Source organism: Sphingomonas silueang (assembly GCF_040049155.1).
Taxonomy (GTDB): domain Bacteria; phylum Pseudomonadota; class Alphaproteobacteria; order Sphingomonadales; family Sphingomonadaceae; genus Sphingomonas; species Sphingomonas silueang.
The window spans coordinates 170,682-225,291 of the sequence record NZ_JBDZDK010000004.1; the positions used below are offsets into that span (position 1 = coordinate 170,682).

At 69.6% G+C, this 54,610-nt stretch carries 58 protein-coding genes and 1 tRNA gene (2 of these 59 only partly in view); 23 read left to right on the forward strand and 36 right to left on the reverse strand.

The genetic code is table 11. The features are described 5' to 3' along the window. A protein-coding gene (locus tag ABLE43_RS06195; protein ID WP_348977604.1) for a hypothetical protein crosses the window boundary here: on the forward strand, positions 1–48 show its 3' end. It extends 288 nt beyond the left edge of the window; only the last 48 of its 336 coding nucleotides appear in the window; its start codon lies beyond the left edge, outside the window; the stop codon is at positions 46–48. Between the two features lie 43 nt (positions 49–91). Here the strand turns inward: ABLE43_RS06195 and ABLE43_RS06200 are convergent, their stop codons facing one another. Continuing rightward, positions 92–1,027 carry a ribose-phosphate pyrophosphokinase gene (locus ABLE43_RS06200; protein WP_348977605.1) on the reverse strand — a complete coding sequence of 312 codons (936 nt, stop codon included), beginning with the start codon at positions 1,025–1,027 and terminating at the stop codon, positions 92–94. Between the two features lie 91 nt (positions 1,028–1,118). Here ABLE43_RS06200 and ABLE43_RS06205 point away from each other — a divergent pair, with 91 nt between their 5' ends. From ABLE43_RS06205 to ribH, 8 genes are all read left to right on the forward strand, one after another. Further along, on the forward strand, positions 1,119–1,646 hold the full coding sequence (locus ABLE43_RS06205) for a YcxB family protein (protein WP_348977606.1): 528 nt from the start codon (positions 1,119–1,121) through the stop codon (positions 1,644–1,646). A 41-nt stretch (positions 1,647–1,687) separates the two neighbouring features. After that, entirely contained in the window at positions 1,688–3,007 is a 1,320-nt protein-coding gene (gltX, locus tag ABLE43_RS06210) for a glutamate--tRNA ligase (RefSeq protein ID WP_348977607.1), read from the forward strand. A 223-nt stretch (positions 3,008–3,230) separates the two neighbouring features. Next, the gene (locus ABLE43_RS06215; RefSeq protein ID WP_348977608.1) at positions 3,231–3,908 is read left to right on the forward strand and encodes a TonB family protein; all 678 of its coding nucleotides are present in this window, start codon (positions 3,231–3,233) and stop codon (positions 3,906–3,908) included. 60 nt (positions 3,909–3,968) lie between these two features. Further along, positions 3,969–4,316, forward strand: a complete 348-nt coding sequence (locus ABLE43_RS06220) for a hypothetical protein (protein WP_348977609.1) — start codon at positions 3,969–3,971, stop codon at positions 4,314–4,316. Positions 4,317–4,342: 26 nt separating this feature from the next. Next, on the forward strand, positions 4,343–5,290 hold the full coding sequence (ribD, locus tag ABLE43_RS06225) for a bifunctional diaminohydroxyphosphoribosylaminopyrimidine deaminase/5-amino-6-(5-phosphoribosylamino)uracil reductase RibD (protein ID WP_348977701.1): 948 nt from the start codon (positions 4,343–4,345) through the stop codon (positions 5,288–5,290). A 12-nt stretch (positions 5,291–5,302) separates the two neighbouring features. Further along, the gene (locus tag ABLE43_RS06230; protein ID WP_348977610.1) at positions 5,303–5,911 is read left to right on the forward strand and encodes a riboflavin synthase; all 609 of its coding nucleotides are present in this window, start codon (positions 5,303–5,305) and stop codon (positions 5,909–5,911) included. Further along, complete coding sequence (gene ribB, locus ABLE43_RS06235) at positions 5,898–7,028, forward strand: 3,4-dihydroxy-2-butanone-4-phosphate synthase (protein WP_348977611.1); 1,131 nt, start codon at positions 5,898–5,900, stop codon at positions 7,026–7,028. The genes ABLE43_RS06230 and ribB overlap by 14 nt, the downstream gene beginning before the upstream one ends. Before the next feature lie 4 nt (positions 7,029–7,032). Then, positions 7,033–7,455, forward strand: a complete 423-nt coding sequence (gene ribH, locus ABLE43_RS06240; protein WP_348977612.1) for a 6,7-dimethyl-8-ribityllumazine synthase — start codon at positions 7,033–7,035, stop codon at positions 7,453–7,455. A 127-nt stretch (positions 7,456–7,582) separates the two neighbouring features. Here the strand turns inward: ribH and ABLE43_RS06245 are convergent, their stop codons facing one another. Continuing rightward, complete coding sequence (locus ABLE43_RS06245) at positions 7,583–8,200, reverse strand: YbhB/YbcL family Raf kinase inhibitor-like protein (protein WP_348977613.1); 618 nt, start codon at positions 8,198–8,200, stop codon at positions 7,583–7,585. Positions 8,201–8,388: 188 nt separating this feature from the next. On the opposite strand from ABLE43_RS06245, the gene ABLE43_RS06250 reads away from it, so the two are divergent. Next, positions 8,389–9,429, forward strand: a complete 1,041-nt coding sequence (locus ABLE43_RS06250) for a patatin-like phospholipase family protein (RefSeq protein WP_348977614.1) — start codon at positions 8,389–8,391, stop codon at positions 9,427–9,429. Positions 9,430–9,435: 6 nt separating this feature from the next. Here ABLE43_RS06250 and ABLE43_RS06255 read toward each other — a convergent pair whose 3' ends face one another. The 4 genes from ABLE43_RS06255 to ABLE43_RS06270 form a co-directional block, all read right to left on the reverse strand. After that, positions 9,436–9,795, reverse strand: coding sequence for a Rieske (2Fe-2S) protein (locus ABLE43_RS06255; RefSeq protein WP_348977615.1), 360 nt, complete (start codon positions 9,793–9,795; stop codon positions 9,436–9,438). Further along, positions 9,792–11,072 carry a homogentisate 1,2-dioxygenase gene (gene hmgA, locus ABLE43_RS06260; RefSeq protein WP_348977616.1) on the reverse strand — a complete coding sequence of 427 codons (1,281 nt, stop codon included), beginning with the start codon at positions 11,070–11,072 and terminating at the stop codon, positions 9,792–9,794. Before hmgA ends, ABLE43_RS06255 begins: the two co-directional genes overlap by 4 nt. Positions 11,073–11,282: 210 nt before the next feature. Further along, positions 11,283–12,350, reverse strand: a complete 1,068-nt coding sequence (gene hppD / locus ABLE43_RS06265; RefSeq protein ID WP_348977617.1) for a 4-hydroxyphenylpyruvate dioxygenase — start codon at positions 12,348–12,350, stop codon at positions 11,283–11,285. 59 nt (positions 12,351–12,409) lie between these two features. Continuing rightward, a complete protein-coding gene (locus tag ABLE43_RS06270; RefSeq protein WP_348977618.1) occupies positions 12,410–13,300 on the reverse strand; it encodes a LysR family transcriptional regulator in 891 nt (296 codons plus the stop codon). A gap of 90 nt (positions 13,301–13,390) precedes the next feature. Here ABLE43_RS06270 and ABLE43_RS06275 point away from each other — a divergent pair, with 90 nt between their 5' ends. Next, on the forward strand, positions 13,391–15,481 hold the full coding sequence (locus ABLE43_RS06275) for a malate synthase G (RefSeq protein WP_348977619.1): 2,091 nt from the start codon (positions 13,391–13,393) through the stop codon (positions 15,479–15,481). A 110-nt stretch (positions 15,482–15,591) separates the two neighbouring features. Here ABLE43_RS06275 and ABLE43_RS06280 read toward each other — a convergent pair whose 3' ends face one another. Genes ABLE43_RS06280 through ftsE form a run of 4 tightly spaced genes read right to left on the reverse strand, consistent with a single transcriptional unit; the run spans position 15,592 to position 18,414 of the window. Next, positions 15,592–16,302 carry a lysophospholipid acyltransferase family protein gene (locus ABLE43_RS06280; RefSeq protein ID WP_348977620.1) on the reverse strand — a complete coding sequence of 237 codons (711 nt, stop codon included), beginning with the start codon at positions 16,300–16,302 and terminating at the stop codon, positions 15,592–15,594. Then, positions 16,299–16,838, reverse strand: coding sequence for a YdcF family protein (locus tag ABLE43_RS06285; RefSeq protein WP_348977621.1), 540 nt, complete (start codon positions 16,836–16,838; stop codon positions 16,299–16,301). The genes ABLE43_RS06280 and ABLE43_RS06285 overlap by 4 nt, the downstream gene beginning before the upstream one ends. Continuing rightward, positions 16,835–17,713: a cell division protein FtsX gene (locus ABLE43_RS06290; RefSeq protein WP_348977622.1), complete on the reverse strand. Its 879-nt coding sequence runs from the start codon at positions 17,711–17,713 to the stop codon at positions 16,835–16,837. The genes ABLE43_RS06285 and ABLE43_RS06290 overlap by 4 nt, the downstream gene beginning before the upstream one ends. Next, complete coding sequence (gene ftsE / locus ABLE43_RS06295; protein WP_348977623.1) at positions 17,710–18,414, reverse strand: cell division ATP-binding protein FtsE; 705 nt, start codon at positions 18,412–18,414, stop codon at positions 17,710–17,712. The genes ABLE43_RS06290 and ftsE overlap by 4 nt, the downstream gene beginning before the upstream one ends. Positions 18,415–18,574: 160 nt before the next feature. Between ftsE and ABLE43_RS06300 the strand changes: the two genes are divergently transcribed. Further along, positions 18,575–19,378, forward strand: coding sequence for a zinc-ribbon domain-containing protein (locus ABLE43_RS06300; RefSeq protein WP_348977624.1), 804 nt, complete (start codon positions 18,575–18,577; stop codon positions 19,376–19,378). A gap of 76 nt (positions 19,379–19,454) precedes the next feature. Here the strand turns inward: ABLE43_RS06300 and pdeM are convergent, their stop codons facing one another. Together pdeM and ABLE43_RS06310 are read right to left on the reverse strand one after the other, a co-directional pair. Next, a complete protein-coding gene (pdeM, locus tag ABLE43_RS06305; RefSeq protein WP_348977625.1) occupies positions 19,455–20,117 on the reverse strand; it encodes a ligase-associated DNA damage response endonuclease PdeM in 663 nt (220 codons plus the stop codon). Positions 20,118–20,389: 272 nt separating this feature from the next. Next, entirely contained in the window at positions 20,390–22,807 is a 2,418-nt protein-coding gene (locus ABLE43_RS06310; protein ID WP_348977626.1) for a ligase-associated DNA damage response DEXH box helicase, read from the reverse strand. A gap of 84 nt (positions 22,808–22,891) precedes the next feature. Between ABLE43_RS06310 and ABLE43_RS06315 the strand changes: the two genes are divergently transcribed. Both ABLE43_RS06315 and ABLE43_RS06320 read left to right on the forward strand, forming a co-directional pair. Continuing rightward, on the forward strand, positions 22,892–23,365 hold the full coding sequence (locus tag ABLE43_RS06315; protein WP_348977627.1) for a hypothetical protein: 474 nt from the start codon (positions 22,892–22,894) through the stop codon (positions 23,363–23,365). A 207-nt stretch (positions 23,366–23,572) separates the two neighbouring features. Further along, positions 23,573–24,910: an oligosaccharide flippase family protein gene (locus ABLE43_RS06320; protein WP_348977628.1), complete on the forward strand. Its 1,338-nt coding sequence runs from the start codon at positions 23,573–23,575 to the stop codon at positions 24,908–24,910. 1 nt (position 24,911) lies between these two features. On the opposite strand, the gene ABLE43_RS06325 is transcribed toward ABLE43_RS06320, so the two are convergent. Further along, complete coding sequence (locus ABLE43_RS06325) at positions 24,912–26,135, reverse strand: glycosyltransferase (protein WP_348977629.1); 1,224 nt, start codon at positions 26,133–26,135, stop codon at positions 24,912–24,914. Positions 26,136–26,428: 293 nt separating this feature from the next. Further along, positions 26,429–26,503, reverse strand: a tRNA-Gly gene (locus tag ABLE43_RS06330). A 166-nt stretch (positions 26,504–26,669) separates the two neighbouring features. On the opposite strand from ABLE43_RS06330, the gene ABLE43_RS06335 reads away from it, so the two are divergent. The 4 genes from ABLE43_RS06335 to ABLE43_RS06350 are packed head-to-tail and all read left to right on the forward strand — an operon-like array spanning position 26,670 to position 28,739. After that, the gene (locus ABLE43_RS06335) at positions 26,670–27,563 is read left to right on the forward strand and encodes a tetratricopeptide repeat protein (protein ID WP_348977702.1); all 894 of its coding nucleotides are present in this window, start codon (positions 26,670–26,672) and stop codon (positions 27,561–27,563) included. Next, positions 27,560–28,168, forward strand: coding sequence for an LON peptidase substrate-binding domain-containing protein (locus tag ABLE43_RS06340; RefSeq protein ID WP_348977630.1), 609 nt, complete (start codon positions 27,560–27,562; stop codon positions 28,166–28,168). The genes ABLE43_RS06335 and ABLE43_RS06340 overlap by 4 nt, the downstream gene beginning before the upstream one ends. Continuing rightward, a complete protein-coding gene (locus tag ABLE43_RS06345) occupies positions 28,165–28,335 on the forward strand; it encodes a Trm112 family protein (RefSeq protein WP_348977631.1) in 171 nt (56 codons plus the stop codon). Before ABLE43_RS06340 ends, ABLE43_RS06345 begins: the two co-directional genes overlap by 4 nt. Further along, positions 28,332–28,739 (forward strand): hypothetical protein, encoded by a 408-nt coding sequence (locus ABLE43_RS06350; RefSeq protein WP_348977632.1) that lies wholly within the window; start codon positions 28,332–28,334, stop codon positions 28,737–28,739. The genes ABLE43_RS06345 and ABLE43_RS06350 overlap by 4 nt, the downstream gene beginning before the upstream one ends. A gap of 7 nt (positions 28,740–28,746) precedes the next feature. On the opposite strand, the gene ABLE43_RS06355 is transcribed toward ABLE43_RS06350, so the two are convergent. Beyond that, on the reverse strand, positions 28,747–29,310 hold the full coding sequence (locus ABLE43_RS06355; RefSeq protein WP_348977633.1) for a hypothetical protein: 564 nt from the start codon (positions 29,308–29,310) through the stop codon (positions 28,747–28,749). Positions 29,311–29,346: 36 nt separating this feature from the next. Then, the gene (locus ABLE43_RS06360) at positions 29,347–30,564 is read right to left on the reverse strand and encodes a UbiH/UbiF/VisC/COQ6 family ubiquinone biosynthesis hydroxylase (protein ID WP_348977634.1); all 1,218 of its coding nucleotides are present in this window, start codon (positions 30,562–30,564) and stop codon (positions 29,347–29,349) included. A 285-nt stretch (positions 30,565–30,849) separates the two neighbouring features. Between ABLE43_RS06360 and ABLE43_RS06365 the strand changes: the two genes are divergently transcribed. Then, positions 30,850–33,189: an FtsK/SpoIIIE family DNA translocase gene (locus ABLE43_RS06365; protein WP_348977635.1), complete on the forward strand. Its 2,340-nt coding sequence runs from the start codon at positions 30,850–30,852 to the stop codon at positions 33,187–33,189. A gap of 4 nt (positions 33,190–33,193) precedes the next feature. On the opposite strand, the gene ABLE43_RS06370 is transcribed toward ABLE43_RS06365, so the two are convergent. After that, positions 33,194–33,715: a hypothetical protein gene (locus ABLE43_RS06370; RefSeq protein WP_348977636.1), complete on the reverse strand. Its 522-nt coding sequence runs from the start codon at positions 33,713–33,715 to the stop codon at positions 33,194–33,196. 84 nt (positions 33,716–33,799) lie between these two features. Between ABLE43_RS06370 and ABLE43_RS06375 the strand changes: the two genes are divergently transcribed. Then, the gene (locus tag ABLE43_RS06375) at positions 33,800–34,594 is read left to right on the forward strand and encodes an aldo/keto reductase (RefSeq protein ID WP_348977637.1); all 795 of its coding nucleotides are present in this window, start codon (positions 33,800–33,802) and stop codon (positions 34,592–34,594) included. Positions 34,595–34,664: 70 nt separating this feature from the next. Here ABLE43_RS06375 and ABLE43_RS06380 read toward each other — a convergent pair whose 3' ends face one another. From ABLE43_RS06380 to ABLE43_RS06445, 14 genes are all read right to left on the reverse strand, one after another. Then, positions 34,665–35,069 (reverse strand): hypothetical protein, encoded by a 405-nt coding sequence (locus ABLE43_RS06380; RefSeq protein WP_348977638.1) that lies wholly within the window; start codon positions 35,067–35,069, stop codon positions 34,665–34,667. A 37-nt stretch (positions 35,070–35,106) separates the two neighbouring features. Next, on the reverse strand, positions 35,107–35,646 hold the full coding sequence (locus tag ABLE43_RS06385; RefSeq protein ID WP_348977639.1) for a demethoxyubiquinone hydroxylase family protein: 540 nt from the start codon (positions 35,644–35,646) through the stop codon (positions 35,107–35,109). After that, on the reverse strand, positions 35,643–36,122 hold the full coding sequence (locus ABLE43_RS06390; protein WP_348977640.1) for a disulfide bond formation protein B: 480 nt from the start codon (positions 36,120–36,122) through the stop codon (positions 35,643–35,645). The genes ABLE43_RS06385 and ABLE43_RS06390 overlap by 4 nt, the downstream gene beginning before the upstream one ends. Positions 36,123–36,126: 4 nt before the next feature. Further along, the gene (locus tag ABLE43_RS06395; RefSeq protein WP_348977703.1) at positions 36,127–37,467 is read right to left on the reverse strand and encodes a S41 family peptidase; all 1,341 of its coding nucleotides are present in this window, start codon (positions 37,465–37,467) and stop codon (positions 36,127–36,129) included. A 103-nt stretch (positions 37,468–37,570) separates the two neighbouring features. Next, positions 37,571–38,725: a murein hydrolase activator EnvC family protein gene (locus tag ABLE43_RS06400; protein ID WP_348977641.1), complete on the reverse strand. Its 1,155-nt coding sequence runs from the start codon at positions 38,723–38,725 to the stop codon at positions 37,571–37,573. Then, a complete protein-coding gene (locus tag ABLE43_RS06405) occupies positions 38,722–39,144 on the reverse strand; it encodes a 23S rRNA (pseudouridine(1915)-N(3))-methyltransferase RlmH (RefSeq protein WP_348977642.1) in 423 nt (140 codons plus the stop codon). The genes ABLE43_RS06400 and ABLE43_RS06405 overlap by 4 nt, the downstream gene beginning before the upstream one ends. Before the next feature lie 13 nt (positions 39,145–39,157). Next, a complete protein-coding gene (rsfS, locus tag ABLE43_RS06410; protein WP_348977643.1) occupies positions 39,158–39,550 on the reverse strand; it encodes a ribosome silencing factor in 393 nt (130 codons plus the stop codon). Continuing rightward, positions 39,547–40,173, reverse strand: coding sequence for a nicotinate-nucleotide adenylyltransferase (locus ABLE43_RS06415; protein WP_348977644.1), 627 nt, complete (start codon positions 40,171–40,173; stop codon positions 39,547–39,549). Before ABLE43_RS06415 ends, rsfS begins: the two co-directional genes overlap by 4 nt. After that, positions 40,170–40,445, reverse strand: coding sequence for a type II toxin-antitoxin system RelE/ParE family toxin (locus ABLE43_RS06420; RefSeq protein ID WP_348977704.1), 276 nt, complete (start codon positions 40,443–40,445; stop codon positions 40,170–40,172). The genes ABLE43_RS06415 and ABLE43_RS06420 overlap by 4 nt, the downstream gene beginning before the upstream one ends. Then, positions 40,442–40,699, reverse strand: coding sequence for a CopG family transcriptional regulator (locus ABLE43_RS06425; RefSeq protein WP_348977645.1), 258 nt, complete (start codon positions 40,697–40,699; stop codon positions 40,442–40,444). Before ABLE43_RS06425 ends, ABLE43_RS06420 begins: the two co-directional genes overlap by 4 nt. Before the next feature lie 32 nt (positions 40,700–40,731). Continuing rightward, a complete protein-coding gene (locus ABLE43_RS06430; protein ID WP_348977646.1) occupies positions 40,732–42,018 on the reverse strand; it encodes a glutamate-5-semialdehyde dehydrogenase in 1,287 nt (428 codons plus the stop codon). 101 nt (positions 42,019–42,119) lie between these two features. Then, the gene (locus ABLE43_RS06435) at positions 42,120–45,407 is read right to left on the reverse strand and encodes a TonB-dependent receptor domain-containing protein (RefSeq protein WP_348977647.1); all 3,288 of its coding nucleotides are present in this window, start codon (positions 45,405–45,407) and stop codon (positions 42,120–42,122) included. 228 nt (positions 45,408–45,635) lie between these two features. Continuing rightward, entirely contained in the window at positions 45,636–46,808 is a 1,173-nt protein-coding gene (locus tag ABLE43_RS06440) for an acetyl-CoA C-acetyltransferase (protein WP_348977648.1), read from the reverse strand. 31 nt (positions 46,809–46,839) lie between these two features. After that, positions 46,840–47,895 carry an alpha/beta fold hydrolase gene (locus ABLE43_RS06445; protein WP_348977649.1) on the reverse strand — a complete coding sequence of 352 codons (1,056 nt, stop codon included), beginning with the start codon at positions 47,893–47,895 and terminating at the stop codon, positions 46,840–46,842. A 26-nt stretch (positions 47,896–47,921) separates the two neighbouring features. Here ABLE43_RS06445 and phaR point away from each other — a divergent pair, with 26 nt between their 5' ends. Next, complete coding sequence (phaR, locus tag ABLE43_RS06450; protein WP_348977650.1) at positions 47,922–48,479, forward strand: polyhydroxyalkanoate synthesis repressor PhaR; 558 nt, start codon at positions 47,922–47,924, stop codon at positions 48,477–48,479. A 47-nt stretch (positions 48,480–48,526) separates the two neighbouring features. Here the strand turns inward: phaR and ABLE43_RS06455 are convergent, their stop codons facing one another. After that, the gene (locus ABLE43_RS06455) at positions 48,527–49,330 is read right to left on the reverse strand and encodes a class I SAM-dependent methyltransferase (RefSeq protein ID WP_348977651.1); all 804 of its coding nucleotides are present in this window, start codon (positions 49,328–49,330) and stop codon (positions 48,527–48,529) included. A 30-nt stretch (positions 49,331–49,360) separates the two neighbouring features. On the opposite strand from ABLE43_RS06455, the gene ABLE43_RS06460 reads away from it, so the two are divergent. Next, the gene (locus ABLE43_RS06460; protein WP_348977652.1) at positions 49,361–49,558 is read left to right on the forward strand and encodes a hypothetical protein; all 198 of its coding nucleotides are present in this window, start codon (positions 49,361–49,363) and stop codon (positions 49,556–49,558) included. A gap of 132 nt (positions 49,559–49,690) precedes the next feature. Beyond that, entirely contained in the window at positions 49,691–50,290 is a 600-nt protein-coding gene (locus ABLE43_RS06465; protein ID WP_348977653.1) for a hypothetical protein, read from the forward strand. A 1-nt stretch (position 50,291) separates the two neighbouring features. Here ABLE43_RS06465 and ABLE43_RS06470 read toward each other — a convergent pair whose 3' ends face one another. From ABLE43_RS06470 to atpD, 4 genes are all read right to left on the reverse strand, one after another. Then, positions 50,292–51,461 (reverse strand): aspartyl protease family protein, encoded by a 1,170-nt coding sequence (locus tag ABLE43_RS06470; protein ID WP_348977654.1) that lies wholly within the window; start codon positions 51,459–51,461, stop codon positions 50,292–50,294. A 32-nt stretch (positions 51,462–51,493) separates the two neighbouring features. Beyond that, positions 51,494–52,990, reverse strand: coding sequence for a TadA family conjugal transfer-associated ATPase (locus tag ABLE43_RS06475; protein ID WP_348977705.1), 1,497 nt, complete (start codon positions 52,988–52,990; stop codon positions 51,494–51,496). Positions 52,991–53,164: 174 nt separating this feature from the next. Beyond that, positions 53,165–53,416, reverse strand: coding sequence for an ATP synthase F1 subunit epsilon (locus ABLE43_RS06480; protein WP_348977655.1), 252 nt, complete (start codon positions 53,414–53,416; stop codon positions 53,165–53,167). 123 nt (positions 53,417–53,539) lie between these two features. Further along, positions 53,540–54,610: the 3' portion of a F0F1 ATP synthase subunit beta gene (gene atpD, locus ABLE43_RS06485; RefSeq protein WP_348977656.1), read on the reverse strand. Its footprint extends 402 nt past the window's final position; the window shows 1,071 of its 1,473 coding nt (coding positions 403–1,473); its start codon lies off the right edge, out of view — the gene reads right to left on this strand; the stop codon is at positions 53,540–53,542.

The following is a 54,610-nucleotide window of genomic DNA, read 5'->3' on the forward strand; positions in this document are numbered from 1 at the left end:
CGGGTCGACAAGAACGACCGCAACAACCGCCCCGGCTATCGCCGCTGAGGCAGCATCGCCGCCGGAGCATCCTCCGGCGGCGGTTCGCATATCAGTCGAACAGGCTCGACACCGACGATTCGTCGGCGATGCGGCGGATCGCCTCGGCCAGCAGCGGGGCGATGGTCAGGTGGCGGATCTTGGTCCCCTGCGCGATCACGTCGTGGTTGCCGATCGAATCGGTGATGACCAGTTCCTCCAGCGCCGACGCCTCGACCCGCGCCACCGCGCCGCCCGAGAGCACGCCGTGGGTGCAATAGGCGACCACGCCGACCGCGCCCGCCGCCTTCAGCGCCGCCGCCGCGTTGCACAGCGTGCCCGCCGAATCGACGATATCGTCGATCAGCACGCAGAAGCGCCCCTCGACATCGCCGATGATGTTCATCACTTCCGATTCGCCCGCACGCTCGCGCCGCTTGTCGACGATGGCCAGCGGAGCGTTGTGGAGCCGCTTGGCGAGGCTGCGCGCGCGCACCACGCCGCCGACGTCGGGCGAGACGACCATCAGGTTATGCTCGCCGAAGCGGGTCTTGATGTCCTCCGACATCACCGGCGCGGCATAGAGATTGTCGGTCGGGATATCGAAGAAGCCCTGGATTTGCCCGGCATGGAGATCGACGCACAGCACGCGGTCGGCCCCCGCCTCGGTCACGATGTTGGCGACCAGCTTGGCCGAGATCGGCGTGCGCGGGCCGGGTTTCCGGTCCTGTCGCGCATAGCCGAAATAGGGGATCACGGCGGTGATGCGCCGCGCCGACGCGCGCTTCAGCGCGTCGATCATGATGAGCATCTCCATCAGATTGTCGTTGACCGGATAGCTGGTCGACTGGACGACGAACACGTCCTCGCCGCGGACGTTCTCCAGCACCTCGACGAAGATTTCCTCGTCGGCGAAGCGCCGCACGCTCGCCTTGGTCAGCGGGATTTCGAGATAGTCCGCGATCGCGGTCGACAGGGGAAGGTTGGAATTGCCCGCCAGCAGCTTCATGGGTGCGCCCGTCCATGATGAAAAAGGATGCGCGCGCCATAGAGGGCGCGGACGGATTGTGAAACCCATGTGACGCGAAGGGATGACTGGGATGGTCGAGGTCGTGTTCACGCCGACGGCAGCGGACTATGTCGCGGTCCAGCGCACGATGTTCGCGCGTTCGCTGCGGTCGCGTCGGTTCTGGGGGCGTATGGCGCTGCTGGTCGCGGTGGTCGGGGCGGCGTTGCTGGTCGTGCTGCTGGCGCTGGGCGAGCGCTGGCCCACGGCGCTGGTCGCGGCAGGCGGCGGTGTGGTGAGCGGGCTAGCCGGGCTGGCAGCCTGCATCGGCATCAACCGCCTGTTGTTGCCGCGTCGCGCGCGCCGCCTGTTTGCGCAACAGCGCACGCTGCACCACGAACACCGCACTACGCTGGATGCGACCGGGTTCCGCCAGCGAAGCGTGCGCGCGGATATTGCGCTGCCGTGGAACGAGCTGGTGTATTGGCATACCGGGCGGGACGCGCTGCTACTCTACAGCAATGATCTGCTCGCCTATTTCATACCGCTTCATGCGTTCGCGCCAGGGCAACTTGCGCAGGTGGAGACGATACTGACCGATGCCGGACTGCCGCGCCGCTGATGCGGTTGCCGCTGGCGCGACGGCTCCCTACAGGCGACGCCATGATCGTCACCCGCTTCGCCCCCAGTCCCACCGGCACGCTGCACATCGGCAACCTGCGCGCCGCACTCCACAACTGGCTGTTCGCGCAAAGGCACGGCGGGCGGTTCCTGCTGCGGATCGACGATACCGATGGTGCCCGCAGCGAGGAGCGGTTCGTGGACGCGATCCGTGCCGATCTCGCTTGGCTGGGTCTGACGCCCGACGGCGAGGAACGCCAGTCGGCGCGGTTCGACCGCTATGAGGCGGTGTTCGCCGACATGGTCGCGGCGGGCCGCATCTATCCGGCCTATGAGACGCCCGAGGAACTCGACCTGCGGCGCAAGATTCTCGCCGGGCGCGGCCTGCCGCCGGTATATGATCGCGCGGCGTTGAAGCTGACGCCCGAGGATCGCGTGCGGCTGGAGGGCGAGGGGCGGCGCCCGCACTGGCGCTTCCGGCTCGACGCCGAACCGATCGTCTGGGACGACCTGATCCGGGGGCCGCAGCGCTTCGACGGGGCGCTGCTGTCCGATCCGGTGATCCGCCGCGCGGACGGGTCGTGGCTCTATCTGCTCCCCTCGATCATCGACGATGTGGACATGGGCGTCACCCATGTCGTGCGCGGCGAGGATCATGTGTCCAACACCGCGACGCAGATGCAGATGTTCGCCGCGATGGGCGCGACCCCGCCCGCCTTCGCGCACGAGGCGTTGCTGACCGGCGCCGAGGGCAAGCTGTCGAAGCGGCTCGGCTCGCTCGGGATCGATCATTTCCGCGACGAAGGCATCGAGCCGGAGGCGATCGTCGCGCTGCTGGCGCGGCTCGGCACCAGCGATCCCGTGGAACCGATGGTCGATCGGCAGGCGCTGGTCGACGGCTTCGACTTCGCCCGCTTCGGTCGCGCGCCCGCGCGGTTCGACGAGGGCGAGCTGGCGCAGTTGAATGCGCGGATCGTCCACCAGCTGCCGTTCGGGCGGGTACGCCATGCGCTGCCCGCCGACATGGACGCGGCGGCGTGGGAAGCGGTGCGCGGCAATCTCGATCGCGTCGCCGATGCCGCCGACTGGTGGCAGGTCGTGACCGGCACGCCCGACGCCGCGCCGGTCGACCCGGCGGACCGGGCGTTCCTCGATGCCGCCGCCGACATCGCGGAGTCCGTGCCGTGGGAATCGCCGTGGGCGGAACTGACCGCCGCGCTGAAGGCGGCGACCGGGCGCAAGGGCAAGGCGCTGTTCCTGCCGCTGCGCCTCGCGCTGACGGGGCGGGAACATGGCCCGGACATGGGCGCGCTGCTGCCGCTGATCGGGCGCGAACGGGCGGTGGCGCGGCTTCGGGTCTGATCCAGCGAGGCTGGATCAGGGCGGTGCCGGCCCGCTCCCCCACCCGGCCACCCATCAGGATACTTGCGTGGGTGGCCGGGTGAGGGAGCGGGCCGGCACCGCATCCGCCTGAGCGGATCGGATATTGGGCCTGACGCGCACGGCAGCTTTACACGCCGCTCGAACGGGTATCTCCTGCGCCATGCCGATCATGGCCGGGAGACGATATCGAGGAGCGGACGCAATGGCATATCTGGGAAGACAAGGCCTCAGCCCGACCGGGCTGGGCGTGGCGATCGCGATCAACGGCGCGGCACTGGCGCTGCTGACGACGATGGCGACGACGACCGTGTTTCGCGAACCATGGAAACCGTTCGAGGCGGTGAACATCCCCGTCGATCCGCCGCCGCCCGAACCCGTCACCCCGCCGCCGCCCGCGCCCCGCAGCGTCGCCGATCCGGCCCCGCAGCAACTGCCCTATTTCCCGCCCGCGACGACCCCCCGTCCGGGGCCGGGCATCGAGAGCACACCGGTCTTTCCGCCCAGCCCCCCGCTCCAGATCGCGCCGGTCAGCATGGGCGAGGGGCTGGGAGCGGGCGAGCGCGCGCCGGTCGCCACCCCCGCGCCGCCGGTCCTGACCGACGCCAGCGTCGACCCGCGCTACCGCGCCGGTTTCCAGCCCGATTATCCGCCGTTCGAGCGCAATCTGGGGCGTGACGGGGTGGTCGTCGTCCGGGTGCGGATCGGCACCGACGGGCGGGTCACTGCGGTGGAGCAGGTCAGCGCGACCAGCGACGCCTTCTTCGTCGCGACCCGGCGTCGCGCCCTGTCGCACTGGCGGTTCCGCCCCGCGACACGCGACGGGGTAGCGGTCGAAAGCTGGCGCGAGATGACGGTGCGCTTCACCCTCGCGGACGGATAGGGGGCGGGGGGGCTTGGCCACTGGCGAAGCGGGCTGCATCCGCCTATCTTGGGCAGCATCATGAGTCTGCTTCGCCTGTTCTCGCCCCTGCACGCGATCCGCGATTTCATCGGCTATGCGCGGACCCGGCGCCCCTATGAATGGTGGTTCCTGCTGCTGTCGATCGGCATCGTGCTGGTGATCGGCTGGGGCTTCGTCCACGATTCGCACTTCGAGCGGCCGTACAAGAAGGAAATTATCTATGTCGAAAGCTGGCCGCTGAACCGCAGCGATGCGGAGATCATCGCCCAGCAGAAGATCGACATGGAGAAACAGCGCGTCGCCACCGAGGAGTTCGAGCGTGAGCGGGCGAAGCGCCAGGCCGAATGGAAGCGGATCGACGACAAGCTGAACAGCTGGGGCATCTGACGCTGCCCCCGCCCGATCCGCGCCACATGGACGCGGCGCTGGCATTGGCCGAGCGCACGCGCGGGCGGACCGCGCCCAATCCCAATGTCGGCTGCGTCGTGACCGATGCGCAGGGCTGCGTCGTCGGGCGCGGCTGGACGCAGGCCGGCGGACGCCCCCATGCCGAGGCGATGGCGCTGGCACAGGCGGGCGAGCGTGCGCGCGGCGGCACCGCCCATGTCACGCTGGAGCCCTGCGCCCATGTCTCGCCGCGCGGCCCCGCCTGCGCCGACCTGCTGGTTCAAAGCGGCGTGGCGCGGGTGGTGGTGGCGCTGACCGATCCCGATCCGCGGACGAACGGGCAGGGTATCGCCCGGCTGCGCGCCGCCGGAATCGCGGTGGAGGTCGGCCTGCGCGCCGGGGCCGCCGCGCGATCGATGGCGGGATTCCTCACCCGCCGCCGCCTCGCCCGGCCGTTCGTCACGCTCAAGCTCGCCATGTCGCTCGACGGCGCGGTGTCGCGGCAGGACGGGCAGAGCCAGTGGATCACCGGTCCTGAAGCACGCGCGCACGGGCATCTGGAACGCAGTCGCCACGAATCGATCCTCGTCGGACGCGGTACCGCCGAGATCGATCGCCCGCGCCTCGACGTGCGGCTGCCGGGGCTGGAGGGTCGCAGCCCGGTGCGCGTGATGCTGTCGGCGGACAGCGTGACCGTGCCGGGCTTCACGCTGCTGCCGTCGATCGATGCGCTGGGCGACCTGACGGGCGACCATGTGCTGGTCGAGGGCGGCGCCGCCACCGCCGCCGCGCTGCTGCGCGCCGATGCGGTCGACCGGCTGCTGTTCTACCGTGCGCCGATCCTGATCGGCCATGGGCGGACCCTGCCCGACATCGGCCTTGCCGATCTGGCCCAGGCGCATGGCCGCTGGCGGCTGCACGACGCCCGCCACCTTGGCAGCGACCGGCTGGAAGTCTACGAGCGCGCGAGATAGGAGCCTGTCCCCGTGTTCACCGGAATTGTCAGCGACGTGGGTCGCATCGAATCGATCGGCGGCGCGCGCGACCTGCGCGTGCGGATCGGCTGCCACTATGACACGACGACGATCGACCTGGGCGCATCGATCGCCTGTTCGGGCGTCTGCCTGACCGTCGTCGACAAGGGGCCGGGCTGGTTCGCGGTCGACGTGTCGGGCGAGACGGTGTCGCGCACCGCCGCCGAGCAATGGGCCGAAGGACGCCCCCTCAACCTCGAGCGCGCGCTGAAGCTCGGCGACGAACTGGGCGGGCATATCGTCACCGGCCATGTCGACGGCACCGGCCATGTCGTCGGGGTCGAGGCGGCGGGCGATTCGACCCGCGTGACCGTTGCGATCGACCATGCGCTCAGCGCCTTCGTCGCGCCCAAGGGGTCGGTGACGATCGACGGCGTGTCGCTGACGGTGAACACCGTCGAGGACATGGCCGACGCCGCGCGCTTCACCGTCAACCTCATCCCCCATACCCAGGCGGTCACGACGCTCGGTACGCTGGCGGCGGGGCAGGCGGTGAATATCGAGATCGACGTGCTCGCCCGCTATCTGATGCGAATGGAACAAGTCCGTGGCCGAAACTGAACCGACGGGCCTCGCCCACGCCTTTCTCTCGTCGCCCGAAGAGATCATCGACGAGGCGCGCAACGGGCGGATGTTCATCCTCGTCGACGACGAGGACCGCGAGAACGAGGGCGATCTCGTGATCCCGGCGCAGATGGCGACGCCGGACGCGATCAACTTCATGGCGCGGTACGGGCGCGGGCTGATCTGCCTCGCGATGACCAGGGCGCGGACGCAGCAGCTCGGGCTCGACCTGATGGCGCGCAACAACGGCACGCGGCACGAAACCGCCTTCACCGTCTCGATCGAGGCGCGCGAGGGGGTGACGACCGGCATCTCCGCCGCCGACCGCGCCCGCACCATCGCCGTGGCGATCGATGCGTCGAAGGAAGCGTCGGAGATCGTGACGCCGGGGCACGTCTTTCCGCTGGTCGCGCGCGAGGGCGGGGTGCTGGTACGCGCGGGCCATACCGAGGCGGCGGTCGACGTGTCGCGCCTTGCCGGACTGAACCCCTCCGGCGTGATCTGCGAGATCATGAACGAGGACGGCACGATGGCGCGGATGGACGACCTCGTCGCCTTCGCGCAGCTGCACGGGCTGAAGATCGGCACGATCCGCGACCTGATCGCCTATCGCCGCCGCCACGACCATCTGGTCGAGAAGCGCGCCGAGACGGTGTTCGAGAGCGAATGGGGCGGGCAGTGGCGCGCCATGTCGTTCTGGAACAAGGCGACCGGCAGCGAGCAGGTGGCGCTGGTCAAGGGATTGATCGACCCGAGCAAGCCGACGCTGGTGCGGATGCACGCGCTGTCGCCCTTCGCCGACATGTTCGGCGAGGGCGGCGAGCGCGGCGGGCTGCTGCGTCGCTCGATGCAGATCATCGCGGACGAAGGCGCGGGCGTCGTCGTCGTCATCAGCAAGCCGCGCCCCGATTCGCTGGCGCTGGCGATCCATGCCCGCACCGGCGGCCCGGTGCCCGACATGGAGGAACTGCGCGATTACGGTGTGGGCGCGATGATCCTCAACGAACTGGGTGTCGAGGACATGGTCCTGCTCACCAACACTCATCACACGCTGGTCGGGCTCGACGGCTACGGCCTCAAGATCGTCGGCGAACGGCCGATCACGGAAAGGTAATCCCATGGCGCATGTGCTGATCGTCGAGGCGCGCTTCTACGACCATCTGAACGACCTGCTGATCGAGGGCGCGCGTGCCGCGATCGAGGCGGCGGGCCATACCCATGACACGATCACCGTACCCGGCGCGCTGGAGGTGCCCGGCGCGATCGCGATGGCCGATGCGGCGGAACGCTATGATGCGTTCGTGGCACTGGGCGTCATCATCCGCGGCGAAACCTATCATTTCGAGGTCGTCGCCAACGAAAGCGCGCGCGGGCTGATGAACCTCAGCCTAGAGGGGGTGCCGGTCGGCAACGGCATCCTGACCGTCGAGAACGAGGCACAGGCGCTGACCCGCGCCCGCCGCGACGAGAAGGACAAGGGCGGCGAGGCGGCGAAGGCCGCGCTGGCGATGCTCGCGCTGCGCGAGGTGCTGTCGGAATAGCGGCGCGCGCCACCCGCTCCCGAACCGTTCGTGTCGAGCGTAGTCGAGACACCGTGCGATGCGCCTGCGGCACGTCTCTCGGCTTCGCTCGGGACCAACGGAGTAAAACCCGGGCCGATCGCCGCTATTACGCGGTCGCGGTCGATCCCACCGGGCCGATGTCCACCGGTTCGTCGCGCGAATAGGTGCCGGTGAGCAGTCCGGCGGCAAGGACGCGGCCCTGCATCGCCTCCACCAGCGCGCTGCGGCCCGGATTGGGATCGAGGTCCGGCCCCTCGCCGAGCGCGAACAGCTGGAAGGCGTAGCGATGCTCGCCATGGCCGGTCGGGGGATCGGGCGGCAGCCAGCCTTCGCGGAAGTAGCTGTTGCGGCCCACGTCGCCGTGCGCGGCGCTGCCGTCGCCGTCGGGGCGGATCGCGCCTTCGGCCAGTTGCGCCTCGTGCGGCGGCAGATCCCACAGGATCGCATGGACCAGCGGCTGCGGCGACGGCGCATCGGGGTCTTCGACGATCAGCGCCAGCCGCACCGTGCCCGCGGGCACCCCGCGCCAGTGCAGCGGCGGCGATACCCCTTCGCCGTCGGCGGTGAAGCGTTCGGGCAGGCGTTGCCCGTCGGCAAAGGCGAGGCTGGCAAGGTCCATGCTCGCGAAATCGCCGAGCGCCGGATCGACGATCGTCAGCTTCGATGCCCCGGCGCGCACCCCGCGCAACAAGGCACCCAGCCATGCGGGTACGTGTTCGAGCATATCGCCGTCTCCTTCAAGCGCTGCCCCTGATAACTGGCGAAGGTCCGGCTGGGTCCGCGCGGGTCGGCGCATAATTTGGGCTTTGGGTTTCGCGCATCCAAACCGGACGTCGTCCGTTGTGCACCGCAGCAGGGCGGCGTCGACAGCCCTGCGCCAAGGGAGAGCCGTCGCCACCGGAGAGCAGCAGCATGACCCATTGCACCGATACCGATTCGCCGCGCCTGTCGCTCGCCCTGCAGGGGGGCGGCGCGCATGGTGCCTATGGCTGGGGCGTGCTCGACCGGCTGCTCGAGGAAGACTATCCGATCGTCGCGATCAGCGGGGCCAGCGCCGGGGCGCTGAACGGCACCGCGCTGGCGGTCGGGCTGACCACCGGCGGGCGGCAGGGCGCGCGCGAGGGGCTGGAGCGGTTGTGGCGCACGGTCGCGCGCTATTCGCCGCTCCAGGCGCTGGACAGCACCGCATGGACCGCGCCGCTGTTCGAGCCGTGGGTGCGCCGGTCGCTGGAGATCGGCAAGCTGTTCGGCCGCTATGTCGCGCCGCTGTCGCCCGGCCTGCGCGACATGGGGTCGCTGCGCGGGGTGGTGGCCGAGGCGATCGACCTGTCGGTGCTCCACCGCGACGACTGCGTGCCGCTGCACATCGCCGCGACGCGCGTGTCGAACGGGGCGGCGCGCATCTTTTCGGGCAGCGAGATCACCGTCGATGCGCTGATGGCGTCGGCCTGCCTGCCCGACCTGTTCGGTCCGGTCGAGATCGACGGCGAATGCTACTGGGACGGCGGCTTTTCCGCCAATCCTGCGCTCGAACCGCTGATCTTCGGCGGATGCGGGCAGAGCGACGTGCTGATCGTGCAGATCACCCCCTTCGCGACGCAGGGCACACCCGAATCGCTGGTCGAGGTGATGGGACGGATGAGCGACATCGGCTTCAACGCCTGTCTGCTGCGCGACCTGAAGGCGCTGACCGAGGTACAGGCGGTCGTGCGCCGCGCGCCGGAGGCTGCCGAGGCGTTCGGCCCGCTCGTCCACACCGGGCTGCACCTGATGGAAGCGCCGCATGCGCTGGCCCAACGCGGCCCGGCGGGCAAGATCGACACCCGCTGGTCGCAGCTCGAGGCGCTGCGCGACCTCGGCCGCGCGACGGCGGACGCATGGCTCCGCGCCAACGGGCATCGGCTCGGCAAGGGGTCGACGCTGACCGAACTGCCCGAGGCGGTCGCCGCCTGAGGCGGGTCAGGCGGTGACGATCGCGCCGTCCGCGACCGTCACCGGCCACGGCGTCAGCGCCTGTCCGGGGCAGGGGCCGCCGATGCAGCGCCCGCTGGCGATGTCGAACAGCGCGGCATGCCAGCTGCACGCGATCGCCTGGCCGTCGGGCGTCAGATACTGGTCGAGCGCCTGCGCCAGCGGCAGTCCCATGTGCGGGCAGCGATCGACATAGCCGACCACCGCGTCGCCGGTGCGCACAATAAAGCCGTGGAACCGACCGGCGCGCAGTTGCAGCACATAGTTGCGCGCCGCGCCCTCGGCCACGTCGGTCAGCGGCCCCAGCCTGACCCCCGCCGGGGTGGCGAACACCCGTTCGTCGCTCATCCGGGCAGCCGCGCCTTGGCGAAGCCGGTCCATACGTCGTCGTAATCGAGCTGCATCGTCGCACTGGTCATCGCCCAGCGCGTCGGGCGGACGACGTGGCGCGTCTCGAACATGAACGCCATGGTGTCGGCGATGCGATGCGGCGCGAGGTCGGCGGCGACCGCCTTGTCATAGCTTGCCTGATCGGGGCCATGGCCGTTCATCTGGTTGTGCAGCGACGCGCCGCCCGGCGCGAAGCCGCCTTCCTTCGCGTCATAGGCGCCCGTCACCAGCCCCATGAACTCGCTCATGACGTTGCGGTGGAACCACGGCGGGCGGAAGGTGTCCTCGGCGACCATCCAGCGCGGGGGAAAGATCACGAAGTCGCAATTGGCGGTGCCCGGCGTGTCGCTGGGCGAGGTCAGCACGGTGAAGATCGACGGATCGGGATGGTCGAACGACACGGTGTTGATCGTGTTGAAGCGGGTCAGGTCGTAGCGGCACGGCGTGAGGTTGCCGTGCCATGCCACCACGTCGAACGGCGAATGGTCGAGCGTGGTGGTCCACAGCGCGCCCTGAAACTTCTGGATCACCTCGGTCGGTTCGTCGCGATCCTCATACCATGCGGACGGCGTCTCGAAATCGCGCGGGTTGGCAAGGCCGTTGGCCCCGATCGGCCCCAAGTCGGGCAGGCGGAACAGGCCGCCGTAATTCTCGCAGACATAGCCGCGTGCCTGCCCGTCGGGCAGCGCCACGCGGAAGCGCACCCCGCGCGGGATCAGCGCGATCTGAAGCGGCGCAATGTCGATCCGCCCCATCTCGGTATCGATCGCCAGCGCGCCCTGCTGCGGCACGATCAGCAACTCGCCGTCGGCGGAGAAGAAGGCGCGCTCCATATCCCTGTTCGCGGCATAGAGGTGGATGCCGACCCCGCTCTGCGCCGCGACATCGCCGGTCGCGCCATAGGTGACAAGGCCGTCGACCCAGTCGGTCGGTACCTCGGGCAGCGGCAGCGGGTCCCAGCGCATCCGGTTGGGGCTGGGCGGCTCGGCGACCGGCGCGGATTGCAGGTTGGGCGCCCCGGCATAGGGCAGGAACGCGCCGTGATTGGCGGTCGGGCGCAGGCGATAGAGCCATGCGCGGCGGTTCTCGTGGCGCGGCGCGGTGAAGGCGGTGCCCGACAGCTGCTCGGCATAGAGGCCGAAGGGCACGTGCTGCGGGCTGTTGCGCCCGATCGGCAGCGCACCCGCGACCGCTTCGGTGGCGACATGATTGGCGAAACCGGGGTGGTAGGTCATGGGTACCTCATCGATCCTCCCCGGAACGGGGAGGGGGACCGTTCGCACCGCGAACGGTGGAGGGGGCGGGCCGCGGGCGGTGTGGCCTCCGCCCGCCGGGCCGTCAGTCGCGGCAGAGCCGCGCCTTGCGGCCCGGCTCCCCCCGCGCTGGCCGGTCGACGGCAGCGCCTGCGCGCTGCACCGCGACCGAAGCATGCGCTTCGGTCCTGGTCAGGCGTCGACCGTAATCACTCCGCGCCGGATCTGGTCCAGTTCGATGCTTTCGTACAGCGCCTGGAAATTGCCGTTGCCGAAGCCCTCGTTTCCCTTGCGCTGGATGATCTCGAAGAAGATCGGCCCGAACATCGGCTCGGTGAAGATCTGGAGCAGCAGCCCCTCGTCGCCGACATTGCCGTCGATCAGGATGCGGTTGCGGCGCAGTCGTTCGAGGTCCTCGCCATGGTTCGGCACGCGCTTGTCGACCAGTTCGTAATAGGTCTCGATCGTGTCCTGCAACTTCACGCCGCGCGCGCGCAGCTTCTCGACGGTCGCATAGATATCGTCGGTGGTGAAGGCGAGGTGCTGGATGCCTTCGCCGTTATAGTCGCGGATGAACTCCTCGATCTGGCTCTTGTCGTCCTGGCTTTCGTTCAGCGGGATGCGGATCGCCTTGTCCGGCGCGATCATTGCCTGGCTGAACAGGCCGGTCGCCTTGCCCTTGATGTCGAAATACTTCTGTTCCTCGAACCCGAAGATCTGGTTGTAGAAGGCGGCCCAGGTCCGCATCTGCCCGCGCTTGACGTTGTGGGTCAGGTGGTCGAGCAGGTCGAGCCCGACGTTGTTCTCGGCCTCCGCCTGTGCCGCGCCCGGCACCGGTTCCCAGTCGTCGTACAGCGAACCCGCGTCGCCATGCCGGTCGATCAGGTACAGCAGCGACCCGCCGATCCCTTCCAGGACATAGCCCTGCCCGAGCGCGCCGCGCGCGGGATCGGCGGGCCTGGCACCGCGCGCGACCGCCGCGTCATACGCCGCCTTCGCGTCCGCCACGCGGAACGCCATGCCCGCCGCCGAGGGGCCATGCGCCGCGGCGAATTCGGCGGCATGGCCGTCTTCGATGCCGTTCAGCAGCAGGTTGATCCGCCCCTGCTTGTAGCGGGTGACGTTGCGCGTCGGGTGCTTCGACGCCGCGACGAAGCCGAACTGTTCGAGCTGCCGCCCCATGCGCGCGACATCGGGCGCGGTGAATTCGCAGAACTCGAACCCGTCGAGGCCCAGCGGGTTGACGTCCATATGCTCCATCGTCGCATCCTCTCATTTCGTATCAATTGATACGATGCTGCGCCCGGCGGCAGGACGAGTCAAGCCTGCGCCCAGGGTTCGGCGGCGATGCGCGCGGCGAGATGGTCGACGAATGCGGTGACGGCGGGCAGCGGGTGCGGCCCGTGCAGCGCATGGATCGCAAGATCGGGCGGCCCCTCCCATCCGGGCAGCAGCCGCACCAGCCGCCCCGCGTCCAGCAGGTCGCCGACATCCCAGAGCGAGCGCAGCGCGATGCCGACCCCGGCCAACGCCAGTTCGCGGACGATCTCGCTCGAATCGGTGCGGACATGGGAGGTGCCGGTGACGATCGCGCGGCGACCGGGACGCAGCAGCCGCCACGGCAACTGCCCGTCCGCCGCCAGCAGCCGGTGCTCGGCCAGATCGTCGGGGCCTGCCGGAACGCCCCGCTCGGCCAGATAGGCAGGGGCTGCGCAAACGATCCGCCGGTTCGCCGCCAGCCGCCGCGCGGCATAACCCGGCGGCACCTCGGCGGTGATGCGGATCGCGCAATCGATCCGTGCGGCGGCGAGATCGACATAGCCGTCCGACAGCAGCAGTTCGGGTGCAACGGCAGGGTGCGCGCGCAGGAAATCGCCCAGATGCGGCGCGACGTGCAGCCGCGCGAACGAGGTGGGCGCGGCGATCCGCAACCGGCCCGAAGGCACCGCCGCCGCCCCGCTCGCCCGTGCTTCCGCCGCCGCCAGCGCCGCCAATATGTCGCTGAGGTCGGCGTGCAGCCGCGTGCCCGCCGCGGTCGGCTGCATCCGCCGCGTCGTCCGCTCGATCAGCCGCACGCCAAGCCGCGCCTCCAGCCGCTGCAACCGCTTCGAGGCGGCGCCGGGCGTCAGGCCGTGCAGCCGGGCAGCGGCGGCGATGCTGCCCGAATCGACGATCGCGACGAACAGCCCATGGTCGGGATCGGGGATCATTGCTTCCTCCGGCGAACGACTGTGCTGCGGTCATGCGCGCTACCGATGCGAATGGCGAGCGGCTATGTCGGTCCCACCAAGGAGGATGCGATGCCCGAGACCTATGTCGACCGCGCCGGATTGCAGGTCGCCGAACCGCTGGCCGACTTCATCGAACGTCAGGTGCTGCCCGGCACGGGGATCGAGGCCGCGCCCTTCTGGTCGGGGGCCGCGGCGATTCTCGCCCGCTTCGCACCGGAAAACCGCGCACTGCTGGCGAAGCGCGATGCGTTGCAGGAACGGCTCGACGGCTGGTTCGCGGCCCGCGCCGGACAGGCGATCGACCCGGCAGAACAGGCGGCGTTCCTGCGGGAGATCGGCTATCTCGTTCCCGAACCCGCGCCCTTCGCCATCGATCCGCAGAATGTCGATCCGGAGATCGCGACGCTGGCCGGGCCGCAGCTGGTCGTCCCGATCCTGAACGCCCGCTTCCTGCTCAACGCCGCCAATGCGCGCTGGGGCAGCCTGTACGACGCGCTCTACGGCACCGATGCGATCCCCGGAGCGGCGGCGGGCGGCGGCTATGACGCGGCTCGGGGTAGGCAGGTCATCGCCCGCGCACGCGACTTCCTCGACGAAGCGGTGCCGCTCTCGGCAGGCAGCTGGCACGACTGGCAGGGGGGCGACCCGCGCCTCGCCGATCCGACGCAATGGGTTGGGCGGGCGGGGGACAAGCTGCTGCTGCGCCACCACGGGCTACACATCGAACTGGTGATCGATCGCGACCATCCGATCGGGCGGCATGACCCGGCGGGGCTGGCCGATGTCCTGCTCGAATCGGCGCTGACCACCATCTGCGATCTGGAGGATTCGGTCGCGGCGGTCGATGCGGCGGACAAGGTGGCGGCCTATGCCAACTGGCTGGGGCTGATGCAGGGCAATCTGTCGGCGCGCTTCGCCAAGGGCGGGCGGCAGGTCACGCGGACGCTGGCCGACGACCGGACCTATACCGCGCACGACGGCGGCACGATCATCCTGCCGGGCCGCTCGCTGCTGTTCGTCCGCAACGTCGGCCATCTGATGACCACGCCCGCGATCCGGCTGGTGGACGGGGGCGAGGCGCCCGAGGGGATCGTCGATGCGATCGTCACCAGCCTGATCGCGCTGCATGACGTGCAGGGCGCGCGCGCCAACAGCCGTGCCGGATCGATCTACATCGTCAAGCCCAAGCAGCACGGGCCGGAGGAAGTCGCCTTCACCGACGCATTGTTCGATGCGGTCGAGGATCTGCTGGCGCTGCCCCGTCACACGATCAAGGTCGGGGTGATGGACGAGGAGCGGCGCACCTCGGCCAATCTGGCGGCGTGCATCCATGCGGTGCGCCACCGGATCGTGTTCATCAACACCGGTTTCCTCGACCGCACCGGCGACGAACTGCACAGCGCGATGCGTGCGGGTGCGATGATCCCCAAGGGCGAGATGAAGGGCGCGGACTGGATCGCGGCCTATGAGGATCGCAACGTCCAGATCGGGCTTGCCTGCGGCCTCGGGCAGCGCGCGCAGATCGGCAAGGGGATGTGGGCCGCGCCCGACCGGATGGGGCACATGCTCGACCAGAAGATCGCGCATCCCCGCAGTGGTGCCAGCACCGCGTGGGTGCCGTCACCGACTGCCGCGACGCTGCATGCGCTGCACTATCACATGGTCGATGTCGCCGCGCGTCAGGCGGCACGCGCCGCCGAACCGGTCGCGGCGCTCGAGCGGCTGCTGACCGTCCCGGTCGCCCACGGACGCAACTGGGATGCGGCGGAGGTCGCGCGCGAGCTGGACAATAATGTCCAGGGCATCCTCGGCTATGTCGTGCGCTGGATCGATCAGGGGATCGGCTGTTCCAAAGTGCCCGACATCCACGACGTCGGCCTGATGGAGGACCGCGCGACGCTGCGCATCTCGTCGCAGCATGTCGCCAACTGGCTGCTGCACGGCGTCTGCACCCCTGCCGATGTCGATGCGGCGTTCGCGCGGATGGCGGCGAAGGTCGATGCGCAGAACGCCGCCGACCCGGCCTATCGCCCGCTCACCGGCAGCGACGGCCCGGCGATCCGCGCGGCACGGGCGCTGGTGTTCGAGGGGCTGACGCAGCCCAACGGCTATACCGAGCCGCTGCTCCATGCGTACCGCGCCGAGGCGAAGGCGGGGTAGCACCTTGTCATTCCCGCGCAGGCGGGAATCCATAGCCACCAACGTATCCCTTCAAACCGCAACGGCTGCGTCTATGGATTCCCGCCTGCGCGGGAATGACGATTTTTCAGTTAGACCACCACCGTGCCGCCCCCCGCCGGTTCCAGCGCGTTGATCGCGGCGTGCACCCGCGTTTCGATCTCGTCGCGCGGCAGGCCCGGCGGGATGGGCGGCAGGAAGCGGATGGTGACGACCCCCGCCCGGCTCGGCCCCCGGCGCGGCATGCACCGCCCGCTGTCGAGCGCGACCGGCACCACCGGCATGCCGAGCGCCTTGTACAGCCCGGCGAAGCCCGAGCGCAGCGGCGGTGCCTCGCCCACCGCCACCCGCGTGCCTTCGGGAAAGATCAGCACCGGACGCCCCTCGGCCCGCGCCACCGCCGCTTCCTTCAGCATCGACCGCAGCGCCTGTGCCGAGGCATCGCGATCGACCGGAATCGCGCCATAGGCCCGCGCCGCCCGGCCCCAGAAGGGCATGTCGGCCAGTTCGCGCTTCAGCACGATCAGCGGGCCGTCGATCCGCTCGGCCATTTCCAGCGTCTCGAACATCGCCTGGTGCTTCACCGCGAACAGGCAGGGGCCGGGCGGGATCAGGCCCTCCACCCGCACCCGCACCCCCAGGATCCAGCGCGCGAGGAAGCGGTGGACCCGGATCCACACATGGGCGTGCGTGTGCATCGCCCCCCGCCCGAACCGCGCGGAGACGGGCGCGCTCAGCACGATCGGCACTGACAGGGTGTAGAACACCACCCGGAACAGCCATGTCCTACCCCATGCGATCACAGGTCGATCCCCAGCCGCATCACGATCCCGCGAACCACATATTTGTTATATTCCGCAAACAGCAGCCCGAACCCCGGATGCCCCGGCACCGGATCGCGCACCACCTCGACCGAATTGCCCAGCGCATGGCGCAGCTCCATCGCCGCGCGCGCCATGTGCCAGTTGGACGTGACCAGCCGGACCGAGCGATAGCGGTTGCGCCGCACCCATTCCGCCGTCTCGTCGGCGTTCGACCGGGTATCGACCGCGTCGTGCCCCAGATCGACGCAGCAACGGAACAGCCGCCGCGGGCCCTTGACCGCCGCCGCCAGCTCCATCGGGCGGACATCGGGATCGACCCCCGTCACCAGCATCCGCGTGGCGCGCCCCTGTTCCAGCAGCGCCAGCCCGTGCTCGATCCGTCCGGGGCCGCCGGTCGGCACGACGATGCCGTCGGTCCGCACCGCATCGGGCAGCGATTGCGGCAGCGTCACCGCGAACAGCGCGAAGCCCAGTGCATAGGCCAGCAGCAGCAGCGAGAGGATGCGCCCGGTCACAGCACGCGCGCCAGCCGGCGCAGCACCGCGAACCGCGCCGCCAGCATCGCCAGCGCGGTGAAGGCGAAGGGCAGCAGCGCGATCGCCCCCCAGTCGAGGGCCCCGAGCGTCACGCCGCCCACCCACTGCGAATCGAGCGCGCCCAGCCGCACCCCGACGAAGGCGACGACCAGCGCGCCCGACAGCACGCCGATCAGCGCGCCGGTCAGCGTGTCGTGCGCGACGCGCCGCTGGAACAGGCGGGCGATCTGGCGGTCGGTCGAACCCAGCATGTGCAGGATGTCGATCGTTCCGCGATGCGTGTCCAGCCCCGCGCGCGCCGAAAGCAGCACCACGGCGGCGGTCGCGCTCGCCATCAGCAGCACCAGCGCGAGCGATACCCAGCCGATCAACGCGATCAGCCCGCGCACCGGCGCCAGCCACGTCGCATGGGCATCGACGCGCACGTCCGGCGCGGTCGCCCGGGCGAGTGCCGCGACCCGCCGGGCGGCACCGTCGTCGCCGCGCGTCACGTCCACGTCGATCATCGCCGGGATCGGAATGTCCGAATCGAGCCCCGCCTCGCCCAGCCACGGTTGCAGCAGCGCGGCGAGCCGCCCGCGGTCGACCTCCGCCGCGCGGGTCACGTCGCGCGATGCGCGCAGCCGGGCGAGCAGCCGCGCGACCGCCGCGTCGCGCATCGCCGCATCGCCCGCGATCACCTGCACCGTCAGCCGCGAGGCCAGTTGCCGGTCGAGCGCACGGCCCGCGCCGCCGGTGGCGAGGCCGAGCGCGGCGGCCAGCGTGGTCAGGAAGACCATGATCGCCATGATCCACACCATCGCACGGCGGCCCTGCGCATCGTCGAGCAGCGGCTGTCCCGCGGCCCTGCTCATCGCACCCGCTCCGGCGGATGGCGCAGCGTGCCGGTGGGATCGGACAGCCGCCCCCGGTCCAGCCGCATCAGCCGCGCCTGCGGCACGCGGTGGAGCAGGTGATAGTCGTGCGTCGCCATCACCACCGTCGTACCCAGCCGGTTGAGCGACTCGAAGAGCTTGAGCAACCGCTCGGCCATTTCGGGATCGACGTTGCCGGTCGGTTCGTCGGCGATCAGGATTTCGGGCCGGTTGATGACCGCGCGGGCGATGGCGACGCGCTGCTGCTCGCCGCCCGACAGCGTGGCGGGACGCGCGTCGGCGCGGTCGGACAGGCCGATCCACGCCAGCATCTCGCCCACCGGCTCGGCGATCGCGCTTTCGGCCATGCCGCTGACCCGGAGCGGCAGCGCGATATTGTCGCGTGCCGACAGGTGCGGCACCAGCCGGAAGTCCTGGAATACCACGCCGATCCGGCGGCGAAAGCCGGGCAGGCGCGCGCGCGGGGCCAGCACCATATCCTCGCCGAACAGGCGGATGACGCCCCGGCTGGGCCGCTGCGCCAGATAGAGGAGGCGCAGCAGCGAGGTCTTGCCCGCGCCCGACGGCCCCAGCAGGAAGTGGAACGATCCCTCGGCCAGCGAGAAGCTGAGGTCGCTCAGCGTCTCCTCGCCATGGCCATAGCGCAGGCCGACATTGTCGAATTGAACGATGCTGGCCACGTCCGCCCTTGATGTCGCGCTCGCTGCGCCAATCGCACAAGCCGCGATCCGCCTCAAGCCGGACCGATAGCGCCTTGCCATCGGCGGGCACGAACCCCTAGGTTCGCAGCCCTCGTCGCGGGTATGCGGCGCGGGGTTCGGTATCGGGGGTATGGGGACGATGATCCTCGAATGTACGCAATGTCACATGCGCTATCTGGTCGCGGACACCGCGATCGGCCCGGCGGGGCGGACGGTGCGTTGCGCAGGATGCCGGCATAGCTGGTTCCAGCCGCCCGCGATGCTCGATCTGGGCGCCGGCAACATCGTCGCGCCCGAAGCCCCGGTCGCAGAGGCGTCTGCCCCGGTCGCGCGCACCGCGCTTCCGGTCGAGCCGGTGGCACCGCCGCGCCCCGAACCCGTCGCCGAAGCACCGCGCCCGGCGCCGCTGCGCTCGCGCACCGGCGACGATGCGCTGCGCCGCTATGTCGATCCGGCGGCGGAGCGTCCCGATCCGGTGGCGGAGGAGGCCGGTCCCCGCCGTACCGCCTTCACCCCGCGCCGCAATCCCGCGCGGCGTCGCACCGCGATCGCGGTCGCGGCTGGGGTCGCGATGCTCGGCGGGGTGGGGGCGATCCTCTACACCGGCACGCCGGGCATCGCGCAGCAGTTCGGCCTGCCGATCGGGCCGCCGGAGATTCCGCTGACACTGTCGATCGCCGCGCCCGAACGGCGGCTGCTGTCGAGCGGCAACGAGCTGTTCGCGGTATCGGGCCGCATCCTCAACCCGACCCGCGTCCGCCACCGCATCCCCGATATCCGCGCGGTGCTGAAGGATGCGCAGGGGAAGATGGTCTACAGCTGGACGATCAAGCCGCAGACCCGCGTGATCGGCCCCAACGGCAGCCTCGCGTTCAACAGCGCGGCGCTCGACGTGCCCGCCAATTCCAGGAAGCTCGAACTGAGCTTCGCCTCGGGGATATAGGACCGGTCGGCGTTCCGTGCCCGTTCGTCACCCCGGACCTGTTCCGGGGTGACGAACGGAGTTCCGATCCCCCCGCCTACGCCGCCAGCGGAAAGCGCAGCAGCCGGTCGTCGAGCGCGATCAGCGCCTCCGCACCGCTGCCCACCGCACGCACGATCTCGGGATGGCGGGCGTCCAGCCCGCCGGTCAGCGAACCGAAGGCGGGCAGGATCAGCTTGGTCGCGCTCGCCACGAAGCAGCGGCGCGATACCGCCCGGCCGCGTACCGAGACGCGGAACTTGGGATGGAAATGCCCCGACAGCTCGGGCCGGGTGTCGGCCGCATCGGCTTCGTGGCGCAGCACGATCCCGTCCACCACCGCCTCGGCCACGACCCGCCCGCCGCAATGGTCGGCGACGACGGGATCGTGGTTGCCGGTGATCCACGTCCAGTCGAGCCGTCCGGTCAGCGCGCGCAGCCGCGCCTGCGCCGCCGCGGGCAGCCGGTCGCACCCGGCGCTGTCGTGGAAACTGTCGCCCAGGCACCAGAGTTCGCGGGGCCGGGTCCGCGCCACCAGCGCCTCGATTCCGGCCAGCGTCTCGAGCGAATCATAGGGCGGCAGCATCTGCCCGAACTGCGCGAACCAGCTCGCCTTCTCGAAATGCAGGTCGGCGAGCAGCAGCGCGCGGCGTTGCGGCCAAAAGAGCGCGCCTTCGCGCAGCGCGGCGAAATCCTGTCCGGCGAACGAAAGGCGAACCATGGGTCGGCGCTATGCCGCAAGGGCGGCGGCGGCTCAAGGCTCGGGGGTGCAACGATCGCGGAACGGGAAAGAAGGTCGGTTCACGCGGAGGCGCGGAGGGGATGTGTTCTTGGCAAGGTCACGCGGACGGAAGACATTTTCCCGTACTGCACCGATGGATAGAGGCCGCTGGCGCGGATGACGCTACCGCGGGCGCAACATCTCCGCGCCTCCGCGCGAACAACCTTCTCTTCTTCCTTCGCGTCGTCGCGCCTTCGCGTGAATCAACCCTGTTACCCCATCGCCTCCGCCGCCAGCGCCTCGGCCTCCGCCAGCAGCGCGTCCTCGCCCGACGACCCCTGCTCGACCCGTTCGCGCCCGATCAGCACCAGCACCGGCACCGCCAGCGGGCTCACCCGGTCGAGCGCGACGTGCCGCATCCGCGCCTGCGCCGTCTCCAGCAGCGTCGCCAGCCGCCCGACATCGGTCATCCGCGCGCGCGCATCCTCCCACGCCGCCTGCAGCAGCAGATGGCCCGGCTCGTACTTGCGCAGCACGTCGTAGATCAGGTCGGTCGAGAACGTCACCTGCTTGCCGGTCTTGCGCTTGCCGGGATGCTGGCGCTCGACCAGCCCGCCGATCACCGCCACCTCGCGGAATGCGCGTTTGAGCAGCGCCGACTGCTGCACCCAGTCGACGAACTCATGCTCGAGGATGTCGGGGGAGAACAGCGCCTCCGGATCGGCGATTGGCTCCAGCCCGTAGCACGCCAGCGCATAGTCGCTGGACACGAAGCCCAGCGGCTTCAGCCCCATCGCCTCCATCCGTCGCGTCACGAGCATGCCGAGCGACTGGTGCGCGTTCCACCCCTCGAAGCTGTAGGCGACGAGATAATGCCGCCCCTCGCGCGGGAAGGTCTCGACCAGCAATTCGCCGGGGCGCGGCAGCACCGATCGCCGCGCCTGTATCTCCAGCCAGTCGCGCACGTCGTCGGGAAACCGATGCCATTCGCTTGGGGAGGCAAGGAAGCCGCGCACCCGCTCGGCGAGGTTGGTCGACAGCGCCATGCGCGTGCCGCCATATTTGGGGATGCGCGCCGGGCGGCTGGTCGCGCGGACCAGCAGGTCGGTCAGCTCGATCTGCACGACCTCGAGGCTCATCCCCGCGAAGAAGAAGGTATCGCCCGGCGAGAGCGTCGAGGCGAAATATTCCTCGACCGTGCCCAGCCGCCGCCCGTTCCTGAACCGCACGTCCAGCGTCGGCGCATCGACGATGATCCCGGCGTTCAGCCGGTGCTGCGCGACGAACCCGGGCCTGGTGACATGCCATAGGCCGTCCGTGCCCAGCCGCAGCCGCCTGAACCGGTCATAAGCCTTCAGCGCATAGCCGCCCTCGGCGATATAGTGCAGCACCCGGTCGAACGTGTCGGCATCGAGCGCGGAATAGGGCAGGGCGCCGCGCACCTCGTCCAGCATGTCGGCGGCGGCGAAGGGTGCTGCACAGGCACAGCCCATCAGATGCTGCGCCAGCACGTCGAGGCTGCCGGGGCGGAAGCGGTCGGGGTCCAGCTCGCCCGCCGCCACCGCGTCCAGCGCCGCCTGCGCCTCGAGGAACTCGAACCGGTTGCCCGGCACCAGCACCGCCTTCGACACCTCGTCCAGCCGGTGGTTGGCGCGGCCGATGCGTTGCAGGAGCCGCGACGATCCCTTGGGTGCGCCCATCTGGATCACGCAGTCGACATCGCCCCAGTCGACGCCGAGGTCGAGGCTGGCGGTCGCGACCAACGCGCGCAGCTTGCCGTCGGCCATCGCCTGCTCGACCTTGCGCCGCGCCTCGCGGTCGAGGCTGCCGTGATGGACGCCGATCGGCAGCTGCCTGTCGTTCGCCTTCCACAGATCCTGGAAGATCAGCTCGGCAAGGCTGCGGGTGTTGCAGAACACGATGGTGGTGCGATGCGCCTCGATCTGCGCCATCACCTGCTGCGCGGCATAGCGACCCGAATGGCCGCTCCACGGGATGCGGTCGGTCGGCAGCAGGATACGGATGTCGGGTTCGGCCCCCGGCTCCCCCTCGACCAGCGTCACCGCATCGATATCGCCGTCGGGGGCCAGCCATGCGCGATAGCCGTCGGGGTCGGCGACCGTCGCTGACAGCGCGACCCGGCGCAGGTCGGGTGCCAGCCGCTGCAACCGCGCGAGGCTCAGCGCCAGCAGATCGCCGCGCTTGTCGGTGGCGAAGGCGTGCACCTCGTCGATCACGATCGTGCGCAGTCCGGCGAACAGCGCGGGTGCATCGGGATAGGACAGCAGCAGGCTGAGCGATTCGGGCGTGGTCAGCAGGATGTGCGGCGGTTTGGCGCGCTGGCGTGCCTTGCGGTCCGACGGGGTGTCGCCGGTGCGCGTCTCGACCCGGACGGGCAGGCCCATCTCGGCGATGGGGGACAGCAGGTTGCGCTGCACATCGACCGCCAGCGCCTTCAGCGGCGAAATGTAGAGCGTGTGCAACCCCTCGCGCGGGGCCTCGATCAGTTCGGCCAGCGTCGGCAGGAAGCCCGACAGCGTCTTGCCCGCACCCGTGGCGGCGACCAGCAGCGCGTGCCGCCCGGCCCGCGCCGCCGCCAGCATCGCGCGCTGGTGCCGCCGGGGTGCCCAGCCGCGCGCGGCGAACCAGTCGGTAAGGGGGGCGGGGAGGCTATCTTCCACCCCGACCATGTAGGCAGCCGTGCCCCGATGCGGAAGCGGCGCGGACGTGATAGGCGGCGTGCGGGACATTCCGTCGCCTTCGGGAATATGTCGATGCTCGCCCTGCTCCTCGCCGCCCTTCAGGCTCCGGCCTGCCCCGCCACCCCGGCCCCGCTGCCCGCATCGCTGACCGGCTGGAGCGTCGCGCCGCCGATCGCTGCCGGACGCGGCGCGGAAGCTGCCGCCGCCGTGCCGATCGGACGCAGCGTCCGCGCGACGCTCACCCCGCAATCGGCGGTGCGCTTCGCGGTGGCCCCCGCCAGGCCCGGCGCGGCCGATGCGCGGGGCGGCGTGTTCGCGGTGACGGTGGTAAAGGCCGGGCGCTACCGCGTGGCACTCGGCACGGCGGCGTGGATCGATGTCGTCGCGGGGGGCAGGTCGCTCGCCTCGGTCGCGCACGGCCATGGCCCGGCGTGCTCGGGCATCCGCAAGATGGTGGATTTCGATCTCTCGCCGGGCCGCCACCTGATCCAGATCGCCGGGAGCGCCGATCCGGCGGTCACGCTGCTGGTGACGCCGCTTCCCTGATTGTCCGTTGGCGGAAGCCATGATGCCGCCTAGAGCGTGGCGGCAGCGTGCTTGCCCGTTCGTCCTGAGTAGCCATTGAGCGAAGTCGAAATGGCGTATCGAAGGACCGTCTTGGGGCAGGTGCTTCGATACGAGGCTTCGACAGGCTCAGCCTCTACTCAGCACGAACGGGTCCGCATGACGTCATCATGCTCTGGAAAGGCCGCGATGGGCGACACCAACTCTTCGATCGCGGGCAAGTCGGTGTGGACGATGGGCGTCTATGTCGCGTCGCTCACCATCCGCTTCGGCGGCAACATCGCGCTGTCGCGGCTGCTGGGGCCGGAGATCATGGGCGTGGCGGTGATCGCGCAGGCGATCCGCACCGGCAGCGAGCTGCTGACCGACTTCGGCTTCGAGCAGAATGTCGTGCGCAGCGCGCAGGGCGAGGTGCAGGCGTTTCTCGACACCATCTGGACGATGCAGATCCTGCGCGGGCTGATCGTGTCGCTCGCCTGCCTCGCGCTGTCGCCGCTGCTCGCCGCCTTCTATCGCATCGATCCGCCGCTGCTGATGGCGATCAGCGCGGTGCCGCTGCTGGGATCGCTCATGTCGACCTCGCTGTTCAGCATGGCGCGGCGGCTGGACGTGCGCTCGCGCAACCTGTTCGAGGTGAGCGCCGAGGCGATCGGCTTCGCGATCACCGTCTCGCTGGCCCTCGTCCTGCGCAACGTCTGGGCACCGATCCTCGCGATCCTGCTGTCGATCGCGGCGCGTTCGGCACTCACCTATGCGCTGCCGCACCGCCGCCCGCGGCTGCGCTTCGACCGGGTGCACGCGACCGAGATCTTCCATTTCAGCAAATGGATCATGCTCGCCTCGTTCGCGCTCTATGCGGCGGTGTTCATCGACCGGCTCTATCTCGCCCGCGTGCTGCCGCTTGCCACGCTGGGCCTCTACGGCCTTGCGCGGGTCATCGCCGAACTGCCCAACATCGTCGCCGGGCGGCTGGCGTTCCAGATCGTCTTTCCCTTCGTCGCGAAGCATGACGCCGATCCTGCGGCGGGCGCGATGGTACGGCGCGAGCTGGGCCGGGCGCGGCGCGGGTTCCTGTTGCTGGTCGTCGTCGGGGTCGCGGGGGTGATGACGGTGGCGGACATCGCCGTCCGCCTCGTCTACGGGCCGAACTTCGCCGCCGCCGGATGGATGCTGTGCCTGCTCCTCGCCAGCGGCTGGGTGTCGGTGCTGGCCTCGCTCAACGAGGCGATCGTCTATGGCCGGGGCGCGCCGCGCAATGTCAGCGCCGCCAATCTGGTGCGCTTCGCGGTGATGGCGGCGGCGCTGCCGGTGGGGTTCACGCTCGGCGGGCTGCCCGGCGCGATCCTCGCGCTGCCCGCGGGCGAGGGGGTGCGCTACCTGATCCTGTTACGCCCGCAGCGCTCCGCCGGGCTGTCGTTCCTGCGGCAGGATGCGGCGATGACGCTTGCGCTGTTCGGCGTCTTCGCGGCGGGCGTAGCGATCCGCGCCGGGCTGGGCTTGGGCGTGCCGTGGGCGCTGATGCCGTAACCTACCCGCGCCGCATCAGCGCGGCACGGTGCGCGTACACCCGGTCCTCGGTGAAGTCCGCCCCGCTTGCCGCCGCCGCGCCGATCGTCGCGGCGAGCGCACCGCGATCGGCGTGCAGCACCGCCACCGCATCCGCCAGCGCTGCGGCGTCATGCGGGGGCACGAAGCGCCCGCCGCCCTGCGCCGCCACCAGCCCGCGCGGATAGCCGCCGTCATAGCCGACGATCGGGCAACCGCAGACCAGCGCCTCGATCAGGCAGCGCGCCGATTCCGAACTCTTGTGGGCGAACAGCAGCAGATCGGCGTCACGCATTGCCTGGAGCAGTACGTCGCGCCGCCCCTCATAGCCCGGCAGGTCGACCACCGCGCCCAGCCCCTTCGCCGCGACGATCGCGCGCATCGCGGGCAGGTCCGGCCCGTCGCCGATCCAGCGCGCGTGGAGCGGCACGCCCAGCCCGTGCAGCCGCTCGATCGCCGCCAGCCAGTCGAACGGCCCCTTCATCGCCGCCGCCCGCCCGACATAGACGATCCGGAGCGCCGCACCGCTCCGTGCCCGCGCCTGCTTGGTCGCGAGCGCCGTGGCGTCGATCGCCTCGTGCGCATGGGTATGGGTGTCGTAGGTGCAGTGCGGATCGGGCGCCGCGTCGCGGAAATGCCCAAAGGTATCGCCGCCTTGCAGCAGCGCGACGCTGCTGTGCCGCAGGAGGTAGCGCAAGCCTGCCTCCATCCCCGGCACCAGCGCGGCGGCGGCGAGGCGACCGGCGCGCGATCCGGCGACCTTGGCATGGATCACCTCGCCCTCGACCCGGTCGATCCATGCGGCATAGCGCCGCCCCTTCCGCGCCGCCTGCCACGCGGCAAGCGAGGGCCAGTCGCCGATCATCCCGCCCAGCGTGAAGCACAGGTGCCGGTGGCGGTCGATCGCGGCGGACAGTTCGCCTGCGACCGGACGCACATGGCGCAGCATCTCTGCGGGGCGATAGCCCCAGGGCAGCGCACGCACGGTCACGTTGCCGCCCAGGGCATCGCCGTCCGCCTCGACCCAGTTGGTCGAGCTGCCCTCCACCGCGTCGCCCCGCGTGCGGATGCCGTAATAGGTGACGCGGTCGAAATGCCGCGACCATTGCGCGATCCCCGCCGCGGTCTGGTCGTCGATGCGCATCCGCCCCGCGCCGACATGGATCGGCACATGGGTGACGAGCAGCAGCGATGCCTGATCCGACACGATGACCTTCCCCCGCGACAGCCTGTACGATGCGCTGTGGCACCGGCGGCGCGACGATGCCAGCGGCTTCACGCTACGACAGGTTCCGACGAGGAAAGGGTGGTCCGCGGCAATGGCCGCAACGTCGCCGGCGACGGGATTGGAGCCCTGTCCGTAGCGCCGTTGCGCACAAGGCGACAGAGAGAGCCGAAGGGTTCGCGACACGGCAAGGCCGCGTCGTCGCTCGCCGCAAGTGGCGCCGTCCGTGCCGTCTTGGAGGATATGAAACAGTCTCGCCGTTTCAGCAAGACGGCTGGAGCGGGCGAAGGGATTCGAACCCTCGACCCCAACCTTGGCAAGGTTGTGCTCTACCCCTGAGCTACGCCCGCTCTGGCGTCTGTCCGAACCGGCGAACCGGCTGGGGTGAGGCGGGCTATTAGACGGGGGATTCGGGGTGCGCAACCCCAAAAAGAAACTCTTTTGCATGTCCCGCGTCGTGCCCACATAGGGGCGCTCCCCAACGGACAAAGGAATCGACGCTTGGCCACGCTTGGATTGACCGCCCCGGAAAAGGAAGCCGTGGAGGCGTTCCGCCGCGATGTCGTCGAACCGTCGATGACGAAGCTGGTGGTGATCGACTTCTGGGCCGAATGGTGCGGGCCGTGCAAGGCGCTGACCCCGGTGCTCGAAAAGGTCGCCGCCGAATATGCGCCCAAGGGCGTCGTGCTGGCCAAGATCGATACCGACAAGAACCAGTTCATCGCCGCGCAATTCCAGATCCGCTCGATCCCGACCGTCTATGCGATGTTCCAGGGGCAGCTGGTCGCCGACCTGACCAGCGCGCGCACCGAAAGCCAGTTGAAGCAGATGCTCGACCAGCTGCTGCGCCAGTTGCCGGTCGAGGCGGGCGACGCCGCCGGTCCCGACATCGAACCGCTGGTCGCGATGGGCGAGCAGGTGCTGGCCGAGGGCGACGCGATGCGCGCGCTGTCGATCTTCGAGCAGGTCGCGGAGATCGCGCCGACGCATCCGCAGGTGCTGGTCGGTCGCATCCGCGCGCTGCTGGCGCTGGGCGATCACGAGACGGCGCAGGCGGCGATCGACGTGCTGCCCCCCGAAGTCGCGAAGCTTCCCGCCGTCGATCAGGCGCGCGCGACGCTGGCGCTGGCGCGCGACGCGCAGCCGGTCGACGACCTCGCCGGGCTGAAGGCGGAGGTCGCGGGCAATCCGGACGATCACGACGCGCGCTTCCGGCTGGCGGGCGCGCTGATGGCGTCGGGCGACCGCGACGGCGCGGCCGAGCATCTGCTGAAGATCGTCGCCGCCGACCGCAGCTGGAACGACGACGCCGCCCGGCAGCAGCTGCTGAAACTGTTCGAGGCGGTCGGCCTCGAAGACCCGTGGGTGTCGCAGCAGCGCCGCAAATTGTCCGCGATCCTGTTCGGATGAGCAGCCGCGTCTCGATCTTCCCATTGGCAGGCGCGCTGCTGTTCCCCGGCATGCACTTGCCGCTGCACATCTTCGAGCCGCGCTACCGGGCGATGGTGTCCGACGCGCTGGCACGCGACCGGCGGATCGGGATGATCCAGCCGCGCGGGGAGGGGGACAGGCCCGCCCTGTTCGACATCGGTTGCGTCGGGCAGATCGTCGATGTCGAGGCGCATGCCGACGGGCGCTACGACATCGTGCTGGAGGGGGTGGCGCGCTTCCGGATCGTACGCGAACTGGACGTGACCACCGCCTTTCGCCAGGTCGAGGCCGAGCTGCTGCCGCGCGAGGCGGACGCGACGCTCGCGCCCGCGCAGCGCGCCTCGCTCGAAATGGAGGCGAAGCGCTTCGCCGAGCTGCACGGCTATGCGGTCGACTGGGAATCGGTCGGGCGGCTCGACGACGAGAGCCTGGTGAACGGCATCGCCCAGATCGCGCCGTTCGACATCGCCGCCAAGCAGGCGCTGCTGGAGGTCGACACGCTGGTGCCGCGCGCCGAACTGGTCGTGCAGCTGATGCAGTTCTTCGGTCGCCACGGCGACGAGGACGAGGCGACGCTGCAATGACCGCACCCGATCCCTGGCTGCTGTCGATCCTCGTCTGCCCGCTGACGCGCACGCCGCTGGAACATGACGCGGACCGGGGCGAGCTGGTGTCGCGGGCTGCCGGGCTGGCCTATCCGATTCGCGACGGCGTGCCGGTGCTGCTGGTCGAGGAGGCGCGGACGCTGTGAGCCACGACCTGACCGGCAAGTGGAGCGGTATCTTCAACTACCCCCACAGCAACCCGCCGACCGCGTTCGAGGCGGACCTTGCCGATCTCGGCGGATCGATCGTCGGCACGGTGCACGAGCCGGACCTGTATTCGGTGCCGCCGGGCGCGCTCATCGCCGCCGCGATCGACGGCCACCGCGATGGCGCGAAGGTCACGTTCAGCAAATTCTACGACGAGAGCGAGGGCTATGCCGACATGGTCGTCTATGCCGGTTCGCTGAGCGACGACGGGTGCGAGATCAGCGGACGCTGGGACATTCCGGGCGTGTGGTCGGGCACCTTCCTGATGGTGCGTCCGGCGGCGGTCGCGCCAGCGGAGGAACGTGCGGCGGAGGCCGTCCGGCCTGCGGGCGAGGGGGACTGACCTCGCATCACAGCAGATAGACGACGATGTAGCGCGCCACGAGCGCCAGCATCACCAGTCGCGCGGCGCGCGCGCTCCGCACCGTCATCGCCAGCGTCATCAGCACGACGAGGATCACCGTCAGGACGAGCGGACGGGCGTGGAGCAGGTACGCCGCCAGCGCCGGTACGCTCGCATACCATGCCAACTGGCACAGCAGCAGCGCCGCCATCGCGCCGATCACGATCCGGCGGATCCGGAAGAAATAGGCGTCGAAGTCGGTCGTCGCGTCGCCGTCGCTCGGGAAGGTCAGCCGCGCCGCCAGATAATAGGTACCCGCAAAGCCGGTGATCGCGACGAGCATCGGGCCGGATACCGTCACCACATCGCGCACCCGCCATGCCGCGCCCCAGAAAGACAGCAGGTCGAGCAGGACGAACACGCCCAGCAACGGCGTCAGCCAGCCGATCCGCATCGTGCTGCCGGGCCGCAATCGCTGCTCGACCGCCCGGGCGAACCCGCCCAGCACCTCGGCGATCGACAGGCCGAGCAGCAGCCCGAACAGCGCGAAGATGAACTCGAAATCCGACATGCCCCGCCCCCCGACGCTGGTCCGGGGGCAAGCCTATCAGACCGTCATGCCCTGCAACAGCTTCGGCAGCTTGCCGGTCTCGCCGCGCGCCTCGGCCATGAACGCGGCCTTCAGGGGCGGGATCGAATCGACCGCCGACAGGCCGAAGCGCCGCACCGCGCTCGCCGTCCGGCCCGGAATGCCGAACAGGCGGGTGAGGCCATCGGTCGCCAGCGCCACCGCGAAGGTATCCAGCCCGCGCCAGCGCTGGTAGCGCTCGAGCAGATAGGGATCGCCGAGGTCGAGCCCCGTGCGCTTGCCCTCGACCAGCACCTCGGTCAGCGCCGCCACGTCGCGCAGGCCGAGGTTCAGCCCCTGTCCGGCGATCGGGTGGATGCCGTGTGCCGCATCGCCCACCAGCACCAGCCGCTCGGCGGTGATCGTCGCGGCGTGATGGAAGCCCAGCGGATAGCTGGAGCGCGCAGACAGGTTGGACAGCTCGCCCAGAAACCCGCCCATCTTCTTCGATGCTTCCGCCAGGAAGGCGCGGTCGGACAGCTTCAGCATCGCATCGCGGTCTTTCGCATCCACCGTCCACACGATCGCCGAGCGATGGCCGTGCGCGTCGTCCTTCAGCGGCAGGATCGCGAAGGGACCGGCGGGGTAGAAGATCTCGTACGCGATGTTCTCGTGCGGCTCCGCGTGCCCCAGCGTGGTGATGATCGCGGCATGATCGTAGGACCAGCGCGCAACGCGCAGCCCCGCCGCCTCGCGCGTCGGCGAATTGCGCCCCTCGGCGGCGATCAGCAGCGGCGCGGTCAGCGTATCGCCGCCCGCCGTCGTCACCGTCACGCCCAGGGGGCCGCGCGCGACATCCACCGCCCGGTCGCGGTAGCGCAGGTCGATGTGGGGCGATGCGACGGCGGCGTCGTAGATCGCCTGCCGCAGCCGCTTGTTCTCGTACATCACCCCCACCGGATCGTCGGCGGCGTCGGGCACGAAGTCGAGCTTGCCGGGTTCGAGACCGTCGGTCGCGCGGATCGCGGCGATCGGGCAGCCCTCGTCGCCAAGGCCGCCCGAGATGCCGATCGCGTCGAACATCCGGTGGGTGGCACTGGCGATCGCCGAGGCGCGTCCGTCGAATCCGGGGGCCAGCGTCACCTTCGGATCGGCGGGATCGAGGATGATCGAGGAGAGCCCATGGACCCCCAGCGCCACGCCCAGCGTGCTGCCGACCAGCCCGCCGCCGAGGATGATGACGTCCGCCTGTGCCATGAAGTCCCACCCTGTCCGTAAAGCATTGTCGTCCGAGCGATCTAGGGCCTGCGCCCGCCTGCCGCAACGCCGCCTTGACGCTGGGTGCAGTGCGGCGCACAGCTATGGTTTGATCCACTTGCGTGGAGGCGGTACCGGCCCGCTCCCCCACCCGGCCACCCATCAGGATACTCGCGTGGGTGGCCGGGCGGGGGTCGCCCAGCAAAGTACTACTTTGCTGGGACCCTTGGGGGAGCGGGCCGGTACCGCACAGACCCTAGAGCGATTCGAACAGGGACGGAACGAATGGCGACCAACGCGCAGCCGCTGTTGTGGCGCGAGGCGATGAAGGCGGGGGCGAAGCGCAGCGGCGCGCTGATCGGCGCGACGATCCTGTTCGTCGGCACGCTGCTGATCGCGGTCGCGCTCCTCGGCTATTCGCCCGCCGACCCGTCGCTCAGCACCGCGGCGGGCGGGCCGGTCGCCAACAAGCTGGGCGCGCCGGGCGCGGTCGCCGCCGACCTGCTGCTCACCCTGTTCGGCGTGCCGGTCGCGCTGCTGCTGGTGCCCGCGCTGATCGTCAGCGTCCGGCTATGGCGCGACGTGGCCGTAGGCCCGTGGAAGCGGATGATCCGCGACTGTACGCTGGGCGTGCTGGCGATGGGCACCACGCTCGCCTTCGTGTCGGGCGATGCGATCCTGACGCTGCCCGCGGGCTATGGCGGGGTCATCGGCTGGAGCGTGGCGCAGGGGTTCCAGGCGCTGGTCCACCTGATCGGCGTGCCGGTCGCCGAGCTGTGGATCATCCGCGTCGCGGCGCTCGGTTTCGGGCTGTTCGGCATCTGGCGCTGGGCCAAGGGGCTGACGATCGACCTTCCCGACGGCGCCTTCCGCATGCCGCGCCTGCCGCGGCTGCCGCGCCGGGCGAAGGCGGTGGTGGCGGCGGACGACGACGCGCCGTTCGACATCGCCCCCGATGCGCCTTTCGTCGCCGACGAGGACGAGGCCGACGAACCCGCGCCCGTCCGCCGGGTTGCCGAACCGCGCGCCGCGCCGGTCATCGCCGAGCGCAAGGCATCGCCCGCGCCCGCCAACACCCCCAAGCCCGCCAGCAGCGAAGGCCGCGACCAGTTCGCGCTGCCCTCGATCGACCTGCTCAGCCCCCCGCCCGAATCGAACGGGCCGACGGTCGACAAGCAGGCGCTGGAACGCAATTCACGCCTGCTCGAAAGCGTGCTCGACGATTTCAACGTGCGCGGACAGATTGTGAAGGTCGCCCCCGGCCCGGTCGTCACCATGTACGAGCTGGAGCCCGAACCCGGCATCCGCGCCAGCCGCGTGATCCAGCTGGCCGACGACATCGCCCGCAACATGTCGGCGATCTCGGCGCGCGTCGCGACGATTCCGGGGCGCACCGTGATCGGCATCGAACTGCCCAACCAGAAGCGCGAGACGGTGTCGCTGCGCGAACTGATGGCCAGCCAGGCGTTCGCGGACCAGAATGCGCAGCTGCCGATCGTGCTCGGCAAGAATATCGCGGGCGATCCGGTCGTCGCCGATCTCGCGCCCATGCCGCACCTGCTGGTCGCGGGCACCACGGGCTCCGGCAAGTCGGTGGGGCTGAACTGCATGATCCTGTCGCTGCTCTACCGGCTGACCCCGGACCAGTGCCGGATGATCATGATCGATCCCAAGATGCTCGAACTCAGCATGTATCGCGGCATCCCGCACCTGCTGGCCGATGTCGTCACCGATCCGCCCAAGGCGGTGCGCGCGCTGAAATGGGCGGTCGAGCAGATGGAGGACCGCTATCGCATGATGGCGTCGATCAACGTCCGCTCCCTCGCCAGTTTCAACGAGAAGGTCCGCGCCGCCACCGCCAAGGGGCAGAAGCTCGGGCGCAAGGTGCAGACCGGCTATGACGCCGACACCGGCACGCCGGTGTATGAGGAGGAGACGCTCGACCTCACCCCGCTGCCGCAGATCGTCGTGATCGTCGACGAGCTGGCCGACCTGATGATGACCGCGGGCAAGGAAGTCGAATTCCTGATCCAGCGCCTCGCGCAAAAGGCACGCGCGGCGGGCATCCACCTCATCATGGCGACGCAGCGGCCCTCGGTCGACGTCATCACCGGCGTCATCAAGGCCAACCTGCCGACGCGCATCAGCTTCCACGTCACCTCCAAGATCGATTCGCGCACCATCCTCGGCGAACAGGGCGCGGAGCAGCTGCTCGGGCGCGGCGACATGCTCTACATGCCCGGCGGCAAGGCACTGGCCCGTGTCCACGGCCCGTTCGTCAGCGACGACGAGGTGCAGGCGGTGTCCGATTTCTGGCGCTCGCAGGGCGCGCCCGACTATATCGATGCGGTAGTCAACGAGCCGGAGGGCGACGCCGGGTTCAGCCTCGACGGCGCGCCCACCGGCAACGACTCGCCCGAGGATCAGATCTTCCGCCAGGCGTGTCAGCTGGTGGCGGAAAGCCAGAAGGCATCGACCAGCTGGCTGCAACGCCAGCTGCGCGTCGGCTACAATTCCGCCGCCCGCCTGATCGAGCGGATGGAGAAGGAAGGGCTGGTGTCGCGTCCCGACCATGTCGGGCGGCGCGAGGTGCTGATGGACCCGGACGGGCGCCCGGCGGGGTAGGATCCTATTGCCGCAGCGTTGCAGTCAGCTTGGCGATCCGGTCGCACAGTTGCTGCATCGTGCGCTGGAGGTCGTCGCGCACCGTTTCGGCGTCGCGTTCCTCGACCACGCTTATATCGCTGGTTAATTGCCCGGCCTTCAGCCCGGTCGTCCGCAGAATCATCGTCCAACGCCCCGCACGATCGATCGTCACCCGTCCGACCCCGTGCGCAAGGGCAGCGCGCAACGGCAGGTCATCCTTCATCCGCATTGCTAGCGGGCGGATCGCGACGCCTTCGCCTGCAAAGTTGCCACCCGAGTTCATCGCGTCCGCCAGTGCTTCGAACCGTTGCCCCACGAGATGGGGCAGACGGACCCCGATGCCGCGTTCGGGCAACGCCGCCATGCCGGCCAGCGCCTCGGTAACTGCCGCTTCCGCCTTGGCGAAGATATGCAGCATCTGCCCTCGCCAGGCGTTGGCGCGCGTCAGTGCCGATGCGTGCTGATCGGCCAGCGACGGATCGGCGGCGATAAGAGGGATGTTCATCGCGTCAATCTGGTCAATGTGTGTTGACTATTGGTAAGCCGTTGCGTGACATGCGCCTTTGTCTGACAATTTAACGGGTGCCGTATGACCGACCTGACGATGAACGACGGCCGCACGATCCCCGCGATCGGCTTCGGCACCTATCTGGTCCCGCCCGAGGATGCCGCCCGCCTGTCGCGCGAGGCGCTGGACGCGGGCTACCGGTTGATCGACACCGCCGCCTTCTACGCCAACGAGGCCGGGGTGGGGGAGGCGACCGCCGGGACCGACGCCTTCGTCACCACCAAGCTGTGGCGCGACGCGATGGGCTATGACGCGGCGCTCCGCGCGTTCGATGCCAGCGCGGCGAAGCTGCCCAGGATCGACCTGTTCCTGATCCACTGGCCGATGCCGTCGCAGGACCGCTATGTCGATACGTGGCGCGCACTGGTGCAGTTGCAGCGCGACGGCCGCGTCGCCTCGATCGGCGTGTCGAACTTCTCGCCCGACCATCTCGACCGGATCGCCGATGCCACCGGCGTCGTGCCCGCGCTCAACCAGATCGAGCTGCACCCGACCTTCCAGCAGCGGAGCGCCCGCGCCGCGCACGAACGGCTGGGCATCGTGACGCAGAGCTGGTCGCCGCTGGGACAGGGGAAGTTGCTGGGCGATCCGGTCGTCACCCGCATCGCCGACGCGATCGGCGCGACTCCGGCGCAGGTCATCCTCGCATGGCATCTGCAAGCTGGGCTGGGCGTGATCCCCAAGGCATCGTCACGCGCGCGGATCGAGGAGAATCTGGCGGCGGCGGCGGTCACGCTCGACGACGAACATGTCGCGGCGCTCGACGCGCTCGACCGTGCCGACGGGCGGCTGGGGCCGAACCCGGATACGCTATAGTCTGCACGCAAACGGGGCGGCCCGCACAGACTGCGGCCCGCCCCGTGAAATTGCCCTTGCCTATCGGGGCTCACGGCAACGGCGCGGTCGCCGCGTCGCGCCGGGCGCGCTGTTCGGCGCGGGCGGCATTGGCACGCTGCACGAAACAGCCCGTCGCCCCGGCCGCACCGACCGGCGAGCAGCTGCCGGCACCGGTCTGGCCCGCGCTCAGCGCCGAATCGGCCCGCACCGCCCAGCTTTCCTTCGACGCCGGATCGGTATCGCTGTCGCGCAGTTCCTGCGGGATGCGGAAGCGCTCACGCTCGCTGCGGCGGACGCAGACCACGATCTCCTCGCCATCGGCGTTGGTCGGGCATTTGTCGTTGCCGTAGATCACCAGCGTGCCGTTCTGCACCTGCGCGGCGGCGGGTGCGACCAGTCCGGGAGCAGCCATGGCGGCGGCAATCGCGGCACCGGCTATCAGAAAGCGCTTCATCTCCAACTCTCCTGCTGCGCCGATAACGCGCCGTGGTTCAAATCCGTTTCGACACTTCGATCGCGACGCGGCACCCCGCGCGGATGACGCCCGACAGCAGCGGATAGGCCGGGGCCTTTTCCGCGCCATGCGCCAGCGCCGCTTCCTTGTGCTCCAGCTCCTCGGCCTGGAACTTGCGGATCGCGTCGCCCAGTTCGGGATCGTCGTCGCCCAGTTCGGCCAGCTGGTCCTCGTAATGCCGGTCGATCTCGGTCTCGACCGCGGCGGTGCACGCCATCGCCGCCTCCGGTCCGATCGCCGCCGTCACCGCGCCCAGCGCGAAGCCCGCCACGTCCCAGATCGGCTGGATCAGCGTCGGGCGTACGCCGCGCTCGGCGATCAGCGCGTCGAAATAGGCGCGATGCTCGGCCTCCTGCAACGCCATGCCCTGGATCGCCGCCGCCATCGGGCTGCGGTCGCCCATCACCGCCAGTTGGCCCGCGTAGATGCGCGTCGCGCCATATTCGCCCGCCTGATCCACCCGGATCATCGAGCGGATGCCGCCCGGTCGCCGGTCGCCCGGCCGCCACTTGCTCATGTCCGCCTCCGTGTCGCGAGGATCAGCACCGCCAACGCGCCGGCGATCGAAAAGATCGCGTTGAACCCGGCGAGCGAGATGCCGAGAAACGACCATTGCGCCACGTCGCAGCGGATCACGGGCTGCGCGACGATCGCCGCCAGCAGGTCGCCGCCGGTCGCCTTCAGCGTATTGGTGCATGCGGTCACGCCCTGCCACCAGTGATATTCGACCCCGGCATGGAACACGCCGATCAGCCCGCTGACGAGGATCGCGACCCCGGCGAGGATCACCAGCGCCCGCTTGGCCGAGGTGCGCGGCGCGACGAACGACAGCGCCGCCAGCGCCAGCGCGGCATAATGCGGCCAGCGCTGCCAATGGCACATCTCGCACGGGTACAGCCCGCCCAGCAGCTGCGATCCCCATGCCCCGGCCAGCAGCACCAGCGGCAGCATGAACGCGATCAGCCGGGCAAGCGGCAGGTCGTTGGCGCGCATCGGCTCAGCGCTTGCCCGGCGCGGCGGCGGCCATGCGGGTCGTCGGACCGACGCGGCCCATCGTCTGGAGCGCGTAATAGAGCTGGAAATCGTCGATCCCGCGCTTCTTGAGCGATTCGGCACTTTCGGCGAAGCGCGGATCGTCCTTGGTATCCTCGGTCAGCGTCTTGTCGTCCACGCCCGCCTCGTTGACGAGGTGGCGGCGCAGGTCCGCCTCGCGGTACACCGGGCGGCTCTTGTAATCGGGGTCGGAGATCTGCGGCACCTTCAGGTCGGGGTCGATCCCGCCTTCCTGCACCGACCGGCCGGACGGCGTATGATAGCGCGCGGTCGTCAGGCGCAGCGCGGTGTTCTTCGACAGGTCGAAGATCGACTGGACCGATCCCTTGCCGAAGCTGCGCTCGCCCATCACGATCGCGCGGTGGTGATCCTGCAACGCGCCCGCGACGATCTCCGATGCGGACGCCGTGCCGGGGTTGGTCAGCACGATGATCGGCAGCCCCTGCGCCAAGTCGCCCGGCACCATCTCCTCGGCGAAATAGCGTTCGGTATCGGCCTTGTCGCGCCCGCGCTGCGACACGATCTCGCCGCGCGACAGGAAGGTGTCCGACACCTCGATCGCCTGGGTCAGCAGCCCGCCGCCATTGTCGCGCAGGTCGATGATATAGCCCTTGGGCTTGTGGCCCAGCGCCTTGTCGATGCCCACGATCGCCGCGCGGGTATCGGCGCCGGTCGATTCGCTGAAGGTGTTGATGTTGATGATGCCGATGCCGTCCTTGACCTCCCACTTCACCGGCTTCTGGACGATGGTGCTGCGCACCAGCGTCAGTTCGATCGGCTTGTCGCGGCCCGGACGCACGATGGTCAGCGATACCTTGGAGCCGGTCGGCCCGCGCATCTGCGCCACCGCCTCGTCCAGCGTGCCCCCGACGATCAGCTTGCCGTCGACATGGGTGATATAGTCGCCCGACTTGATCCCCGCCCGCGCGGCGGGGGTGTCCTCGGTCGGGGTGATGACCTTGACCGCGCCGTCCTCCATCGTGACCGACAGGCCGAGACCGGAATAGTTGCCGGTGGTGGCGATGCGCAGATTCTCGAAATCCTTGGCGTCGAGATAGCTGCTGTGCGGGTCGAGCGCCTCCAGCATGCCGCGCATCGCGCCTTCCATCAGCGTCTTGTCGTCGACCTTGTCGACGTACGACGCCTTCACCCGGTTGTAGACGTCCATGAAATTGTCGAGTTCGCGGAAACTGCCGGCATCGGCCTGCGCCATCGCGCCGGTGGCGACCGGTACCAGCGCCAGCGCGCCGACGATCGCGGTGGCCTGAAAGAACGAACGGGACATGACCATGGGGACTTTCGACTGCGGTACGCTTGCAACACTAGCGGGAAAACGAGCCGCGATCAAAGAACACTGTGCATGAACGCAAGGTGGACGTGGGCGTGGGTCACAGCATCGCCGCCAAATCGACCGGCACCCCCCGTCGCCGCAGTTCGACCGTCACCTCCGCACGGCCCGGCGGTGCGCGACCGATCGGGGTGCCCGCCGCCACGCGCGCGCCGACCGGGCCGACACCGGCGGCCAGACCGGTGACGAGCGTGGTCCAGCCGTCGCCATGGTCGAGGATCACGATTCGCCCATAGCCGCGGAACCGTGCGCTGTACGCGATGCGCCCGGCGGCGGGCGCCGTCACCGTCGCGCCGGGCGCGACCGCCAGCGTGATGCCGCGCGCGCGCACCCCGCTGTCGCTCACCTCGCCATAGCCGGTCGCCACCCGCCCGCCGACCGGCAGGCGATAGGCGCGGGGCAGGGGGGCGGGGGGCGTTTCCGCACCGGGGCGGGGCAGCGGCCCGGGCAGCGCGGCGAGGCTCGCCTGCGTATCCTGCTGGGTGTCCAGCGTGCGCAACTGGTCCACGATGTCGCGGCTGCGTTCGCCCAGCGCGATCGCCCGGTCCGATTCGACCATCGCCCCGCGCGCCAGCGCCTGCGACCGCAGCCGCTGCGCCGCCTCCGCGCGGACCAGCGCGAGGCGTTCGTCCTCCAGCGCGCGGTTGCTCGCCGCCAGCGCCGCCGCCGCTGCACCCGCCGCTTCGCGCAGCCGTGCCGCCTGCGCCACCTCGGCGCGCACCCCGGCGGTACGCGCCTCCATCGCGGGCACCACGGTGCCGAGCATCGCGCGCACGTGCACGAGGTCGTCGATCGATCCGGGCTGCACCACCGTCACCCATGCCGGGCGGCTGGCAAGGCTTTGCAATGCGGCGACCAGCCGGGCGATCGGCGTGCGCTGCCGGGCGAGGTCCGCCTGGCGACGGGCGAGCAGTTCGCCGATCAGCACGACCCGCGCCCGTGCCGCCCGGCTGTCCGCTTCCGCCGCCGCGATCCGTGCGGCCACTGCGCGCTGTTCGGCACGCACCTTGTCGGCATCGCTGCGCGCAGCGGTGGCGGCGCGCTCCAGTGCCCGCGACCGATCGGCGGCGGCCTTTGCCGCATCCCGCGCCCTCGCCAGTTCGGCCTTGCCCGCCGCGACGGGATCGTCCTGCGCCGATGCCGCAGCCCCGCCGAGTGCGCCGAGCAGCGCCATGGGCAGCAGCGCGCGCTTCATCCTTCGCGGTGGTAGGGGTGGCCCGCGAGGATGCTGGTCGCGCGCCACAATTGCTCGGCGAGCATCGCCCGCGCCATCAGATGCGGCCATGTCGCCCGCCCGAAGGCGAGCAGCAGGTCGGCCTGCGCCCGTGCCGCATCGTCGAACCCGTCGGCGGCGCCCAGCAGGAACCGCGTCTCGCGCACCCCGTCATCGCGCCACTTGCCGAGCTGCGTCGCAAACGCCAGCGACGGCAGGTCGCGCCCCTTCTCATCCAGCAGGACGATGCGCGTCGCCCCCTCGACCGGCGGTATCCTGCCCCCCGTGTCGGGCAGTTCGGTGATGCGGACGGGCCAGTTGACGCGCTTGCGATAGCGTTCGATCAGCTCGGCCTCGGGGCTGCGCCCGATCCGCCCGCGCGCGACGATATGCAGCAGCACGGGCGGCGGTGGCTCAGGCGTGCGCGGTCGGGTTCAGCGTGTCGCCGAACGCCCACATCCGCTCCAGATTGTAGAAGCTGCGGACTTCCGGGCGGAACAGGTGGACGATCACGTCGCCGGTGTCGATCAGCACCCAGTCGGCGGTCGGCAGCCCCTCGATCCGCGACGGGCGGCCGAACTCGGCCTTCACCCGCTCGGCGAGCTTGGTCGCCATCGACGCGACCTGCCGGCTGGAGCGCCCGCTGGCGATGACCATGTAATCGGCGATGCTCGACTTTCCGGCGAGCGGGATCGATACCGTCTCCAGCGCCTGGTCGTCGTCGAGGCTGGCGAGCACCATGCGGTGCAGCGCCTCGGTCTCGGTCGTGGCGGCGTCGGTCGGATCGGTCGGGGTAGGCAAGTTCATTCGCTTTCAGGGGCCTGTGCGCCGGACGCGGCGGGCGGAATGCCCGTGCGGTGCCAGGCAGGATCGGCGGCGCGGATCGCGGTCGCCGAGGTCGGATCGGGACGGAAGCGCAAACGGACCAGTGCCGGCAAACTCCACATCGTCCATCGTCTCGCCTGGCCTGCGGGCCGCGCATGGCGCCGCAGCCAGCCCATCGCAGGACTAGCGAGGGCGGCACCCTCATACCCCGGACGCGCGACGACCGCAATCGCCACCGTCCGCGCGATATCGCGCCACCCGCGCCACCGGTGGAACTGCGCCAGATTGTCGCCGCCCATCAGCCAGATGAAGTCATGCTGCGGGTACAGGCGCTTGAGCTTGCGTAAGCTATCGACGGTGTAGCGGGTGCCGAGCCGGGTCTCGATCGCCATCGGCCGGATCGGCGCATGGCGCGCGACCCGCTGCGCCGAGGCAAGCCGCGCGGCAAGCGGGGCCATGCCTTCGACCGGTTTCAGCGGATTGCCCGGCGATACCAGCCACCACACCTCGTCCAGCGCCAATGCGCGCCGCGCCGACAGCGAGATGCCGCGATGGCCACGGTGCGCCGGGTTGAACGATCCGCCGAGCAGGCCGATGCGGCTCATGCCTGCCAGCCTTCGCGGTCATGGCGGATGCGCAGGATCTCGATCCGGTCGGCGGCGATGCGGTAGAAGAGGAGGTAGGGCGTGCGGCGGACGCGCAGGATACGGCTGTCTCCCGGCCCGGTTCGACCGATCCGAGGATAATGTTCGAGCAGATTGGCACGCGCACGGATCGCGGTCAGTGTCGTCGTTGCGATCGAGGGTGTCCCGTTGCTGCTCAACCAATGGTCGATCGCCCGAAGGTCGAGCAAAGCGGGCGTGGACCAGATAATCAGCGGATGCGCGCCCTCTGCCGTTCGATCATCGCATCCAGTTCGGCCATCACCACCGCATGCGGCACAACGTCCCCGCGATCCGCCGCGTCGATTCCGATCTGCACGAACGCCGCCAGTTCCTCGCCCTCGCGCACCGCACGGCGCAAGGCGTCGGCGGCGAATTCGTCGCGCGAGATGCCGCGTTCGGCGGCGAAGCGGGTGATCGCGTCGTCGGTCGCGGCATCGATGGCGGTCGAGATCGGGCGCAGGTCCATGGCCACCAACCTATGCTCGCCCGCGCACGCCATCAAGGCCGGGTCTGCCCGGTCCCCCGCACGATCCACTTGTAGGTCGTCAGCCCCTCCAGCGCCACCGGCCCGCGGGCATGCAGCCGTCCGGTGGCGATGCCGATCTCCGCGCCCAGCCCGAACTCGCCGCCGTCGGCGAACTGGGTGGAGGCGTTCCACATCACGATCGCCGAATCGACCTCGGCGAGAAACTTCTCCGCCGTGGCGGCGTCGCCGGTGACGATCGCGTCGGTGTGATGCGAACCATGGGCGGCGATATGCGCGATCGCTGCGTCCACCCCGTCGACCAGTTTCACCGCCAGGATCGCGTCGAGATATTCGGTGTCCCAGTCGTCGTCGTTCGCCTCGAGGATGTCGGGATGCATCGCCCGCACCTCGGCATCGCCGCGCAGCTCGCAGCCCGCGGCGATCAGCCCGGTCAGGATCGGCAGCGGATCGGCATAGGCGCGGTCGATCAGCAGCGTCTCGGTCGCGCCGCATACGCCGGTGCGGCGCAGCTTGGCGTTGACCACGATCGCCTGTGCCATCGCCGGATCGGCGGCACGATCGACATAGCTGTGGTTGAGCCCGTCGAGATGCGCCAGCACGGGCACCCGTGCCTCCGCCTGCACCCGCGCGACGAGGCTCTTGCCGCCGCGCGGCACGATCAGGTCGATCAGCCCGTCCGCTGCCAGCATCGCCCCCACCGCCGCGCGATCGGTGGTCTGGACCAGCTGTACCGCGCCCGCGGGGAGGCCGCCCGCGCGCAGGCCGCGGTCGAGCGCGGCATGGATCGCGCGATTGCTGCGGATCGCCTCGCTCCCGCCACGCAGGATCGCGGCGTTGCCCGCCATCACCGCCAGCGCGCCCGCATCCGCCGTGACGTTGGGACGGCTTTCGTAGATGATGCCGATCACGCCGATCGGCACGCGCACCCGCTCCAGCACCAGCCCGTTGGGCCGTTCGCTGCGGTCGATCACCGCACCCACCGGATCGGTCAGCGCCGCCACCGCCTCGACGCCCGCCGCCGTCGCCTCCAGCCGCGCGGGATCGAGCCGCAGCCGGTCGAGCATCGCGCCCGACAGGCCGTTCGCCTGCGCTGCCGCAACGTCCTGCGCATTGGCGGAAAGGATGGCTTCGGCATCGGCGCGGATCGCCGTCGCGGCCCGGCGCAGCGCGGCGGACTTGGTGACGGTCGGGATGGTGGCGAGCGCACGGGCAGCGGTACGGGCGGCGGCACCCATGGCCGTCATCTGCGCGGCGGCATCGCCCGGCCTCGCGCCGTCATCGGGGTTCTGGATCGACATGGCCGTTCCATCGCGCAAGGCGGGCACCGCGTCCAGCACCTGCCGCGCACAAAAAGGGGGGCGGCCGATGGCCACCCCCCACAGGACGATCGATCGCCGGATCAGAAGGTGATCCGCGCGCCCGCATAGAAGGAGCGACCGTCGACCGGGTAGATCGCGCTGCCCGAACCCGTGCCGGTCAGGCCGTAGGGCGGAAGCGTGTCGAGGATGTTGTCGATGCCGAAGAACAGCCGGAACTGATCGTTCGCACGGACGCCGAGCTGGATGTTGTGGTAGAAGGTGCTCGGATACCACTTGAACGGATAGAGATCCGCGTTGGTCGGCTGGCGCCCCTGCCACGAGAACTGCGTCTCCCACGCGCCGATCGTCTGCCGGTCGAGGAAGCGGACGTCGTAGCCGAAGTCGAAGTTGCGATAGCGGGCATCGAAGCTGAAGTTCGCCTGCCACTCCGGATCGCCCAGCGTCCCGTGCAGACGGGTCGAACGCGACGGTTCGTTGATGAACAGGTAGGATTCGCGCTTCTGCAGCCAGCTCACCAGCAGGCGGGTCGAGATGTTGAACTCGCCGATGGCGCGGCGATAGCCGACCGCGACGTCGATGCCCGAGGTCTTGAGCAGCGCATAGTTGAACGGCTGGTTGAGGAAGCCCGGGCCGACGACCGGGAGCAGCGAGTTGGCGGCGGCGACGCCGTCGAGGTTGCGGCCGTTCTGGCCCGCGAAGGTATAGTCGCCGATCGTGCCCGGTGCGCTGCGACGGAAGACCGCCGAGCAGAACGGGTTGTTGATGCTGACCGGATCGTCATAGCAGCGATCGATGATGCCCTGGCCCGACAGGCCCGAGATCACGTTCTCCACCTTGATGTTGTAATAGTCGACGGTCAGCGAGAAGCCCGGCAGGAAGCGCGGCTCGAACACTGCGCCGACGGTCAGGCTCTTGCCGATTTCGGGCTCGAGGTTGAGGTTGCCCTGGTTGAAGCCCGACAGGCCCGACGGCAGGGTGTTGACCCACGGCACGGTGCGGCTGACGCCCGCATCGTCGACATAGGTGAGCGTGGTCGGCACGCCCGCCGCCGCGCAGTTGCGGGCGCGGTTGGGGTTGGACGTGATCGGGTTGCCCTGGCTGCACGGATCGACGAAGCCGTTGGCGAAGGTCTGCGCGCGGGTCTGGTACAGTTCGCCGAGGTTCGGCTGACGGACCGAGCGGGCATAGCTGCCGCGGATGCGCAGGCCGCGCACCGGCGACCAGATGCCGCCGTAGTTATAGGCCCACACGCCCTTGTCCGAGGTGCTGTACTTCGAGAAGCGCCCGGCGCCCTCGATCGACAGTTCCTGGAGCAGCGTGATGTCCGACAGCAGCGGGATGCGGATTTCGCCGAAGCCTTCGTACAGGTCCACCGCGGGCGGATCGAAGGTCGCCGCGCTGTTCAGGAAGGTCTGGCCCGACTGGGTGATCGGATCGAACGCCGAATAGGCGTCCTCGCGGCGATATTCCGCACCGATCGACGCGCTGATCGCGCCGCCGGGCAGCTTGAAGAAGCCCGAGCTGTCGCCGGAGATATAGCCGACCGCGTTGATCTGTTCCGCCCACTGCTTGCGCGACGAGGTGAACAGCACGTAATCGCGCGCCGCCTGCGAGATATTGCCTTCGCCGAACAGGTTGATCGGCACGCAGCCCGGCATGTCGTTCGCGGCGCTGGCGTCGGCGTTCACGCGGCAGACGATCTGCCCGGCGGTGTTGCGCACCGCATCCTTGGCCGCGTTGAACCGCGAGATCAGCACGTTGCCGCCGGTTTCGTAATAGGTCGAGGTGCGGCCATAGTTGCCCGCGATCTCGTACCGCACGTTGCCGGTCGACGACAGGTCGCCGCGGAAGCCGCCGACGAAGCGATAGGTTTCGCGCTGGTGGTTCTCGGCGCGGGTGCCGAGGTCGTTGTTGAACCGCTGCATGGTGAAGGAAGCGGTGTTGGAGGTGGTGCCGAGGATCGTCTGCAGCGTGCTGCGCGCCTGTGCCGACAGGAACGGGTTGTCGAGCGTGAAGGTCGGCGTCAGCGTCCCCGCCACGAAGGTCGGCTGGGTCGAGGTCTGGTTCGCGGTGATGCGGACGTACTTGCCCTCAAAGAACGGCTTGAAGGCCGACGACGCTTCGTAGTTCAGCAGCAGGTTCGCGGCATAGCGGTCGAGACCCGGCAGCAGCATCGCGCCTTCGAGCCCGGTCGCGGTCAGGCCGCCGAAACGGCCGCCGCCGGTGGGGCGCAGGTCGGTGGTCGGGCGGTCCCGGACCAGCGTGCCGTCCGCGAGGAACACATAGTTGTCGGACAGTTCGAGGCCCGACGTCGGGCTGCGCCCGCCGGTGCAGACCGCGTTCCGCCGCGCGAGGACCAGCGGATTGGTCTGGTTCGTGCTGGTCAGCGCGATGCAGCTCGTCGCGACGGTGCCGCCGAGCGAGATCGAGCCGAAGCGGCTGCCGCCGATCACCGTGCCGCCGGGGTAGGGACCGCCGTTGACGCCGATGAAGGTGGTGTCGGGGATGCCGTCACCCGCCGCCGGTTCGTTGACCAGCACGCCGTTGACCAGGCGGCTGGTCGCCTGCGTCGTGTAGAAGCCGGGCGCGCCGGTGAAGGCGCCGGTCTGGTCGTTGCGATCGGACATCAGCAACGTTTCCTGGTGCGCATATTCCAGCGCGACCGCGACGTTCAGCCGGTTGTCGAAGAAGTTCTTGCCCGCGACCAGATTGACCGTCTGCGACCCGCGATCGCCGCGGTCGGTGACGCCGCCCTGCACGCGCAGGTCCACGCCCTCGAAGTCGCGCTTGAGCACGAAGTTGACCACGCCGGTGATCGCGTCCGACCCGTAGACCGCCGACGAACCGCCGGTCAGCACCTCGACCTTGTCGAGCAACGCGTTGGGGATGGTGTTGGTGTCGACCGTATAGGCGCCCGGCGACGAGGTGACGTGGCGACGCCCGTTGACCACCACCAGGGTGCGCGAGCCGCCGAGGCCGCGCAGGTCGAGCGTGTTGATGCCTGCGGTGCCGATGAACTGCGTCGAGTTCGCCTGGGTCGTGGTCGAGCGGAACTGCGGCAGGCGGCTGATCTCGTCGCCGAGCGACAGGTTCGCGGTATCGAACAGTTCCTCGGACGAAACCGACGTCACCGGTGCGGTGGTGTCGAGGTTCGGACGCGCGAGGCGCGAACCGGTGACGACGATGGCTTCGCCGTCCTCGCCGCCGGTCGCGGGCGAGGGGCAGGTGCCGTCGGCGTTACGCTCTTCGGTCGAGCATTCCTGCTTGTTGATTTCGGAGGGAAGTTCGCGCGACTGCGCAAAGGCGACATGCGGCAGCGACGCCACGCTGACGAGCGCGGTCGCCGCCAGAAAGCGGTTGATATTCATTCTTTGCCCCGTTTTGCCCGGTGTCGATGCACCGGATTGGGCATAGAAAATATCGCTATGGCCGGGCTGGCAAGATGCGTCGGCGGACCGAAAAGGTTTCGCTACCTGAATGTGACATGAATGTCACATGGACGTAACATCCTTAATGGTGCGCCGACGCCGATGGTTTCACAATGCTACGTCGTTATAATATTGTTGCACGGAAACATTCCGTTACGGGATCGTGCGTCAGCGTTCGACGCACATGGCGATGCCCATGCCGCCGCCGATGCACAGCGTGGCCAGCCCCTTCTTCGCGTCGCGGCGCTTCATCTCGTAGAGCAGCGTGGTGAGCACCCGCGCGCCCGATGCGCCGATCGGATGGCCGATCGCGATCGCGCCGCCGTTGACGTTCACCTTGTCCGCGCCCCAGCCCATGTCCTTGCCCACCGCCAGCGCCTGTGCGGCGAACGCCTCGTTCGCCTCGACCAGATCGAGGTCGTCGACGCTCCAGCCCGCCTTCTCCAGCGCGCGGCGCGATGCGGGCACCGGGCCGATGCCCATGATCGAGGGATCGACCCCGGCGGTCGCCCAGCTCCTGATCGTCGCCAGCGGCTCCAGCCCGCGCTTCGCGGCCTCGTCCGCCGACATCACGACCAGCGCGGCGGCACCGTCGTTCAGGCCCGATGCGTTGGCGGCGGTCACGGTGCCGTCCTTCCTGAACGCCGGGCGCAGGCCCGACACGCCGTCGATCGTCGCGCCCGCGCGGATATATTCGTCCTGGTCGACCACGGTGTCGCCCTTGCGGCCCTTGATCGTGACCGGTGCGATCTCCTCGACGAAGCGGCCCTCGCTGCGGGCGGCCTCGGCGCGGTTCTGCGAGCGCACGGCGAATTCGTCCTGCTCGCCGCGGGTCAGTGCATACTGGCTGGCGAGGTTCTCGGCGGTGATGCCCATGTGATAGCCGTTGAAGACGTCGGTCAGGCCGTCCTTGATCATCGTGTCGACGAGGCCCGCATCGCCCATCTTGGTACCGGCGCGCATCTGTACGGCATGGGCGGCGAGCGACATGCTCTCCTGCCCGCCCGCGACGACGATGGTCGCGTCGCCGGTCTGGATCGCCTGCGCCGCCAGCGCGACCGCGCGCAGCCCCGAACCGCACACCTGGTTCAGCCCCCATGCGGGCACTTCCTTGGGCACGCCCGCCGCCATCGACGCCTGGCGCGCCGGGTTCTGGCCATGGCCCGCGGTCAGCACCTGGCCGAGGATCACCTCCGACACGTCTTCCGGCGCGACGCCCGCCTGTTCCAGCGCCGCGCTGATCGCCTGACGACCCAGTTCATGGGCGGGAACGGCGGCGAAGGCACCCAGAAAACTGCCCACGGGGGTACGCTTGGCGGCGACGATGACGGCTTCGGACATTCGGCAATCCTCTCCTGAAGGGTATCGGCGGCTATTTAGTGTACGATTGCGCGCTTAGCCAGTCGCCAAGCGGCTGCCACAGCAACGGCCGCCCCCGCCGTCCGACGATCATCCCGACATGCCCCGCCGCGACGATCCGCCGGTCGCGGAGGCCGATCGCGCTCTCGGCGGGCACGATGCGGTCGCGCTCCGCCACGAACTCGACCATCGGCACGGCGGGGCGGGGGTCGATCGTCCGCCCCGCCACCTGCCAGCGTCCGCGCCCCGGCAGATCGGCATCGAACAGGTCGTCGAACAGCTCGCGCCCGGCGGCATAGGGCAGCGGGGCGCCCTGGTTCGCCCAGTCCTCCAGCGCGACGAACGCCGCCGCCGCCGCGCTGCCCGGCGCGAGATCGGCGAAGGCGGCGAACTTGTCGACGGTGCGCGCCGGGTCGAGCTGCCAGAAGCCGCTCTGCAACACCTCCATCGGCACCAGCCCCAGATGGCGCGCGGTCGGCTCGGCGGCGGTCCACAGGTCGGCGATGGCGGCACGCGCGGGATCGCCGAACCCTGCGAAGTGCCACGGCGTCGCGATCAGCGCGATGCCTGCCACCGCCACGAACGCCGCCGCCGCCAGCGCGATCGTCCCGCCGAGGCAATAGCCGACCAGCAGCGGCGGCGCGTCGAGCGAGGCGATCAGCCGCGCCGCCGCCTGCGCATGGTCGCCAAGGTCCATGTCCCGGTCGCCCGGCGCCGGGCTGCCCCAGTCGATCAGCAGCACCCGCAGCCCCTGCGCCGACAGCCAGCGCAGCAGCGAATTGTCGGGCGCGAGGTCGAGCACGAACGGCGGGTTGATGAGCGAGGGGATCACGACGACCGCCCGCCCGGTGCCGCCATAGTCGCGCAGGCAGATGCGCCCGTCCCGCGCGACGACCGGCATCGGCGCGGGGCGCGGCGGGCGCGGCGCGTCCTGATAGGCACGCAGACCCCGCAGCGCGGCGGCGCGCCGATCGGGGTCCGCTGCGGTCTCGCTGCGCAACATCGCCAGAAACAGCGGCAGGGGGCGCGGCCCGTGTTGCGGCGCGGTATCAAGCGGTGTACCGGTCATATAACTCTTTCGCGCAAGGACTTCGCATGAAGAAGACAGCGGCCGACGGCAGCCCCGTCATCATCAAGAAATACGCCAACCGCCGGCTCTACAACACCGAGACGTCGTCCTACATCACGCTGGAGCATCTGGCGCAGATGACGCGCGAGCATCGCGACTTCAAGGTGGTGGATGCCAAGACCGACGACGACATCACCCACAATGTCCTGACGCAGATCATCATGGAAGAGGAAAGCCGCGGCCAGACGCTGCTGCCGGTCAGCTTCCTGCGCCAGCTCATCACGCTGTACGGTGATTCGATGCAGGCGATGGTGCCGGGGTATCTGGAGGCGTCGATGGACAGCTTCCGCCGCAACCAGGAACAGTTCAAGTCGGCGGTCGAGGGGGCCTTCGCCCATTCCCCCTTCGCCGAGATCGCCAAGCGCAACCTCGCGATGTTCGAGGCGGCGGCGCAGGCGTTCCAGCCCGGCGCAGGCACGGCGACCGATACGCCCGCACCGGCGCCCGCGAGCAAGAACGACGAGATGGCCGCGCTGCGCGCCGAACTCGCGCGGTTGCAGGACAAGGTCGACAAGCTCGGCTGAGGAAAGCGGGTGTCGCGCGGGGGCAGTCCGCGCGACGCCCGGCGACATCAGCGCGGCTTGACGAACTTCAGCGTCATCCGGTCGCTCTCGCCGATCGCGGCATATTTCGCGCGGTCGACATCCTTCAGCCGGTAGGTCGGCGGCAGGGTCCAGACGCCCTCGGGCCAGTCGGCGGTGTCCTTCGGGTTCGCATTCACCTGCGACCGCCCGGCCAGCCGGAACCCGGCCCTGGTCGCGAAGGCGATGACCGAGCTTTCCTTCATATAGCCCGATTTCTCCTCCGCCGCCGCGTCGCGGCTCTCGGGCAGGCGGTGTTCGACCACGCCGAGCGTGCCGCCGGGTTTCAGCATCGCGAACATCGCGTCGAACGCCGCCTGCGCCCGGTCCGCGCCACCGAAGCGCCAGTTGTGGACGTTGCGGAAGGTCAGCACCTTGTCGGCGGTGCCTGCGGGCACGACCGGCTGGCCGTCGGCGGCGGGAAAGGCGGCGAGGCGGATCCTGCCGAACGCCGGATCGCGCGCTTTCAGCTTCTCGATCGGCTCGGCCCCGCGCGGCAGCGGCGCGGCGGCGTAATAGACGCCCTTCGCCGCCAGCATGGGCGCGAGGATCTCGGTGTACCAGCCGCCGCCCGGCCAGATCTCGACCACCGTGTCGGTCGGTTTCACCCCGAAGAAGGCGAGGGTCTCGACGGGATGGCGATAGCGGTCGCGCGCGACGTTGGCCGGGGTGCGCCTGGGCGAGGCGACGGCGGCGGCGACCGGTCCGGCGGGGGCCTGTACCGCGCCGAGGATCGCGGGGGCGGCGAGTGCGGCGGCACAAAGCGCTGGCAGGACAAGGGCGGTTCGGCGCATGGGGCGTGTCTCCGGGCAGGGAAGGCGGACGTGGACGAGCAACGACCCATCCTATGGACCATCGCGGCGGCATGCGCGACGGTCTTTGCAGTGGCGGTACTGGCCGAACATCGCCGGTCGCGGCGGCGCGATCCCGACCGGGTCGGCTGGGTGCAATGGACCACGGTGCAGCTTGCGGCGGTGCTGGGCATGGTGTTCGCGGTCGCGATGGCGCTGACCACGCGGTAGCGCGCCTTTCACCGTTCGTGTCGAGCGCAGTCGAGACACCATGCGTAGCGCGCGGCACGTCCCTCGACTTCGCTCGGGACGAACGGGGGCGCGTTGGTGTCGTGCCTTCCCGCGCCGCACCGATGCGCTACAATGCGCGCCGTCCGGCAGGGGTGGCGGACGAGCAAGGGGGGGCAGCGCCGCGTGGACGGGTTCAATTTCATGTTCTCGCTGTTCGGGCTGCTGCTCGGGCTGGCGCTGGCCGAGGGGCTGGGCGGGCTGTCGCGCGCGATCAAGGCGAGCCACAAGGTGCGGATCGGCTATCCCACCGCACTGCTCGGCATCTTCGTATCGTGCGATGTGGTGACGTTCTGGATGTACGGCTGGACGCTGCGCAACGTGCTGCCCGTCACCTGGCCGGTGCTGTTCTGCGGCTTCGTGATCACCGGGGTGTATTACGTGTCGACGTCGCTGATCTTCCCCGGCGAGCCGGAGGAATGGGGCGACCTCGACGCGCATTTCGTGAAGCATGGCCGCAAGGTGCTGGTCGGCGTCGCGCTGTGCAACGTCGCGTTGCTGGCGGCGACGATCGGGCTGTTCGGGATGCTCCCGCTGACGTGGCGGACCGCGGTCGTCACCTGGTCGTTCTTTCCGGTCAGCCTGCTGGCGATCCTCGCATGGCGGCGGCGGCCGGTCGTGCTGGCCTGCCTCGTCTGGCTGATCGCGCTCTATCCGCTGTCGGTGTTCTGGTAGGTCAGTAGAAGCGCGCCAGCGTCAGCTTGCGCTCGGTCCCGTCGCACATGGTGAGCGCCACCACGCGGCCCGGCGCATCGGTGCCCCATCGGACATCGACCCCGCCCTCCGGCGTCAGCGCCACCGGCTTGCCGTCGACCGCGCAGATCAGGTCGTCGGCCTTCCACCCCGCCTTCGCCGCCGGACCGCCCGCCATGACGTGCAGCACTCTCAGCCGCGCGCGATCATAGCCGAGCAGCAGCCCGCTGGTCGATCGCGCGGGCGGGGGCGGGGTTTCGCCCGCCTGCAACAGCATCTGCCCGGCCCTGGGATCGAGCAGCACGCGGTAGCGTTGCAGCAACCCGGTGCCGATCCGCCCCGCGACACCCACCTGTCTGGTGAAGCCGCCGTCGCCCTCGATCCGCACCTCGATCGGCCCGGTCTTCAGCCCGCCGAGCGTCACCGCATCGGTGACGGCCAGTCCGGCATCGACCACCCCGCCCGCGCCGAAGGCGATGGTCGAGGTCAAGCCCTTCACCACCGGCTTCGCCGCGCGCCACTGTGCCTGCGCGACGCTCACCGCGCCGCCGTCGCCGGTGTCCAGCAGCATCGGGCGGATGCGCCTGCCGTTCAGCGTCACCTGCGTCAGATACAGGCCGCTGTTCGGCTGTACCGACAGCGGCACGCGCGTGGCCGTGAACGGCATCCGTCCGCTCGGCAGCAGGCGGAAACGGCGGTTGGCGAAATCGATGTCGAGCGCGTGCGCCGCGATCAGGTCGGTACCCACCAGCATGTCGACGTTGCCGGTCGCCCCCGCGAGCAGTTTCGGCAGGTCGAGCACTGCCACCTTGCCCCCGTCGCGGCGGAGCGCACCGAAGGCGATGCTGCGCGTCGGCGCCCATTCGACGCTGACCGCGCCGCCCAGCGCCACGCCCTGCGCCGGTCCCTTGGCGTCGAGGGTCAGCTTCGCCTTCTTCGCGAAATCGCGGCTGACTGCCGAATGGTTCAGCCCGGTATCGAGCAACGCCTCGGCCGCCACCCCGTCGACCTCGGCGCGGAAGCGCAGGTGGTTGGCGGCGGTCAGGGTGAAGGGCACCCAGCGCGTCTCCGCATCGGCAGCGAGACGAGGCTGGGCGGAGGCAGCGGGCGCGGCGGCGAGCAGCAGCAGCGCGAGGAGGATTCGGGCGATCACCCGCGCAATGTAGGGCGGCAGGCGCGGAGCCGCTACAGGCAGGCTTCGAGCAGCGCCTGATCGAACCCGAACTGCTTGGCCTTGTCCAGCGTGTACGGGCGCAGGCCCATCGAGCGGTATTCGCCGATGATCTTGCCGTCGGCGCTCTCGTCGAGATACTCGAACCTGAACAGCTCCTGCGTCACGATCACCGGGCCTTCCATCCCGATCACCTCGGTGATGTTGGTCACGCGGCGGCTGCCGTCGCGCAGGCGCTTCACCTGGATGATGAGGTCGACCGAGTCGGCGATCTGGCGGCTGATCGCCTCCTTGGGCACCTTGATATCCGACATCATCACCATGTTCTCCATGCGCGCGAGGCATTCGCGCGGGGAGTTGGAGTGGAGCGTCGCCATCGACCCGTCGTGGCCGGTGTTCATCGCCGCCAGCAGGTCGAAACATTCGGAGCCACGGATTTCGCCGAGGATGATCCGGTCGGGCCGCATGCGCAGCGCGTTCTTCACCAGATCGCGGATGGTGATCTCGCCCTGCCCCTCGAGGTTGGCGGGGCGGGTTTCTAGCGGCAGCCAGTGCGGCTGTTGCAGGCGCAGTTCGGCGGCGTCCTCGATCGTCAGCACCCGTTCGCCGGGGTCGATCATCTTGGACAGCGCGTTCAGCATCGTCGTCTTGCCCGAACCCGTGCCGCCGGAGATCACGATGTTGAACCGGCACGCGCCCGCGACCTTCAGGCAGGTCGCCATCTCGGTGCTCATCGACCCGAAGCCTGCCATCATGTCGATGGTGATCGGCTTGGCCGAGAATTTGCGGATCGAGATCGCGGTGCCCTTCAGGCTCAGGGGCGGCACGATCACGTTGACGCGGCTGCCGTCCTTCAGCCGGGCGTCGGCCAGCGGCGTGGTCTGGTCGACCCGCCTGCCGACCGAATTGCAGATGCGCTGCGCGATCTGGAACAGATGCTCTTCGTCACGAAAGGCGATGTTGGCGAGTTCCAGCTTGCCCTTGCGCTCGACGAAGGTCTGTTCGGGGCCGTTGACCATGATGTCGCTGACCGCCGGATCGGCGAGCAGTTCCTCCAGCGGTCCCAGGCCCAGCAGTTCGTCGACCAGCACCTTTTCCAGCGCGAACTGTTCGCGCCGGTTGAGCGTCAGCTTCAGCTCCGCCAGCACCTCGCCGACGATCGGGCGGAATTCCTCGGCCAGCTCGTCCTTGCCCAGCGTCGATGCGGCTTCGGGATCGACCCGTTCGAGCAGGCGCGGCAGCACCTGTTCCTTGATGCGGTGGATCGAGGTCTCGAACCCCTCGACCCGGCTGTTGCCCGCCTCGCCCGATGCGGCCTGCCGGTCGGCGAGGCGCTGCATCGCGTCGCCCTGGCTCGGCGGCGCGGCGGTCTCGCCGGGCATGGGTTCGTGGAGGCTGGCGGACACCGGCGGGAACTGCGCGGCGTCGAGGTCGGCGGCGCGGGCCGGGGTGGGGGCGTGCATCGGCCGCGCCACCCCGAAGGCGGGGCGTCCGCCGCCCGTGCCGCCCATTCCGCTCCGCCGCCCGAATCCGTTCACGCGCCATCCCCATCGATACGGGGACGAGGCTAGGCAGTAAGGCTTAGCATTTGCCTAACCACCACGTACGGACCCGGACATGCAAACGCCGCGCCGCACCCGGTGGGGCACGCCGCGGCGCATCGCGTTGCGTCGGCAACGGCGGGATCAGCCCGCCTGTTCGGCCAATACCGTCAGGCCCTTGGGCGTCACCTCGGCGAAGCCGCCGCGGATGGTGATGCGCTCGGCCTCGCCCTTTTCGGTGCGCTGGATCAGCAGGTCGCCGTCGCGGATCGTCGACATGAACGGCGCATGGCCCGCCAGCACGCCGAAGTCGCCCTCGGTACCCGGCACGGTGACCATGTAGACCGATTCCGAGCGCACCAGCTTTTCGGGGGTCACGAGTTCAAAGTGGAGCATTTCAAAACCTCACTCCCTCTCCCCTTGAGGGGGAGAGGGCAGGGGAGAGGGGGGTTCGGGCCAGAGGTTCCGACTGCCCCTCTCCCCGACCCTCTCCCCGCAAACGGGGAGAGGGGGATGACATCAGGCGTCCTGCGCCATCTTCTGCGCCTTGGCGACGGCTTCGTCGATGCCGCCGACCATGTAGAAGGCGCTTTCGGGCAGATGGTCGTATTCGCCCTCGACCACCGCCTTGAACGACTTCACCGTGTCTTCCAGCGCGACGAACTTGCCGCTGATGCCGGTGAAGACCTCGGCGACGTGGAACGGCTGGCTGAGGAACTTCTGGATCTTGCGGGCGCGGGCGACCGTGACCTTGTCCTCTTCGCTCAGCTCGTCCATGCCGAGGATGGCGATGATGTCCTGGAGCGACTTGTAGCGCTGGAGCAGCGACTGCACCGCGCGCGCGGTGTCGTAATGCTCCTGGCCGACGGTGCGCGGCTCGAGCACGCGGCTGGTCGAATCGAGCGGATCGACCGCCGGATAGATGCCCAGTTCCGAAATCGCGCGGTTGAGCACGGTCGTCGCGTCCAAGTGCGCGAACGAGGTCGCCGGGGCCGGATCGGTAAGATCGTCGGCAGGGACGTAGATCGCCTGCACCGAGGTGATCGAGCCCTTGTTGGTCGAGGTGATGCGCTCCTGCAGCGCGCCCATGTCGGTCGACAGCGTCGGCTGATAGCCCACGGCGCTGGGGATGCGGCCGAGCAGCGCCGACACTTCCGAACCCGCCTGGGTGAAGCGGAAGATGTTGTCGACGAAGAACAGCACGTCCTGCCCTTCCACGTCGCGGAAATATTCGGCGATCGTCAGGCCCGAGAGCGCGACGCGGGCACGCGCGCCCGGCGGCTCGTTCATCTGGCCGTATACCAGCGCGACCTTCGACCCCTCGCTCGTCGGATTGCCCTCGGCATCCTTGGCGATGACGCCCGCGTCGAGGAATTCGTGGTACAGGTCGTTGCCCTCGCGGGTGCGCTCACCCACGCCCGCGAACACCGACGTGCCGCCGTGCCCCTTGGCGATGTTGTTGATGAGTTCCTGGATCAGCACGGTCTTGCCGACGCCAGCGCCGCCGAACAGGCCGATCTTGCCGCCCTTCGCATAGGGGGCGAGCAGGTCGATGACCTTGATGCCGGTGACGAGGATCGCGCTCTCGGT

Coding starts and splice junctions, on each gene's coding strand:
- ABLE43_RS06440 (WP_348977648.1), bottom strand. CDS start 46,808: ATGTCCGAAGCCGTCATCGTCGCCGCCAAGCGTACCCCCGTGGGCAGT.
- ABLE43_RS06345 (WP_348977631.1), top strand. CDS start 28,165: ATGACCGCACCCGATCCCTGGCTGCTGTCGATCCTCGTCTGCCCGCTG.
- ABLE43_RS06275 (WP_348977619.1), top strand. CDS start 13,391: ATGCCCGAGACCTATGTCGACCGCGCCGGATTGCAGGTCGCCGAACCG.
- ABLE43_RS06445 (WP_348977649.1), bottom strand. CDS start 47,895: ATGACCGGTACACCGCTTGATACCGCGCCGCAACACGGGCCGCGCCCC.
- ABLE43_RS06245 (WP_348977613.1), bottom strand. CDS start 8,200: ATGCTCGAACACGTACCCGCATGGCTGGGTGCCTTGTTGCGCGGGGTG.
- ABLE43_RS06340 (WP_348977630.1), top strand. CDS start 27,560: ATGAGCAGCCGCGTCTCGATCTTCCCATTGGCAGGCGCGCTGCTGTTC.
- ABLE43_RS06315 (WP_348977627.1), top strand. CDS start 22,892: ATGCTCGCCCTGCTCCTCGCCGCCCTTCAGGCTCCGGCCTGCCCCGCC.
- ABLE43_RS06255 (WP_348977615.1), bottom strand. CDS start 9,795: ATGAGCGACGAACGGGTGTTCGCCACCCCGGCGGGGGTCAGGCTGGGG.
- gltX (WP_348977607.1), top strand. CDS start 1,688: ATGATCGTCACCCGCTTCGCCCCCAGTCCCACCGGCACGCTGCACATC.
- ABLE43_RS06250 (WP_348977614.1), top strand. CDS start 8,389: ATGACCCATTGCACCGATACCGATTCGCCGCGCCTGTCGCTCGCCCTG.
- ABLE43_RS06455 (WP_348977651.1), bottom strand. CDS start 49,330: ATGCGCCGAACCGCCCTTGTCCTGCCAGCGCTTTGTGCCGCCGCACTC.
- ABLE43_RS06385 (WP_348977639.1), bottom strand. CDS start 35,646: ATGAGCAAGTGGCGGCCGGGCGACCGGCGACCGGGCGGCATCCGCTCG.
- ABLE43_RS06375 (WP_348977637.1), top strand. CDS start 33,800: ATGACCGACCTGACGATGAACGACGGCCGCACGATCCCCGCGATCGGC.
- ABLE43_RS06290 (WP_348977622.1), bottom strand. CDS start 17,713: ATGAGCAGGGCCGCGGGACAGCCGCTGCTCGACGATGCGCAGGGCCGC.
- ABLE43_RS06365 (WP_348977635.1), top strand. CDS start 30,850: ATGGCGACCAACGCGCAGCCGCTGTTGTGGCGCGAGGCGATGAAGGCG.
- ABLE43_RS06310 (WP_348977626.1), bottom strand. CDS start 22,807: ATGGTCGGGGTGGAAGATAGCCTCCCCGCCCCCCTTACCGACTGGTTC.
- ABLE43_RS06480 (WP_348977655.1), bottom strand. CDS start 53,416: ATGCTCCACTTTGAACTCGTGACCCCCGAAAAGCTGGTGCGCTCGGAA.
- phaR (WP_348977650.1), top strand. CDS start 47,922: ATGAAGAAGACAGCGGCCGACGGCAGCCCCGTCATCATCAAGAAATAC.
- ABLE43_RS06390 (WP_348977640.1), bottom strand. CDS start 36,122: ATGCGCGCCAACGACCTGCCGCTTGCCCGGCTGATCGCGTTCATGCTG.
- ribD (WP_348977701.1), top strand. CDS start 4,343: ATGGACGCGGCGCTGGCATTGGCCGAGCGCACGCGCGGGCGGACCGCG.
- ABLE43_RS06475 (WP_348977705.1), bottom strand. CDS start 52,990: ATGGGCGGCACGGGCGGCGGACGCCCCGCCTTCGGGGTGGCGCGGCCG.
- ABLE43_RS06205 (WP_348977606.1), top strand. CDS start 1,119: ATGGTCGAGGTCGTGTTCACGCCGACGGCAGCGGACTATGTCGCGGTC.
- ABLE43_RS06430 (WP_348977646.1), bottom strand. CDS start 42,018: ATGTCGATCCAGAACCCCGATGACGGCGCGAGGCCGGGCGATGCCGCC.
- ABLE43_RS06425 (WP_348977645.1), bottom strand. CDS start 40,699: ATGGACCTGCGCCCGATCTCGACCGCCATCGATGCCGCGACCGACGAC.
- ABLE43_RS06395 (WP_348977703.1), bottom strand. CDS start 37,467: ATGTCCCGTTCGTTCTTTCAGGCCACCGCGATCGTCGGCGCGCTGGCG.
- ribH (WP_348977612.1), top strand. CDS start 7,033: ATGGCGCATGTGCTGATCGTCGAGGCGCGCTTCTACGACCATCTGAAC.
- ABLE43_RS06415 (WP_348977644.1), bottom strand. CDS start 40,173: ATGAGCCGCATCGGCCTGCTCGGCGGATCGTTCAACCCGGCGCACCGT.
- ABLE43_RS06215 (WP_348977608.1), top strand. CDS start 3,231: ATGGCATATCTGGGAAGACAAGGCCTCAGCCCGACCGGGCTGGGCGTG.
- rsfS (WP_348977643.1), bottom strand. CDS start 39,550: ATGAACTTGCCTACCCCGACCGATCCGACCGACGCCGCCACGACCGAG.
- ABLE43_RS06270 (WP_348977618.1), bottom strand. CDS start 13,300: ATGATCCCCGATCCCGACCATGGGCTGTTCGTCGCGATCGTCGATTCG.
- ABLE43_RS06355 (WP_348977633.1), bottom strand. CDS start 29,310: ATGTCGGATTTCGAGTTCATCTTCGCGCTGTTCGGGCTGCTGCTCGGC.
- ABLE43_RS06370 (WP_348977636.1), bottom strand. CDS start 33,715: ATGAACATCCCTCTTATCGCCGCCGATCCGTCGCTGGCCGATCAGCAC.
- ABLE43_RS06200 (WP_348977605.1), bottom strand. CDS start 1,027: ATGAAGCTGCTGGCGGGCAATTCCAACCTTCCCCTGTCGACCGCGATC.
- ABLE43_RS06360 (WP_348977634.1), bottom strand. CDS start 30,564: ATGGCACAGGCGGACGTCATCATCCTCGGCGGCGGGCTGGTCGGCAGC.
- ABLE43_RS06400 (WP_348977641.1), bottom strand. CDS start 38,725: ATGAAGCGCGCGCTGCTGCCCATGGCGCTGCTCGGCGCACTCGGCGGG.
- ABLE43_RS06465 (WP_348977653.1), top strand. CDS start 49,691: ATGCGCGCCGTCCGGCAGGGGTGGCGGACGAGCAAGGGGGGGCAGCGC.
- ABLE43_RS06380 (WP_348977638.1), bottom strand. CDS start 35,069: ATGAAGCGCTTTCTGATAGCCGGTGCCGCGATTGCCGCCGCCATGGCT.
- ABLE43_RS06300 (WP_348977624.1), top strand. CDS start 18,575: ATGATCCTCGAATGTACGCAATGTCACATGCGCTATCTGGTCGCGGAC.
- ABLE43_RS06435 (WP_348977647.1), bottom strand. CDS start 45,407: ATGAATATCAACCGCTTTCTGGCGGCGACCGCGCTCGTCAGCGTGGCG.
- ABLE43_RS06320 (WP_348977628.1), top strand. CDS start 23,573: ATGGGCGACACCAACTCTTCGATCGCGGGCAAGTCGGTGTGGACGATG.
- ABLE43_RS06220 (WP_348977609.1), top strand. CDS start 3,969: ATGAGTCTGCTTCGCCTGTTCTCGCCCCTGCACGCGATCCGCGATTTC.
- hmgA (WP_348977616.1), bottom strand. CDS start 11,072: ATGACCTACCACCCCGGTTTCGCCAATCATGTCGCCACCGAAGCGGTC.
- pdeM (WP_348977625.1), bottom strand. CDS start 20,117: ATGGTTCGCCTTTCGTTCGCCGGACAGGATTTCGCCGCGCTGCGCGAA.
- hppD (WP_348977617.1), bottom strand. CDS start 12,350: ATGGAGCATATGGACGTCAACCCGCTGGGCCTCGACGGGTTCGAGTTC.